The organism is Amycolatopsis sp. NPDC051045, from assembly GCF_040682955.1.
Lineage (GTDB): Bacteria > Actinomycetota > Actinomycetes > Mycobacteriales > Pseudonocardiaceae > Amycolatopsis.
On sequence record NZ_JBFBCC010000004.1, the window covers coordinates 559,462 to 615,407 of the forward strand.

The window sequence follows — 55,946 nt, forward strand, 5'->3', positions numbered from 1 at the left end:
GGGCTACTCCCAGGGCGGCGGCGCGTCAGCCGCGGCGGCGGAACTGCAGCCGGGCTACGCCCCCGAGCTCAAGCTGAAGGGCGCGTACGCGGGGGCGGTGCCGGCTGACCTCGCCGAAGTCGCCAAGAACCTCGACGGCCACTACGCGGTCGGCTTCCTCGGCTTCGCGCTGGTGAGCATGAACTACGCGTACCCGGAGCTGAACATCCCGGCGCTGCTCAACGCCCGCGGCAAGGAGCTGTTCGCGCGGGTCCGGACCGAGTGCACGGTGGAGGCGATCGCCGCGCACGCGTTCACGCGCTCGTCGACGCTGACCACCGACGGCCGCTCGCTCGTCGCGTACCTCGGGGAAGAGCCGTACCGGGCGAGGGTGGCCGAGCAGAAGATCGGGACGCTGAAGCCGACGGCGCCGGTGCTGATCGTCCACAGCGCGCTCGACGACATCGTGCCCTACGCGCAGGACCGCGACCTGGGCCGGACGTGGTGCGGCAAGGGCGTGAAGGTGCAGTTCAGCACGTCGCTGGTGCCGACGCACGCGCTCGGCGCGGTGCGGGCGTACCCGGAGGCGTTCGCCTGGCTCGAGGGCCGCTTCGCCGGCCTCCCGGCGGTGTCCAACTGCGGCCTGTTCTGACCAAAGCCGTGAATGCCACCTTCAGTCCGTGAAGGTGGCATTCACGGACCCGGGTCACTTCAGGCCGGTGGCCTCGGAGGCGGCGGGGTCGGAGTCGGCGAGGAAGGTCCGGCAGCGGTCGTACTCCTCGGTCTCGCCGATCTTCCCGGCGGCCTTGCCGAGCACGGCGAGGGCGCGGAGGAACCCCTGGTTGGGGCGGTGGGCCCACGGCACCGGGCCGAAGCCCTTCCAGCCCGCGCGGCGCAGCTGGTCGAGACCCCGGTGGTAGCCGGTGCGGGCGTAGGCGTACGCGGCGACGGTCTCACCCGCGTCGAAAGCCTTCTCGGCCAGCGAAGCCCACGCCTCGCTGTAGTAGGGGTGTTCGGCGGCGACGGTGGCCGGATCGTTCCCGGCGTCGAGCGCGGCCTGGGCGGCGGTGTGCTCGGGCAGCAGCGTCGGCTCGGGGCCGAGCAGGTTGTGCGTCATGGCGCCCATTCTGCCCTTACAGGAAGAGGCTCCCGAGCACCCCGGCCCCGGCCAGCAGCAGCGCGGCGACCAGCACGCCCGCGACAACTCGTTTCGGCATCATGGCGGCACACCCTGCCAAGCCGCGGCGGTGGAAGCAAGTCACCCACCCGTAGGGGTGAACCCGGGCACGAAAGCGCCTCCGTTGAGGGTGGCGGCGGGAAGAAGGGTCGGGGGAACCCCGATTTTCGCGTCGTTTGCCACGGTCTTGGCCCACTCGTGACCATGACCGGCCATGATGTCCGGCATGGCCAAGGCAGTCGACGTCCCGGTGGACGTGATCCCGCGCAGCCCGATCGGCAAGACCCGGCTGTTCTTCACGCGGTACTGGCACCGCGGCGCCCCCGGGCAGCCGACCCCGGACTGGGTGCTCCGGTTCTGCTACGGGATGTGGCTGGCGGCGTTCGCGTTCAAGCTGGTCGGCTCGTCGTGGGACATGTCGTGGCACTTCATGTGGCTGCGCGACGACCTGGCGCCGCCGCACCTGATCAACACCGTCGGCACGGTGATCATCGTGGTGCTGGTGGCGATCCACAGCTACACGGGACTGGGCGCCGACAAGACGTCACTGCGGCTGATGCAGGTCGGGTTGCTGACGTTCCTGGTGGCGGCGCCGCTCGACGTCATCAACCACCGCGTCAACGGCCTCGACCTGACCGCGTGGAGCCCGTCGCACATGATGCTCTACCTGGGCACGGGCATCATGCAGGCCGGCGTCCTGCTCGGCTGGCTCCGGTTTTCGCCGCCGGGTCGCTTCCGCACCGGCGTGCTGCTCGCGCTGTGGGCGTTCTTCCTGGAGAACACGTTCTTCCCGAACGGCCAGCAGGAGTACGGCATCCTGGGTCTGCGCGCGTGGGAGCGCGGGACGCCGGAAGCCGAGCCGTCGCTGCTGGACTTCGCGGCCAACCAGATCGGGCACCCGGTCGACCGGACCGCGGTCCTGCACTTCACGATGCCGATCCCGGAGTGGGTGTACCCGCTGTGGGGCATCGGCGTGATGGCTTTGATCCTGGTCCTGGCGCGCCACACACTGGGCCGCCGCTGGTCGGCGTCGTTCGTGGCGCTGGCGTACGTGGCGTACCGGTCGGTGATGTGGCCGCTGCTGCTCGGGCTGGGCTTCCCGGTGTCGACGGTGCCGTTCTACCTGCTTTTCGTGGGCCTCGCGGTGGACTTGGCGTTCAGGATCGGCCGCGGCCATGGCCTGCTGACGGCGGGCGCGGGGGCGCTGCTGGTGACGGCGTTCGGGTACGGGGCGTTCTGGCTGCAGTCGCAGTTCCGCCCGTGGGTACTGGGCGACGCCCACACGGAGTCGGCACCCCCGGCGGCCTACTGGACGGCGTTGGTGGTGCTGGCCGGGGTGTTCGTGCTGTGGGCGGCGGCGGGTCCGGTCTCACGCCGGTGGACGTCCCGGCGAGCGGTGCCCGAAACGGTTTGAACACGACGAAGGGCCGCCACAGCCGCGGCGGCCCTTCGTGTGTCTGGCTACTTGAGCTTCGTGCCAGCCGAGCCCAGGGCCTGGCAGGCCTCCACAACCCGAGCCGCCATCCCGGCCTCCGCGGCCTTCAGGTACGAGCGCGGGTCGTAAACCTTCTTGTTGCCGACCTCGCCGTCGATCTTCAACACTCCGTCGTAGTTCTTGAAGAAGTGGTCCACGATCGGGCGGGTGAACGCGTACTGCGTGTCCGTGTCGACGTTCATCTTCACCACGCCGTAGGACACCGCCTCGCGGATCTCCTCCGGCAGCGAACCCGAACCGCCGTGGAAGACCAGCTCGAACGGCTTCGAACCCGCGTCCAGGCCCAGCTTCTTCGCCGCCACTTCCTGGCCGCCCTTGAGGACGTCCGGGCGCAGCTTGACGTTGCCCGGCTTGTACACGCCGTGGACGTTGCCGAACGTCGCCGCCAGCAGGTAGCGGCCCTTTTCGCCGGCTCCGAGCGCGTCGATCGTCTTCAGGAAGTCGCCTTCGGCGGTGTAGAGCTTCTCGTTGATCTCCGCCTCGACGCCGTCCTCTTCGCCGCCGACGACGCCGATCTCGACCTCGAGGATGATGTTCGCGGCCGCCGTCTTGGCGAGCAGCTCCGCGGCGATCTCCAGGTTTTCGTCGAGGTCGATCGCCGAGCCGTCCCACATGTGGGACTGGAACAGCGGGTTCTGGCCGTTCTTGACGCGCTCGGCCGAGATCTCGATCAGCGGGCGGACGAAGCCGTCCAGCTTGTCCTTCGGGCAGTGGTCGGTGTGCAGCGCCACGTTCACGTCGTAGCGAGCGGCCACGACCTGGGCGAATTCCGCCAGCGCGGTCGCGCCGACGACCATGTCCTTGACCTTCTGGCCCGAGGCGAACTCGGCGCCGCCGGTGGAGAACTGGATGATGCCGTCGCTCTCCGCCTCGGCGAACCCGCGGATGGCGGCGTTCACGGTCTCGGACGAGGTCACGTTGATGGCCGGGTAGGCGAACTCGTTCGCCTTGGCCCGGTCGAGCATCTCCGCGTAGACCTCGGGGGTGGCGATGGGCATCGTTACTCCTCCTTGGCACAGGGTGGTCCCGACCGCATCGTACGAGGTCGGCCGCCGCCGCACACCGGTCCCCGCACAGAAACTTTTCCGCACGTCGGATCGGTTCAGAAAGCGTGCGTCCGGCCGCCGGCGCACCGGCGGCCGGACGGAGGTCACCGCAGTTCCGAAGCCAGCGCCCGGTACGCGGGCCACGGGTCCTCGTTCAGCACCTGGACGATCACCTGGTCCGCGCCCGCCTCGAGGTGGGCCGCCAGGCCGCGGGCGATCGTGCCCGCGTCACCGTGCAACGCCAGCGCGTCGATCAGGCGGTCGCTGCCCTCGCCCGCCAGGTCTTCGTCTGTGAAACCGAGTTTCCGCAGGTTGGCGACGTAGTTCGACAGTCCGAGGTAGTACTTCACCGTCTGACGGCCGATCGCGCGAGTCTCGGCGGCGTCGGTCCCCAGCACCACCTTGTGCTCCGGCGCCAGCAGCTTGCCCGCGCCGAGGATTTCGCGCGTGCTGCGGGTGTGCTCCGGCGTGGTCAGGTACGGGTGCACGCCCGCGGTCCGGTCGGCGGACAGCTTGACGACCTTCGGGCCGAGCGCCGCCAGCGCCCGGCCGCCGACCGGGACGCCCGCCGCGTCGAGCCCGTCGAGGTAGTCGACCAAGGCCGCGTACGGCTTCTTGTACTCCTTCGTCGCTTCGCGGTGGCCCGCGCCGACGCCGAGCAGGAAGCGGTCCGGGTACTTCCCCGCGATCCGCTCGTACGCCTTCGCGATCGAAGCCGGTTCGTCCTGCCAGATGTTCACGATGCCGGTCGCGATGACCAGCGAGTCCGTCGCCGCGAGCAGGTCGTCCACGGACGCGAGGTCCCCGCTGGGCGAGCCGCCCAGCCAGATCGCGCTGTAGCCGAGCTTCTCCGCCTCCGCCGCGAACTTCGCGTCGACGTTCGCGTGGTACCGCCAGATTCCGAGCTTGCCGAGTTCGATAGCCATGGAACACTCCAACACACGGGACCGCGATTTTCCTCCCGGGTTCCGCATCCCGGGAAGGACTAACGTCGAAACCATGACCAAGCTGGGCAACACCGACCTCGACGTCTACGGCCTCAACCTCGGTGGCAACGTCTTCGGCTGGACGGCCGACGAGCCGCAGTCCTTCGCCGTCCTCGACGCCTACACCGCGGCCGGCGGCAACTTCGTGGACACCGCCGACCTCTACGGCGGCGGAGGTCGCTCCGAGGAGATCCTCGGCAATTGGCTGGCCGCGCGCGGCCACCGGGACGACGTCGTCATCGCGACCAAGGTCGGCATGTGGGACGGCCGGCCCGGCCTGTCGGCGAAGAACATCCAGGCGGCGGCGGAGGACTCACTGCGCCGCCTCCGGACCGACCGCATCGACCTCTACTACGCCCACCGGGACGACCCGGACACCCCGCTCGAGGAGACGCTGGAAGCGTTCGACGCCCTGGTCCGCGCGGGCAAGGTCCGCTACCTCGGCGCGTCCAACTACAGCGCCGAGCGGCTCGCCGATGCACTGTCCATTTCGAAGCAGAACGGCTTCGCGCGGTACGCCGTGCTGCAACCGCACTACAACCTCGTCGAGCGGGACTACGAGCGCGACCTCGCCCCGCTCGTCCAGCGGGAAGGCTTGGCCACGCTGCCCTACTTCGCCCTCGCGAAGGGGTTCCTCACCGGCAAGTACCGCACGAAGGACGAGCCGGGCGACAGCCCGCGCGCCGCCCGCGCCGCGTCCTATCTGGACGCCGGTGGCGAGCGTGTCCTCGCCGCGCTCGACGAAGTCGCCCAGGCACACGGCGTTTCGGTCGCCACGGTGTCGCTCGCCTGGCTGCGGCAGCAGCCGACGGTCGCCGCCCCGATCGCCAGTGCCCGGACGCCCGAGCAGCTCACCGACCTCGTCGCGTCGGTCGCGCTCGAGCTGACGGACGCCGAGGTCACCGCACTGAGCGCCGCCGCCAGCTGAACATACTCACGGGTAGCTTACCTCGGGTAAGTTGAGGTACGGTGCCTCCGAGAGCGACGTTCGACGTCCAGGAGGGCACCGTGGCCAACCCGTTTTCGCTGCTGAGCGGCACCAAGAAGGTCGACGGCAAGGTCGTCCTGATCACCGGCGCGGCCCGCGGCATCGGCGCCGGGCTGGCCGAGCGGCTCGCCGCGCGCGGCGCGAAGGTCGCCCTCGTCGGCCTCGAAGCCGAGGAGCAGCAGAAGGTCGCCGACCGGATCGGGCCGAACGCGCACGCCTGGGAAGCCGACGTCACCAGCTGGGACGCGCTCGAGCGGGCCACTGCCGGCGTCGTCGAGCACTTCGGCGGGATCGACATCGTCATCGCGAACGCCGGCATCGCGACCGCGGGCTTCGTCCGCTCGGTCGACCGGGCCGCGTTCGAGAAGGTCATCGAGGTCGACCTGCTCGGCGTCTGGCGGACGTTCCGCGTCACGCTGCCGCACGTCATCGAACGCAAGGGCTACCTGCTGGCGATCTCGAGCCTGGCCGCGATCACGCACGCGCCCGGCATGGCGAACTACTCCGCCGCGAAGGCCGGCGTCGAAGCGTTCTCGAACAGCCTGCGCGCCGAAGTCGCCCACCTGGGCGTCAAGGTCGGCGTCGCCCACCCGACGTGGATCCGCACCGACCTCGTCGAGAGCGCCGACGCGCACCCGGTGTTCGGCAAGCTCCGCGCGTCGATGCCCGGCCTGATCGGCAAGACCTACCCGCTGGACGTCGCGCTGGACGACCTGGAGGCGGGCATCCTCAAGCGCGCCCGCACCATCCACGTCCCGCGTTGGGTCGGCGGGCTCAAGCTGTTCCGCGCGTTCCTGCCGCCGATCGTCGAGATCGGCTCCCGCAGCCGGGTACCTTCGGCGGACAAGGCCGCGCTGGCCGACATCGAGGCCCGCGGCGCGTTCGAGTCGGCGGTCACCGGCCACGGCGGGCGAGCCGCCACCAAGGGGTGAAGATGTCCCGTCGCGACCAGATCAGGATGACCGAGGACGAGGTCCGCGCGTACCTCGACGGCCAGAAGGTCATCAACGTCGCCAGCATCGGCCCGAACGGCCGCCCGCACCTCGCGCCGCTCTGGTACTTCCCGCACGAGGACGGCGTCGCGACCTGGACGTACGGGACGTCGCAGAAGGCGAAGAACTTCCGGCGACTGCCGGAGGCGACCGTGCTCGTCGAAGACGGCGACAGCTACGAGAAGCTGCGTGGCGTCTCGTTCGAGGCCGACGTCCGGATCATCGAGGACACCGACGAAGTCACCCGGATGGGGACCGCGCTCATGCAGCGGTACTCCGGAGCCAAGCCCGGCGACCCGGCCTCGGCCGAACTCGGCGCCTTCATCGCAGGCCAGGCCGCCAAGCGCGTCGGGCTGATCTTCCGTCCGACGAAGATCGTCAGCTGGGACCACACGAAGCTCGGTGGGACGTACTAACCAGTAGGGAGTACTTCCAAGTAACTGTTACCTGAGGTAACGTCATCTCGGCAGCAACTCGACGCAGCGGAGGCCGGCAGATGACCGAGCGGTTCAAGGTCGTGATCGTGGGCACCGGGTTCTCCGGGCTCGGCCAGGCGATCCAGCTCGAAAAGGCCGGTATCCGGGACTACGTGCTCCTGGAGAAGGCCAACGAGGTGGGCGGCACCTGGCGCGACAACTCCTACCCCGGGTGCGCGTGCGACGTGCAGTCGCACATGTACTCGTTCTCGTACGAGCAGAACCCGGACTGGTCGCGGTCGTTCTCGCCGCAGCCGGAGATCTTCGGCTACCTCAAGGGCGTCGCGGACAAGTACCGGCTGCGCGAGAAGATCCGGTTCGGCGTCGAGCTGACCGGTGCGCACTGGGACGAGCGCGAGCGCCGCTGGACCGCGACCACCAAGGACGGCCGCGAGTTCGTCGCGCAGTTCCTCGTCTCCGGCGTCGGCGGCCTGCACATCCCGCAGATCCCCGAGCTGCCCGGGATCGGCAACTTCCAGGGCCCGACCTGGCACTCCGCGCGCTGGAACCACGAGTACGACCTGCGCGGCAAGAAGGTCGCCGTGGTCGGCACCGGCGCCAGCGCCGTCCAGTTCGTCCCGCGGATCGCCCCGGACGTCGCCGGGCTGACGCTGTTCCAGCGGACGCCGCCGTGGATCATGCCCAAACCCGATCACGCGATGCCGCCGTGGGCGCAGACGCTGTTCAAGCGCGTTCCCGGCACCCAGCGGCTCTACCGCAACGCGCTGTACTGGCTGCTCGAGGCGCGGGCCATCGGCTTCAACGGCCACCCGGCGATCATGAAGGCCGGCGAGCTGATCGCGAAGCGGAACATCGCGAAGGGCATCAAGGACCGCGCGCTGCGCAAGAAGGTCACGCCGGACTACACGATGGGCTGCAAGCGCGTCCTGATCTCCAACGACTACTACCCGGCGCTGAGCCGGCCGAACGTCGACGTCGTCACCGACGGGATCAAAGAGGTCAAGGCGCACTCGATCGTCGACTCCGCGGGGGTGGAGCACGAGGTCGACGCCATCGTTTACGGCACCGGCTTCAAGGTCACCGACGCACTGGAGTACCTCGACATCACCGGCGTCGACGGCCGCAACCTCGCCAAGGAGTGGGCCACCGAGGGGATGCGGACCCACAAGGGCATCACCGTGTCCGGCTACCCGAACCTGTTCTTCCTGCTCGGCCCGAACACCGCACTCGGCCACAACTCCGTGGTGTTCATGATCGAGTCGCAGGCGCGGTACGTCGTCGACGCCATCAAGCTCGCCGATTCCCGCGGCGCCGCCACGCTCGACGTCCGGCCGAGCGTGCAGGACGAGTTCCAGCGGGACATCCAGGACAAACTGGTCAAGGGCGTCTGGACGCAGGGCGGCTGCAAGAGCTGGTACCTCGACGCCCAGGGCGTGAACCGGACAATCTGGCCCGGCTTCACCTGGCGCTACTGGCTGGAGACCCGGAAGGTCGACCCGGCCGACTACGAACTCAGCGGCCGGGCGTCGTGACCCTCGTCGGGCCCGGCCTATGACGGCAGCCAGGCGCCGATCACCGGCTTGAACTCGCGGATGCTCCGCTCCGCGATGACGCCCTCGAGGAAGTACGGGTCCTGGTCGATCGTCTCCTTCAGGTGCGCCTCGTCGTCGGCCTGGTACAGCGTGAGGCCGCCGGTGCCGTCGCCGAGCGGGCCGGCGACCGCGACGCGGCCCTCCTCGGCCAGCTTCGTGAGGAACTCGCGGTGGCGGGGCCGGACGTCCGGCATCTTTTCCTGGACGTAGGTGATTTCGACGAGGAACCAGGCCATGTGGATCTCCGGGGTCGGCGGGGGCGGGACGGATCCGACGCTACCCGTGTCACGGTTCTGTACCAGCATCCGATCTGTGGCACCGGCAGTCGAACCCGATAGGCTGGGCGTGCGTCAGTACCTGTGTGAGCGCTGTGAATACCGTGAACCTGCTGACGCGGCACACCGTGCAAACCGGGGTCGAGAACAGGCAGGGGTTCATGCTCGAGGGCAATGCGGAACGCAGTGTCGAGGCGACCCTCGGCCACCTGCGGGTCATGGACGGTCCGGCCCCGGCGCAGACGCCCGCGCCGCTGACCCTCGAAGACCTCTACCGCCAGCACCGCATGCGGCTGGTCCGGCTAGCGATTCTGCTGGTCGACGAGCCCGCGACCGCGGAAGACGTCGTCCAGGAGGCCTTCACCGGCCTGCACCGCAACTGGGGCAGGCTCCGGGACGCCGCGGCTGCGGTCGGCTACCTGCGCACCGCCGTGGTCAACGGGTCGCGCAGCGTGCTGCGCCGCCGCAAGACGGCCCGGGAGTACGTGCCGCCGCACGCGGTCAACGCGCGGTCCGCCGAGAGCCTCGCGATGCTCTCCAGCGAGCACCAGGCCGTCGTCAGCGCGCTGTCCAAGCTGCCGCCCCGCCAGCGCGAAGTGCTGGTCCTGCGGTACTACGGCGGGCTGAGCGAGGCCGAAATCTCTGAGGCCGCAGGCATCTCCAAGGGTACCGTTAAATCGACCGCCAGCCGGGCGCTCGAGGCACTCCAGAAGGCCATGCAGGCCCCACAGTGACCCGGGTGGACCACTCCGATCACTGAGTCGTATCACCATGCTTGGTCCAGACCAATATATGCTGGGGTGCGTGAGAGGCGCCGGAGATTTCGTGATCATGGGCGGCCGGGTCGCCGCCCCGGACCGTGTACTCGACGACGGCTGGGTAGCCGTCTCCGACGGGCGGATCGCCGGCGTGGGTTCCGGGACCCCGCCGTCCGGCGAGCACGTGGACGTCGGAGGGGCGCTGGTCGTCCCCGGGTTCGTCGACACCCACTGCCACGGCGGGGGAGGTGGTTCGTTCACCTCCCTCGATCCCGAAGAACTCCTGACGGCGGTGCGGGCGCACCGCCGTCACGGCACCACGACCATGCTCGCCAGCCTGGTCTCCGATCCGGTGGACATCCTGCGTGAGCAGGTCGCCGCGTTGCGTGAGCTCGTCCAGGACGGCGAGGTCGCGGGCATCCACCTGGAGGGGCCGTTCATCTCCAAGGCCCGCTGCGGCGCGCACGACCCGGAGACGCTGCTCGAACCGGACACCGGCACGGTCGAAAAGCTCCTGCGCGCGGGCCAGGGGGCGATCCGGATGGTCACCATCGCCCCCGAGCTGCACGGCGGCGTGAAGGCCGTCCGGCAGCTGGCCGAGTCCGGCGTCATCGCCGCCATCGGGCACACCGACGGCGTCGAGGAGCAGCTGCTGCCCGCGATCGACGCGGGCGCGACCGTCGCGACCCACCTGTTCAACGGCATGCGGCCGCTGCACCACCGCGAGCCCGGCCCGATCGGGGCGCTGCTGGACGACGAGCGCATCACCATCGAGCTCATCTGCGACCTGGTGCACCTGCACCCGACCGTGGTCCGGCTGGCGGCGAAGCACGCGGGCCGCGCCCGCACGGTGCTCATCACCGACGCGATGTCGGCCACCGACGCCGCGGACGGCCGCTACACGCTGGGCCGGCTCGAGGTCGACGTGCACGACGGCGTCGCCACCCTCGCCGACAACGGCTCGCTGGCCGGCAGCACCCTGACGATGGACACCGCCTTCCGCAATCTCGTCCGGGGTGCGAAACTCGGCATCCTCGACGCGGTGCACGCGACGTCACAGCGGCCCGCCGAGCTGCTCGGCATCGCCGACCGCACCGGGATGCTGTGCTCCGGCTACCAGGCCGACATCGTGGTCCTCGACCAGGACCTGCGGCCCGCGAAGGTACTGCGCCGGGGAGAATGGGTCGCCGAGGTGGGTACGGCTACCTTGAGTACGTAACTACGAGCGGACGGGCGGAGATGAGCGAGCCGAAGGACCCCGAGCAGTTGCTGGCGGACGCCCTTCGCGCGCAAGCCGTCTTCGCCCCGCAGGCTTCGCCGCCACCGTCGTCGTCCTCAACGTCGTCACAGTCGTCGTCCTCAACGTCGTCGCCGTCGTCGTCCGAGCCGGCCACCGACGCCGTCCCGGCCAGCGCGATCAACGAGCTGCCGTCGGCGTACGGGCTGCTCTCGGGCGCCGGCGCGGACTCGCTGGAGCGCGAGCGCGCGGCCCTGGACGCGGCCTCGGAGGCGCCCACGACGTTCGCCCCGCGTCCGCCGGAGCCGGAACCGGCGCGGACGTCGGCGCAGCTGCCCGCGTACTGGATCCTGTTGCTGGCGGTGCTGCTGGGGCTCGCCGCGGGGTCCGTGGTCGGCTTGCTCACGCTGGTCTGACCCGGGTCTCAGTCACGACTCAGGGTGACCCTGTACCGTTTTCGAAGTGATTCTCGCCCAGAGCACGGTCCACACGATGTCGCTGCTGCCGTCATGGCTGGACCCGTACGTCCTGCTCGACGGCGTGGCCGGCCCCGCCGTCGCGGTGCTGTGCCTCATCATCTTCATCGAAAGCAGCATCTTCCCGGTGCTGCCGGGCGACTCCCTGCTCTTCACGGCCGGTCTGCTGATCGCCGGGGACAAGCTGCTGCCGCTCTGGCTGACCTGCGTGCTCGTGACCGCGGCCGCGCTGCTCGGCAACGTCGTGGGCTACTACATCGGGTACTTCGCCGGACCGAAGCTGTTCAACCGGCCGGACTCCAAGTTCTTCAAGCGGGAACACGTCGACAAGACGCACGCGTTCCTGGAGAAGCACGGCCCGAAGGCGGTCGTCCTGGCCCGGTTCGTCCCGTTCGTCCGGACGTTCATCACGTGGATCGCGGGCATCGGCCGGATGGACCCGAAGCGCTACTTCACGTACACGGTCCTCGGCGGCATCCTCTGGGCCGCGGGCATCACGATCCTCGGCTACCTGCTCGGCGACATCCCCTTCATCGGCAAGAACATCGACGCGATCTTCGTGCTGATCGTGCTGATCTCGGTGGTGCCGATCGTGCTGGAGTTCCTGAAGAGCCGCCGCGAGAAGAAGGCGGTGGCCGAGACCGAGGCCGAGGTCACGCAGCGGATCCCGCGCATCGAGGACTGAGCCGCCCGAAACTGTCGGACCCCCGGGGTAACGTGAAATCCGGGGGTCCCCCTGGGCGGGTGACCTCTTCGCGCGCGGGCCGGCTCGGGTCGTCGGGAACGCTCGGGTCGTCGGGAACGCTCAGGTCATCGAGAACATCGAGCCGGGGTTGAACAGGTTCTCCGGGTCCAGGGCCTGCTTGATCTGCCGGTGCACCCGCAACCCGACCGGCCCGATCTCCCGGACCAGCCACTCGCGCTTGATCTTGCCCACCCCGTGTTCGCCGGTCACCGTGCCGCCCAGCGACAGCCCCACCTCGAGGATCTCGTCGAACGCGCGCTGCGCCCGCGCGAACTCGTCCGGGTCGTCCGGCTGGTAGACGATCGTCGGGTGCATGTTGCCGTCGCCGGCGTGGCCGACCACGGCGATCCGCAAGCCCACCTCCGCGCTGATCTTCTCGCAGCCGCGGATCAGCTCGGCGATGCGCGTGCGCGGCACGCACACGTCGTCGGTGAGCCACCGGCCGTACGTCTCCAGTGCCGTCAGCACCACCCGGCGGGCCTGCAGGAGCATCCGGCCCTCTTCGAGGTCCTCGGTCGTGTACACCAGGTCCGCGCCGCAGTCGGTGCAGATCTGCTCCAGGGCCGCCAGTTCGCGGGCGGCGACCTCGCCGCCGGCGTCGGACTGGCCGAGCAGCAGCGCCTGGCAGTTCGAACCCGCGCCGAGGTCGGTCTTGAGGTACGCCTCGGACGCCTTGATCGACGACGCGTCCATGATCTCCAGCAGCGACGGCACGAGCCCTTCGCGGACGACGCGGGCGACGGCCTCCCCGGCGGCTTCGGTGGTGCTGAAGCCCGCGACGAGCGTCGCCGGCGCCTGTGGCAGCGGCTTGAGCTGGACCGTCGCCTGCGTGATCACGCCGAGCGTGCCCTCGCTGCCCACGAACAGCCGGGCGAGGTCGTACCCGGCGACGCCCTTCACGGTCCGCCGTCCGGTCTTCAGCAACGACCCGTCGGCCAGGACGACCTCCAGGCCGAGCACCGAGTCCGTGGTCACGCCGTACTTCACGCAGCAGAGGCCGCCGGCGTTGGTGGAGAGGTTGCCGCCGATCGTGCACCAGTCGTAGCTGGACGGGTCCGGCGGGTAGAACAGCCCGTGCTTCTCCACGGCGTTGCGGAAGTCCAGGTTGACGACGCCGGGCTGCACGACGGCGAGCCGGTTGCCCGGGTCGATTTCCACGATCCGGTCGAGCTTGGTCAGCGACAGCGTGACGCAGCCGTCGATGGCGTTCGCGGCACCGGACAGGCCACTGCCCGCCCCGCGCGGCACGATCGGCACCTTGGCCTCGGCGCACGCCTTGACGACGGCCTGCACCTGCTCGGCGTTCGCGGGCAGAACCACGGCGAGCGGCCGGCCCGACGGCGCCAGCGGCATCATGTCCCGGGCGTAGGAATCGGTGACGTCGGAGTCGGTGAGCACGGCGCTCTTGCCGAGCAGGTCGCGGAGCCGGGTGACCAAAGCTTCGTTGCTCATGGCCTCATGGTAAGCCCGGGCAGTCCGCACTGCGGAACTTTTGTTTCGAATCCAGCCGCGCGGAGCAGCCGGCTCAGCGGACCAGGCCCAAGAGCTTCTCGACGTGGATGGTCAACAGTACCCGCTGGTCGGTGACCATGGCCTCGCGGTACTCGGCCCAGTCCGGGTGCTCGCCGGCGGCCCGCCGGTAGTAGTCGACGAGCGCCTCCACCGTCGCGTCGTCCGGCGCGGCCGCGGGCGGTGTCAGCTCCGCGCGCCCCTCGGTGACGACGTAGCTCCAGCCGTCCTCGCTGCCCACGTGGAACGTCACCCGCGGGTCACGGCGCATGTTCTTCGCTTTCGCCCTGGTCTCGGTGATCGACGCGATGATCGTCGTCGCTTCCGGGTCGTACAGGTAGGTGATCGTGGACAGCTGCGGGCGGCCGTCGCGGCGGATCGTGGCGAGGACGCCGTGGCGGTGCGCGGTGAGGAAGTCCTTCAACGCTGTGTCGTCGGTCATACCCCTTCCAACCCGCGGCGGCCGCCGTTGTTCCGCGCACAACTCCAAAGAAATGTGCTTGCATACGACAACTAAAGTGTGTTCCGACACATCACGAGGTACTCCGCTTGCACAACCGCAAGTGAAGGCACATCCTTGCCTGAGGCAACTAGTTGCAGCCGCCAACCAACGCCTTGAAGGAACCCCATGGCACCGAACCCCGCCGCCACCCGGCCCACGGCCGAGCTCGACCTCGCCGACCAGCTCGGCCACGAGCTCGTCCGCCTGGTCCGGCTGATCAACAAGGCGAAGTCGCAGGTTTCGAAGCAGGGTCCCGACGGGATCGAGCGGGCGGCGTACGCGATCCTCTTCACCCTCATCCACGAGGGCCCGCAGCGCACCAGCCGGCTCGCCGAGTCGCTCCACTCCGAGATCTCCACGATCAGCAGGCAGTCGAGCTCGCTCGTCCAGCACGGCCTGGTCGAGCGCCAGGCCGATCCCGAGGACGGCCGGGCCTGCCTGCTCGCGCCGACGGCCGAGGGCATGCGGGTGTTCGAAGAGAACCGCAAGCAGCGCAACCAATGGCTGGCCGAAGTGCTCGGGGACTGGACCGACGGGGAGATCCAGACCCTGAACCGCCTGTTCGGCCGGCTCAACACAGGTATCGAGAACCACTCTCCACAGCTGGCCGACGCGCAAGCGTCCGCCAGTGCACCGGCCAAGGGGGCCAACGCATGAGTTCCACCACCGCAGCACCGGTTCAGGCCGAGGTGAAGCAACCACCTCAGCTGAGCCACCGCCAGATCGTCACGATCCTGAGCGGCCTGATGTGCGGCATGTTCCTCGCCGCGCTCGACCAGACGATCGTCGGCACGTCGATCGTCAAGATCGCCAACGACCTGCACGGCTTCGACCTGCAGGCGTGGGCGACCACGGCGTACCTGATCACCTCGACGATCGTCACACCGATCTACGGCAAGCTGTCCGACATCTACGGCCGCAAGCCGTTCTACCTGGCCGCGATCACCATCTTCGTCGCCGGTTCGCTGGCCTCGACCTTCTCGCAGTCGATGTACGAGCTGGCCGCGTTCCGCGCGGTGCAGGGTCTCGGCGCCGGCGGTCTGATGTCGCTGGCCATGACCATCCTCGGTGACATCGTGCCGCCGCGTGAGCGGGCCAAGTACCAGGGTTACATCCTGGCTGTGTTCGGCCTCTCGACCGTGCTCGGCCCGGTGCTGGGCGGCCTCTTCGCCGGCATCGACGACCTGGCCGGCATCGACGGCTGGCGCTGGGTCTTCCTGATCAACGTCCCGATCGGCGTCCTCGCGCTGTTCGTCGTCGCCAAGGTGCTGAACGTGCCGCACGAGCGCCACGTCCACAAGATCGACTGGTGGGGCGCGCTGACGCTGGTCGTCGCGGTCGTGCCGTTCCTGATCGTCGCCGAGCAGGGCCAGAAGTGGGGCTGGGGCGATCAGAAGTCCATCCTCTGCTACGTCGTCGGCGGCGTCGGCGTCATCGCCTTCATCGTGGTCGAGAAGCTGATGAAGGACGCCGCGCTGATCCCGCTGCGGCTGTTCAAGAACTCGACGTTCACCGTGGCGATCATCGGCGGTGTCATCGTCGGTGTCGCGATGTTCGGCGCGATCACGATGATCCCGCAGTTCATGCAGGTCGTGCAGGGCTACACGCCGACCGAGTCCGGGTTGCTGATGCTGCCGCTGATGGCGGGCATCATGCTCAGCTCGATCGTGTCCGGCCGGCTCACCGGGAAGACCGGGCGCTACAAGATCTTCCCGATCATCGGCACCGTCCTGATCGCCGCCGGCGCGTTCTTCTTCGCGCAGGTCGAGTACGACTCGGCGGTGTGGCACCCGCTGGTCGCGGCCGCCATCATCGGCCTCGGCCTCGGCCAGTGCATGCAGACGCTGATCATCGCGGTGCAGAACGCGGGCCCGCGCAGCGACATGGGTGTGTCGACCGCGGCGGCGACGTTCTTCCGCCAGATCGGTGGTACCGCGGGTGTCGCGATCTTCCTGACGGTCCTGTTCAACACCCTGCTGCCCAACATCACGAAGGCGTTCGGCGGGCAGCTGCCGGCCGGCGCCGGGGCGGGCATCGGCGACCTGTCGCAGAACACCAGCGGCATCCAGGACCTGCCGGAGGCGATCCGGACCCCGGTGCTGATCGGCTTCACCGACTCGATCACCACGGTCTTCTACATCGCGGGCGCGGTGGCACTGCTGGCCACGGTGGTGCTGCTGTTCATGAAGGAGATCCCGCTGACCAACGCGACCCCGGCCGCGGCGGCCATGGAGGGCGGCGAGGCGCTGCTCGAAGAGGACGACTTCGCCGACGCGCCGACCGAGATCGTCGAGCCGGTGCGTCCGGTCGACCGCGAACCCGCCCTCGTCGGCGGTGGGAAGCACGCGCTGAGCAGCAACGGGCACGGCGACTACCAGGCCGTGTCGGGCGCGCTGCCCATCACGAACTCCGTCGCGGAGTCCGAGCTCGACACCCCCGTCGGCGCGGGCGGCGTGCCGGTGACCGGGCACATCCGGCGGCAGGACGGCACGCACGTGCCGGGGGCCGCGCTGACCCTGATCGACCAGCGCGGCCGCCAGGTCGCGCGGGCTACCGGGGCCGCCGACGGCAGCTACTCGGTGCCCAGCCAGGGCCCGGGCGCGTACGTGCTCATCGTGTCCGCGCACGGCCACCAGCCGCAGGCGTCCAGCGTGGTGCTCAGCAACGGGCCGGCGACGGTCGACGTCACGCTCACCGGGTCCGGCGAGCTGACCGGCACCGTGCGGGCGGCCACGACCGGCCGGCCGCTCGCGAACGTGACCGTGACGCTGACCGACGGGCGGGGCGAGGTGAACGGCGCGTTCATCACGACCGCGGACGGCACCTACGCCTTCGTCGGGGTCGGCGCCGGGGCGTACACCCTGGTCGCCAGCGGCGCGGGCTACCGGCCCGTCGCACTGACGCTCACCGTGCCCGACAGCGGCGTGCTGCGCCACGACGTCGAGCTCGCCAGCTCGGTGCTGCTCACCGGCACCGCGCGGACCGAGGGCGACCGGGTGGTGCCGGACGCGCGGATCACCGTGCTCGACGCCGAAGGGAACGTCGCGGCCGTGGCCCGGACCGACGGCGAAGGCCGGTACGTGGTCAGCGACCTGCCCGCGGGCGCGTACACCGTGGTCGCGAGCGGTTACCCGCCGGCGACCAGCCAGGTGGAGCTCACCGGCGGCGAAGCGGACCACGACGTCCGGCTGAGCTACGACCAGGCCCTCGACGAGCTGGTCGACCGGTCATGACCGGTTTGCGCGCGACCTTCCGCACGGCCGAGGGCTGGGCGGTGGAGCAGGCGGTGCTCACCGTCACCGACCCGGCCGGGCGGCAGGTCGCCCGGCAGGCGGCGGACGTCCGCGGGGAAGTCGGCACCGACGCACTCGCACCGGGCGTCTACACGGCCGTCGTCACGGCGGCCGGGTACGCCCCGGTCGCCCGGACGGCGCAGATCGCCTCGGACGGCTCCGGTTCGCTCGGCGACGTCGTGCTGGCTCCGGTCGCCGAGGCGATCGAGCTGCCGCCCGCCGGGCCGTGGGTGATCGACCCGATGCACTCGTCGGTGGTCGCGACCGCGCGGCACCTGGGCATCGCGAGCATCAAGGCGCGGTTCCCGGACGTCTCCGGCCGGATCGAGATCGGCCACCCGGCCGAGCGGTCGTCCGTGCACGCCGAGATCAAGGCGGCGAGCATCGACACCGGCATCCGGATGCGGGACGACCACCTGCGCTCGCCGGACTTCCTCGACGTCGACGTGCATCCGGTGATCACGTTCACCAGCACCGGACTGCGCCGGCGCGGTGCGGATTCGTGGACGTTGCTCGGCGACCTGACGCTGCACGGCGAGCGCCGCGAAATCGAGCTCGAACTGACCTACGGCGGCTGGGGCCCGGACCCGTGGGGCGGCGTGCGCGTCGCGTTCCACGCCGAGACGCAGCTGCACCGGAACGACTTCGCGATCAACTACAGCGCGATGGTCCGCGCCGGCGTCGCGGCGGTCGGCACGACGGTGAAGGTCGAGCTGGACATCGAAGCGGTGCAGGGCGAGACGCTGCCGCAGTTCTGAGTTCGCGCCCGGAGGCCCTCTCACCGCCGGTGAGGGGGCCTTCACCGTTCGTGAGGCTGAAAAATCTCCGGCGTGCTCGATTTGACCGTTCGCCGCGGGGAGTTCACCTGGGCCACGTAGGCTCGGAGGGGTGAACGTCGTGAGCATCGAGGCTGCGGGCGTCGGCGTGAGCTGGCTGGACACCGCCGGACCGCTGCTCGTCTGGGTGATCGTGCTGAGCTTCGTGCTGGTCGAGTGCGCGCTGATCATCGGACTGTTCCTGCCCGGTGACTCGCTCCTGTTCGGGGCGGGCGTGGTGCTGGCGCAGCAGGGTTCGGACGCCAACGCGTGGTTCCTGTCGGGCGCCGCGCTGATCGTCGCGGTCCTCGGCAACCAAATCGGCTACTACATCGGGCGCACGGGCGGCACGAAACTCATCGCGCGCCGCGACGGGAAGGTGCTGAACCGGCACAACCTCGAGCGCGCGCAACGGTTCCTGGACCGGAGGGGCTTCTTCGCGATCGTGGCGGCCCGGTGGATCCCGTGGATCCGCACGCTCGCCCCGCTGATCGCCGGCGCCGCCCGGATGGACCCGCGCCGGTTCCTGCTGGCCACGACGTTCGGCGGCCTGCTCTGGGTGCCGACGCTCGTGCTGCTCGGCTACTACGGCGCCGGCCTGCTGGACGCCCTGCCGTGGCTGAAGACGGCCGCGCTGTGGATCAGCATCGCGTTCTTCGTGTTCGGCACCGGGTACGGCGTGCTGCGCTACCGCCAGGAGATGCGCCGCCCGGTGGACGAGCCGGACGACGCGCGGGCCTGAGCTGTCTTGCGGGGGTCCGGGTGGCGGAGCCCCCGGCCCGGGGCGAAGCCCCGGATGTCACAGTCAGAGTTCCGGGTCGGCCCAGATCTCCAGCTGGATGCCGTCGGGGTCGCGGAACACGATGACGCGCGAGCCTTCGAAGGTGCGCGACGGCGCCGCATCCTGGTAATGAACGCCGAACTCGGCAAGCCGGCTCTCCCATTCGGCCAGCTCGGCGGCCGAATGCACGCGGAACGCGACGTGGTCCAGGCCGGTCCGGCGTTCGTCGAACCCGCGCCGGCCGGTGTCCGCGTGCTGCACCAGGACCACGGAGAACTCGTCCCCGGCGGACCGGAGCACGACCTTGCGCAGTCCCGTGTCCGGCTCTTCGCGCCGGGTGACCTCCTCGAGGTCGAGGACGCGGACGTACCAGGGAACACTGCGGTCCACGTCGGTCACGGTGAGCGCTAAGTGGTGCACGGACATGAGTTTGGCCATGGCTTCCGAAGCCGTCCTTTCGCGTGGCGGCTCCTCAGAGTTGCACAGCGTTCGACCACCGAAACCGAGGTGACCAATTCCCCGGCCAATTGTGATCTCGCCGTCTCCGGCCGTCTCACCAAGCGGACGCCGGTGACCGAAGGTCATTCCGAATATTCACTGCGTGTCGGGACGGTCACCGGCCGCCACCGACGTCCAGTACCGCGCCCGTCGTGAACGACGAGGCCGGGGACAACAGGAACAACACCGCTTCGGCGATCTCCGCCGGCTGCCCGGCGCGGCCCATCGGGATCTGCCGCGCGTACTTTTCGAGCCGGTCCGGCAGGCCGGCCGCCTCGTGCAGGCCCGTGTGGATCATGCCGGGGCGGACCGCGTTGACCCGGATCCCCTCCCCGGCGACCTCCTGCGCGAGCCCGAGGGTCAGCGTGTCCACGGCGGCCTTGGACGCGGCGTAGTGCACCCATTCCCCCGCCGAGCCGGTGCGCGCGGCCGTCGACGAGATGTTGACGATCGCGCCGCCGTCGCCGCCGTGCCGCGCCGACATCCGGCGGACCGCCTCGCGGCAGCACAGGAACACCCCCGTGACGTTGACGTCGAGGGTGCGCCGGACGACGGCGGCCTCGTAGGAGTCGAGCCGGCCCGGGGTGTTGCCGACGATGGCCGCGTTGTTGACCAGGCCGGTCACCGGGCCCAGCTCGGCCGCCGCGGCGAACAGCGCGCGGACGTCGTCCTCGTCCGACACGTCCGCGCGGACGGCCAGCGCCCGGCGCCCCGACGAACGCACCTGCTCGGCGACGGCCTCGGCCGGCGCGGGATCGCCGGAGTAGTTGACCACGACGTCGTACCCGCGCTCGGCCGCGAGCACGCAGATCGCGGCGCCGATCCCGCGGCTGCCGCCCGTGACGATGAGGGTCAAATCGCGAAGTTCGCCAGCGGCAGGTTCTCCAGCACCAGGTCGGCCCGGTCGCGCGTCTGCGAAATCAGGTCGGCGTTGCGCTGGTCCGAACCGAGCGCGCGCTGGCGCGCCTCGACCAGCGAACGGCCGTAGCGGCGGTGGCGCGACACCAGCCGTTCGATCCGCTCGGGCTCGTCCGGCGCGAGGAACCAGGCCTCGGTGAGCAGCGGCCGGATCGCGCTCCACGGGTCGTCCGGCAGCAGCAGGTAGTTGCCCTCGGTGATGACGAGCTGGACCTCCGGCGGCACCGCCACGGCCCCGGCGATCGGTTCCTCGATCTCGCGGCGGAACTCCGGCGCGTACACCGTTTCGCGGCCTTCGGCGAGCCGGCGGATCAGGTGGTAGTACCCCGCGGCGTCGAAGGTGTCCGGAGCGCCCTTCCGCTCGGTGCGGCCCAGCCGGCGCAGCTCGACCTGCGCGAGGTGGAAGCCGTCCATGCCGACCACCGCGGCACGCGAGCCGAGCGCGTTCGCCAGTGCCCAGGCGAGCGTGGTCTTGCCGGACGCGGGCGCGCCCACGATGCCGAGCACGTTGCGCTGCCCGCGCACGGTCAGGCCCTCGGCCCGGGCCAGCAGGTCGTCGAACGCCGTCATGTCCTGTTCCTTCCTGCGATCGCGGTCGTCCACGACCGCGGTCCCACATGCCGCACCCGTTCGGCGGCCACCTCGTTGGCGAAGCGAATCCGGTCCGTCACCGTCGGTTCGCGGGTCACGGCCACGGCGAGCGCGCCGTGCCAGACGTCGCCCGCACCTAGTGTGTCCCGCGCTTCCACGGCGGGCACAGGCACCTCACCCGAGCCGCCGTCCGCAGTGGACCACCGCACCGGCCCGGGCCCTGCGGTGGTGATGACGGTGTCGACGCCGCGCTCGTGCAGGCCCGGTCCGGGCGCCGCGAAGTGCGCGGAGCAGGCGGCGACGTCGACCAGCGGCAGCAGTTCGTCGAGCACGGGCTTCCAGCTCCCGGCGTCGAGGACGACCGGCACGCTCCCGGCAGCCCGCGCGACGGAGAGCGCGAGGCCGGGGTGGTGCCCGTCGACGAGCACCACGTCCGCGTCGACCGTGCCGGTCCAGGTGACTTCGGAGCCCGCCGCGTTGCGGGAGACCACCGTGCGTTCCCCGTCACGGTCGCGCACCGCCGCCGCGCTGACCGGCGGTGGCTCGGACCGTTCGGGGTCCAGGTCGACGACCCGGACGCCGTGCGCTTCGAGGTCGGCACGGGCCAGCGCCGCCAGCGGGTGCGCACCGAGGACGGTCAGCAGGGTCGCCTCGGCACCGAGCGCGGCTGCCGTCACCGCGGCGTTCGTCGCGGGCCCACCGGCCGCGACGTCCACCTGCAGCGACTGCACCTTCTCGCCCGGTGCCGGAAGCTCGTCGACCCGCTGGACGACGTCCACGGTGCACAAGCCCGCCAGCAGCACTCTCACTTCAAGCCGGCCACATGGGTAGCGGCGGCCGCTTCTTCCACTTCGCCGTTCTCGTTGAGCCGCAGGGCCCCGGTGAGCAGGCCGACGACCTGGTTCATCGAGTGCGTCTTCGGCGAGACGACCGCGACGCGCTTGCCGAGGCGGTGCACGTGGATGCGGTCGGCGATGTCGAACACGTGCGGCATGTTGTGGCTGATCAGCACCACCGGCAGGCCGCGGTCGCGGATCCGGCCGATCAGGTCGAGCACCTTGCCGGACTCGGCGACGCCGAGGGCGGCGGTGGGCTCGTCCATGATCACGGCCTTGGTGCCGAACGCGGCCGCGCGGGCCACGGCGACGCCCTGGCGCTGGCCACCGGAGAGCGTCTCGACGGGCTGGCTGATCGACTTGATGTTGATGCCCAGCTCGTCGAGGATCCGCTGCGCCTCGGACCGCATGGTGGCGGTGTCGAGCTTGCGGAACAGCCCGAGCGGGCCGCTGCGCCGCTTTTCCCGGCCGAGGAACATGTTCGACGCGATGTCGAGCGCGGGCGCGACGGCGAGATCCTGGTAGACCGTCTCGATCCCGTAGTGGCGGGCGTCCAAAGGGGATTTGAAGTGGACGGACTTACCGTCCACTTTGATCTGCCCTTCGTCGGGGATCACGGCCCCGGAAAGGGTTTTGATGAGCGACGACTTCCCGGCGCCGTTGTCGCCGACCACGGCGAGCACCTCGCCGGGGAGCAGGTCGAAGTCGGCGCCGTCGATGGCGGTCACCCGGCCGTAGCGCTTGACCAGGCCGCGGGCCTGGAGGATCGGTTCGGTCATGACTGCTGCTGCCTCCTCGCGATCCGGTCCACCACGACGGCGGCGATCAACAGGGCGCCGGTGGCGAGGTCCTGGTAGTTGCCGTCGACGTTCATCTGCGTCAGCCCGGACCGCAGCACCGCCACGACCAGCGCGCCCATCAGCGTGCCCAGCACCGAACCACGGCCGCCGAACAGGCTCGTCCCGCCGAGGACGACGGCGGTGATCGAGTCGAGGTTGCCGAGCTGGAACTGGTTCGGGTCGGCGTTCGGCGTCCGGCCGAGCGCCTGCCACGCGGCGATGCCGAAGGTCAGCCCGGCGACGATGTAGACCGACAACACCGTGCGGTTGACCTTGATGCCGGACAGCCGCGCGGACTCCGGCGCGTTGCCGACGGCGTAGACGTGCTTGCCCCACGCCGTTTTCGTCAGCGCGTACCAGACGCCGAGGTACATCAGCAGCGCCAGCGTCATGCCGTAGGTGATCGGGATGCCGCCGAAGAGGTAGCGCTTGGTGCCGAGCCACTGCAGCAGCCCGTCGGTCACCGGCACCGCCTGGCCGCCGGCGATCAGCTTCGACACCGCGGTCAGCATGGTGAACGTGCCGAGCGTGATGATGAACGCCGGCAGCTTGATCCGCGTGGCGAGTCCACCGATGAAGATGCCGACGATGATCGTCAGCACGACCCCGGCGAGCAGCGCGACGAACCCGTTCGTCCCGGCCGCGGCGAGCTTCGCCATGATCAGCGTCGCGACGACCATCGAGGCCGCGTTCGACAGGTCGATGCCCGCGATGAGGATGACGAGCGTCTGGCCCAGCGCGAGTGTCCCGACGACGAGCGACTGCTGGACCACCGTCGACAGGTTGTCGAGGTCGAAGAACGTGTCCGTGGCCAGGGAGAACACCACGATCGCGACGATCAGCGCGAGCGCCGGGCCGATCGCGGGGGCGCGGAGGAAGAACTCGCCGAGGGACTCGCGTTCCCGTGCGGGCGTTGCGGTGGCCGTCGTCGCGTTTGTGGATGTCACTGCGTGCCTCCCCAGCAGTTCTGCAGGCCCCAGGCAGTGTCGTGGCTCTCGACGCCGGGCAGGGGCTTGTCGGTGATGACGGCGGACCCGGTGTTGACGAACCCGCTCGGCTTCTTGCCGGTCTTGGCGTATTCGACGGCGGCGAGCACCCCTTGTTCGGCCATCTTCTTGGGGAACTGCATGACGGTCGCCGCGTAAAGGCCGTCCTTGACGTTCTGGACGCCTTCGCAGCCGCCGTCGATCGAGCCCATGACGATCTGCCCGGTGAGGCTGCGGGCCTTCAGCGCCGCGTACGCACCGCGGCCCATCGGCTCGTTCATCGAGTAGACGGCGTTGATGTCGGTGCTGCGCTGCAGCAGGTTCTCCATGCCTTGCTGGGCGAGGCTCTGGTCACCGTTGGCCGCGGTGTGGCCCTTGATCTCCGGCGAGGCGTCGGTCAGCCCGATGCCCTTGAGGAATCCGGTGTGCCGCTGGGTGTCGACCGAGCTGCCGGCGGTGCCGTCGACCATGAGCAGCTTGGCCGGGACGCCCTTGAGCGCGGCCTTGACGTAGGCGCCCTGCTGCTCGCCGGCCGCGAAGTTGTCGGTGGCGAAGGTGGCGTCGACGGCGTCCGGCGGTTCGGTGGCGGTGTCGAGGGCGATGACCAGGACCCCGGCGTCGCGGGCGTCCTTGATCGCCTTGAGCACACCGGTGGACGAGCTGGGCGTGATCAGGATGGTGTTCGCGCCCTGCTGACGGAGGTTCTCGATCGCGCGGACCTGGCCGTCGTTGTCCCCGTCGAACTGGCCGGCGAGGGCACTGAAGTCGGCGCCGTTGGCCTGCGCGGCCGCTCTGGCGGTGTTGCGGAGTTCCACGAAGTAGGGGTTGGTGTCGGTCTTGGTGACCAGGCCGACCTTCGCCTTGCCGCTTCCGCCCGTGTTGGTGTTGCCGCCCCAGTGGCGCTCGACGGTGCAACCCGTCGTCGCGGCGAGGACGGCGGCCAGCACGACTGCGGCGAGACTTCGCTGTCTCATGGGTTCCTGCCCTCTTTCGAAGACGCTGTGGTTCGAGGCTTGCCGATGGTCGGGAAGGTAGACAGACTGCTCGTTGCGCGCAAGCGTTTGCGCAAACGCTTGCCGGAAAGGATGGGTATGCCCCAGTCGAGGTCCTCGCGGCCGACCCAGCGGGACATCGCCGAGCTCGCCGGCGTGTCGATCACGACCGTCTCGCACGTCGTGAACGGGACGCGCGCGGTCGCCGAGGACACCAAAACGGCGGTGCTGCGGGCCATCGAGGCGACCGGCTACACCGGCGACGCGATCGCGCGGTCGCTGGTCACCGGCGGGACGCGGTCGATCGGGATGGCGATCTCCCTGGTGGCCAACCCGTACTTCGCGACGCTGATGCAGGCGATCGAGCGGGAGGCGTCGACGCACGGGTACACCGTCCTGCTGGCCGACACGCACGACACCGCGGACACGGAGCGTGACACGGTGCGGGCGCTGCGCTCCCGCCGCGTCGACGGGCTGCTCATCACGCCCGCACCGGGCGACGGGCCGGTGATCAGCGAACTGGTGTCCCTAGACGTGCCGACGGTGCTGATCGACCGGCTGGCCACCCGCACCGACGTCGACCAGGTGGGCTCGGAGAACATCCAGGCGACGTCGGCGCTGACCGCGCACCTCGCGACGCTCGGGCACCGGCGGATCGGGATGATCAGCGGCGTGCCCGGGCTGTCGACGAGCGAGGAGCGGGTGCTCGGCTACCGGCTGGGCCTCGGCCGGTCCGGGCTCACGTGGTCCGCCGAGCTCGTAGCCTGCGGAGACTCGTCACGCGAGGGCGGCGCGCTGGCGCTGAGCACGCTGCTGGCGCTGCCCGAGCCGCCGACGGCGCTGGTCGTCGGGAACGACAGCATGATGGTCGGGGTCCTGCACGAAGCACGGCGGCGGAGCCTGCGGATCGGCCGCGACCTGCCGGTGGTGGTCTACGACGACGTCGAGTGGGCGGACCTGGTCGACCCGCCGCTGACGACGATGGCGCAGCCGATCGAGGAGATCGGCCGGCAGGCGGTGCGGCTGCTGCTGGCCCGGATCAACGACCCGGCGCGCAAGGCCGAAACGGTGCGGCTGGCTCCCACGCTGCGTCACCGTGGGTCGTGCGGCTGTCCGACGGTTCACTCACTTCAGTGATTCTGGGGTCCGGACCCCGCGGTACGGCCGTTCAGCGGATACCGTTCCGCTGAGCGTCTGCGAGGGCTGATGACCGCACTTTCGCCGGAGATCCGGTTGTGGGACCCCCCGGTCACCTACCGGATCGGCGTCGCGATGGGGGTGCACGCCAACCCGTACTCCGGCGAGCTGCTGCGCGCGATCAGGGCGGCCGCGGCGCAGGCGGGGTGCGACGTCGTCTTGGCGGACACCGAGGACGCAGCAGGCGAAGAGGCTGCCGTGGTGCGCGCGCTGCGGGCGGACCTGGTGGACGGGGTGCTGCTGGTTCCCTCGGCCGGCGACGAAGCGGTGATCAACGGCCTGGTCCGGATGGGCGTGCCCACGGTGCTGGTGGACCGCGTGGCCGCGCGCAACGACGTCGACCAGGTGGGCACGGAGAACGTGCACGCGGTGGCGTCGCTGGTGAAACACCTGGTTTCCCGTCGCCACCGCAAGATCGGCCTGATCTCGGGTGACGAGGGCCAGGAGGTCAGCCGCGGGCGGGTCCGCGGGTACCGGCTGGGACTGGAACAGGCGGGACTGCGCTTCAACCGCGAACTGGTGGAGTGCGGGTTGTCGACCTCGGGCGGCGCGACCCGCGCGACGGCCAAGCTCCTGGACGGCTGGCCCTCCCCGACGGCCTTGGTGGTGGCGGACGAGTCGATGCTGGTGGGCGTCCAGTACGAGGCCCACCGCCGCGGCATCCGGATCGGCGCCGAGCTCGCGGTGGTCGGCTACGGGGACATGGACTGGGCTCGCCGCGTGAGCCCGGCGGTGACCACGCTGGTCCAGCCGGTCGCGGACCTGGGCCGCCGGGCGGTGCAGTTGCTGATGTCCCGCATGGCGGACCCGGACCGGCCGCCGGAGTCGGTGTGGCTGACCCCGAAGTTCCTGCACGGCGCCTCCTGCGGCTGCTGAGCGCCCTCGGCCCCTTCCGAACGCCATTGAGTGACAAACTGCCCTGATACGTCACTTTTGTTGCTACCCTTTTCGCGCTCCCGACGGGGGAGGCGAAACGGGGGAAGTTGCGCATGGGTGAGCAGTACATGAGCGGAAGCGTTTACTCGGCTTCCCTCTCGGCGGCGCTCAACGAGTACTGGCAGACACTGGAACGCCGCTGGACCAGGGACGCCGGACAGACGCTGCGGGGCGGGACGAGCCGGATCGACGGCGCGCCGTCGCCCGCCCGGTGGCCGGTGCCGCCCGAGTCGCGGGGCCACCTGACGACCTGCCCGATCGTCGCCTGGGCCGTCAACGACGGCACGCAGGCCACCCGGCCGGCCGCCGACGCCTGCGACGGGTGGAGCGTTCCGGACGCGAAATACGTCGAGTGCCGGGCGCACGACGTCTTCTCGCAGGTCGGGGACTGGGCGTGGACGAAACGGGAACAGCTGGCGACCGCGATCCCCGATCTCGCGGGCGGGCCGGAACTCTCGTCCCTCGAAGACGCGCGGGCCATTCTCGTGAAGGCCGACGAGACGATGCGACCGGAGGGATCGGTCGACGCCTACACCCTGCCCGGTCTGGTCGACAAACTCTCCATCAGGGACGACGGCAACAACAACCGAGCCTGGATGGCGGGGTGGACGGGACTCGCGGCGAACAGCCTCAAAGGCGGCTTCCTTTCGACCGTCGGCCCCACCCTGAAGAACCAGAGCGTTCTCGTGAGGTGGCTGGCCAACTGCTACTCCTTGCGGGCCACGACGATCCACGCCGCCCGGAACAACAACCTGCACCTCATCGCCCAGGCCACCCGTGAGCTTTTCGAAGCCGCAGCGCCATCGGCGGACACCCCGAAGGAGAGGGTGGCGGTGAACGCCGCCAGCCAGGCGTGGGGCATCACCACGACGGTCCTCAAGGCGCTGGGACACGAAGCTCCCGGCAGCATCGGCACGGCGCTGACCCTGCTCGACTTCGCGCTGAACATCCGCGAGGCGAAGCCGAACGAAGGGCTTCGGTTCCCGCAACTGAGCGCCTTCTTCGCCCACCTCGATTCCGCCGTCCGCACCCTCCACGGTGATCTGGACGAAGCCGAAGCGGATTATCAGAAGGCCATCACGGCCATCGAGCAGCGGATCGCCGGCGTCGACCGCACGGTGCTGGAACTTTACGACTTCACGCAGAGCAGTCCCGACGGCGACGACACCGACCCGGCCGCTTCCAGCCGGTACGCCGTGGACGTCGTGGTGGTCCTGGAGATCGCCCAGCACTGCTACGAGGTCGCCCAGCACTACTCCGGCCTGCTGAGCAAGGTCGCCACCGCCTCCTACGCCGACGGGCAGCTGGTCGGTCGCGGCGTCGTCCCCACCGCGGCGGACACCGCGTTGATCGCGTTGCGCAACGACGTCGAGTCGTTCTTCCAGAAGTCGACCGCGCGGTACCTCATGGCGGCCGATCGCATCAAGAAGGCCGCCGAGAAGTACGCGGAGAGCGACGCGGAACAGAAAGCCCGGCTCCAGGCCGCGATCGCCGATTGGCGGGAAGCCAAAGTGGGCGAATACGGCAACCGCGAGAACATCGACCTCGACCCGCGCAAGGAGGGCGCCCAGAACTGACCGGGCGCGAGTCGGCCCCCGCGGCTCAAGCCGACAGGGTTGCCGCCGCCTCCAGGAGCATCCAGCCACCCACCTGGACCGACATGTCCCGCTCCGGCGCGTCTTCCGGCAACGGCGGCGACGGCGCCGGGCGGTCCCAGAACGCGCTGAACAACGGGCCGTCCGGTGTTTGCGAAGCGCCCGACCAGCAGGCGTCCGCCGACGTCAGCACCAGCGACCGGGCCGTCGCGGCTTCCGGGCCCGGTAGTGAACGAGCCGCCAGGGCCAGGTACCGGGCGAGGATCGCCGCGAACAACCCGCCGTCGCCGCCTCCCTGGCCGCGGATCACCCCGCCCGGCGCGAGGTGCTCCGCCACCGCGCGGATCGTCCGAGCTGCTTCGTCCACTGAGGACAACTCCAGGCACGCGCCGAGGTACACCCCTTGGCAGTACGTGTAAATATGCTTGACCAGCTCGCCCGTGTCCGCCCGGATCCCGTCCCACACCAGCCCGGATTCCGGATCGACCAAAGTGGAGGACAGCCAGTCCGTCATCGCCCGGGCGCGGGAGAGGTTTCCCGACCGCGCGTGGAAGATCGCCGCCGGGCCGTTGGCCGGGGCGTTCTTGAAGTCGTCGCCGCGGCGCCACCGGATGCCGCCGCCCGCCGCCGCCGTCCAGCCCGACAGGAGCTGCCCGTCGATCGCCGCCAAGGCCGGGCCGACGTCGATGCCCAACGCGGAAACCCGTTGCAGCGCCAGGCCGAGCCACGCGATGTCGTCGTAGTAGTCGTTGGTCCACCGACCGAAGTTGCGCAACCGCACCGAACGCACGAAGGCGCGGATCACCGCGAGCCGTCCGGGCGAAGGCGCACGCAACTGAGCATCAACCAGCGTGTCCAGCAGGTGCGCCTGCCACCAGTAGTTCCAGTGCCAGTGCAGCCGCTGTCCCGCGCTCGCCGGCCAGCCGCTGCGGCCCAGCACCGTGGCCGGCGCCGCCCAGACGCGGCGCAGGTGCCGCGAGGTCACCGCGCGTTCGGCAGCCGAAACGTCCATGACGCAATCCTGCCTTGCCGCCGGACATACCGCTCGGTATGTTGAAGGACCCCGATGGCCTGCGAGGTGCCCATGACCACCGCACACGTCACCTGCCCGCTGTGCGAAGCCACCTGCGGCCTCGAGGTGACCCTCGACGAGAACCAGCAGGTCACCCGGGTCAAAGGCGACGAGGAGGACGTCTTCTCGCGGGGGTACATCTGCCCCAAGGGCGCGTCGCTCGGCGCCCTGCACCACGACCCCGACCGGCTGACCACCCCGCTGCTCAAGCGCGACGGCGAGTTCGTCGAGGTCAGCTGGCAGGAAGCCTACGACGAGATCGCCCGCCGGCTCCCGCCGATCATCGAGCAGCACGGCCGGGACGCCGTCGCGGTGTACGCGGGCAACCCCGGCGTGCACAACATCGCGCTGACGCTCTACGGCCGCGTGCTCTACAAAGCCTTGGGCACCAAGAACTTCTACAGCGCGACGTCGGTCGACCAGCTGCCGAAGCACTACTCCGCCGGCACGATGTTCGGCGACCCGCTCGCCATCCCGGTGCCCGACCTCGACCGGACCCGGCACCTGCTGATCCTCGGCGCCAACCCGCTCGTCTCCAACGGCAGCCTGATGACCGCACCGGACATCCGCGGGCGGCTGCGCGGGATCCGCGACCGCGGCGGCAAGATCGTCGTCGTCGATCCGCGCCGCACCCGGACCGCGCAGGCCGCCGACGAGCACCACGCCATTCGGCCCGGCACCGACGCGCTGCTGCTGTTCGCGCTGGTCAACGTCCTGTTCGCGGAAGACCGCGTCCGGCCAGGACGGATCGAAGCGGACCTCAACGGCCTCGACGACGTCCGCGCGCTGGCCCAGCCGTTCACCCCCGAAGCCGTCGCGCCGCGCACCGGCATCGACGCCACCGACATCCGCCGGATGGCCCTCGAACTGGCCGATGCCGAAAACGCCGTGGTCTACGGCCGGATCGGCACCACGACGCAGGCGTTCGGCACGCTCGCGAGCTGGCTGGTCGACGTCCTCAACGTGCTCACCGGCCACCTCGACGAGCCGGGCGGTGCGATGTTCCCGCTGGCCGCGTGCCAGCCGACCGGGAACCGGCGGCCGTTCGCCGTCGGACGCTGGCGCAGCCGCGTGCGCGGTTACCCCGAGGTCGTCGGCGAACTGCCGGTCGCGACGCTCGCCGACGAGATCGAAACCCCGGGCGAGGGCCAGGTCCGCGCGCTGATCACCGTCAGCGGCAATCCCTGCCTCAGCACGCCCAACTCCGGACGGCTGGCCGCGGCGCTGAGCGGCCTCGACTTCATGATCTCCGTCGACGTCTACCTCAACGAGACCTCGCGGCAGGCCGACGTCATCCTGCCCGGCCCGTCGCCGCTCGAACGCCCGCACTTCGACCTGGCGTTCTACCAGCTGTCCGTCCGCAACGTCGCCAACTGGACACCGGCGACGTTGCCGTCGTCGCTGCCTCAGGAGTGGGAGACCATGCTGCGGCTCACCGGCATCGTCGCCGGCCAGGGCCCCGAAGCCGACGTCGCGGCGCTCGACGACTTCGTCGCTGCCGACGTCGCCCGCCGCGCCGGTCTGGAGGTCAGCCACGACCGGACCGGGCCCGCGCGCCTGGTCGACCTGATGCTGCGCGCGGGTCCGTACGACGTCACGCTGGCCGACCTCGAAGCCGCGCCGCACGGCCTGGATTTCGGGCCGCTGAAGCCGCGGATCCCGGAGGTGCTGTGCACCGCGTCCGGCCGGATCGAACTGGCCCCGGCCGGGGTCGTCGCCGACGTCCCGCGGCTGCGCGAGGAATTGGCGAAGAGTCCGGAAGAGGGCCTGGTGCTGATCGGGCGACGGCACCTGAGCTCGAACAACTCGTGGATGCACAACCTGACGCCACTGGTCCGTGGCGGCAACCGCTGCACGGTCCTGGTGCACCCCGAAGACGCCGCCCGGCTGGGCCTCGCCGACGGCGCCCTCGCGTCGGTGACGTCCCGCGCGGGCAAGCTCGAAATCCCGGTCGAGGTCACCGACGAGATCCGCCCGGGCGTGGTGAGCATCCCGCACGGCTGGGGCCACGACGTCGACGGCGCCCGGACCCGGGTGGCGCGCGCGAACCCCGGGGTCAACTCGAACCTGGTCGCCGACGAGACGCTGCTGGACGTTCCGTCCGGAACGTCCGTCCTGAACGGCATCCCGGTCGAAGTCGCCCCGGCCTGACGCTTGACACCAGCCCGGAGGAAAGCGCATTCTCGGCCGCAGATGTTGACGTAAACATCGATCATCGGCGGCCCCGCCTCGGACATCGGAGTTCGAATGAAGCGCTTCCGCACTCGATTCTGGTCACGCACCGCGATGATCGCGGTACTCACCGCACCACTGCTCGCGATCCCCCAGGACGCGTCCGCCGTCACGAACGCGTTCCGCGGCGTCAACTGGGCGGACGCCCGCGACAACTACGTGGACGGGTGGGTCATCCCGACCGGCCTCACCGCCGCGGACAGCTACAGCACCGTCCACACCAAGGCGGACGGCATCATCACCGGCTTCCAGCAGAAGCTGGGCGCGAACACCGTGCGGCTGCCGATCAACCCGCAGAGCGTGAACTCGGACTGGTGGGCGCGGTACAAGGGTGCCGCCGACTCGGCCCTCTCCCACGGCATGAAGGTCATCTTCGGGTACTGGGAAGCGAACAAGGACGGCTTCGTCGACGACGCGAACGCGTGGAACACCATGTGGGACAAGGTCACCGGCGACTACGCCGGCAACGGCAACGTCTACTTCGAGCCGATGAACGAGCCGTTCGGCTACAGCCTGAGCGCCTGGGTGTCGCTCTGCTCGTCCTGGCTGTCCCGGCACTCGAACATCCCCCGCGGCCGGGTGGTGATCAGCGGCACCGGCTACAACGACAACGTCACCGGCGTCGGCGCGGCGAGCGCGTTGACCGGCACGCTGCTGTCGCTGCACTTCTACGGCTTCTGGGCGTCGGACACCACCCGCTCGGCGTGGACCACGAACCTCAGCAACCGGCTCGGCTCGTACTCGTCCCGCACCATCATCGACGAGGCCGGCGCCCCGATGACGACCGGACTGGACTACTCCGCCGGGCACCAGGACGGCAACAACTTCACCGCCTACTTCGCCGCCACCACCGACCTGACGCGGTCCCGGCAGATGGGCGTCGTCTACTGGCCCGGCCTGCGTTCGGGCGACACCTACTCGATCACGCGGCAGAGCGGCAGCGGCCTGGAAGTCAACAACGCGTCGGGCGTGGCGCAGCTGCGCTGGGGCTGGGGCCTGTAGCGGGTCACCAGGCGCGGCCGAGATCGGCGTGCTGCCGGATCCAGGCGTGCATGACGATCCCGGCCGCGACCCCGGCGTTGATCGAGCGGGTCGTGCCGAACTGGGCGATCGACACCACCAGCGACGCCGCTTCCTGCGCCTGGGGCGAAAGCCCCGGCCCCTCCTGGCCGAACAGCAGCACGCACTCGCGCGGGATCTCGGCCGTCTCGACCGGCTGCGAGCCGGGCGTGTTGTCCACCGCGACGACGGCGAGGCCGTGTTCGGCCGCGAAGGCGACCAGGCCGCCGACGTCGTCGTGGTGGCGGAGGTGCTGGTAGCGGTCGGTCACCATGGCGCCACGCCGGTTCCAGCGGCGCCGGCCGACGATGTGCACCTCGGCCGCGGCGAACGCGTTGGCCGTGCGGACCACGGTGCCGATGTTGTGGTCGTGCTGGAAGTTCTCGATCGCGACGTGGAACGGGTGCCGCCGGCTGTCCACATCGGACACGATCGCCTCGCGGCGCCAGTAGCGGTAGGCGTCGACGACGTTGCGGCGGTCGCCGTCCCGCAGCAGGTCGGGGTCGTACCGCTCGTCCGCGGGCCAGTCACCCGGCCACGGGCCGACGCCGACCTCTTCGCGGCTCACCCACTCGGTGGGTCCGGCGTCGGGGGAGGTGCTCACCCGGCGATTGTCGCCTAGCCGAGGTGGACGGCCCGCACGTGGGCTTCCTCGGCGTGGTCGTGGCGGTGGCGCCAGCGGTGGTACACGCCGACGTAGGAGTAGACGACCACCCCGATCGCGCCGATGCCGATCGCCGGCAGCCACGACGTGGGGAACACCGTGCCGTACAGGTAGTAGGCGTTGAAGCCGCCGGGCAGGTCGCCGAGGCCCTGCTGGTGCCGGAAGTAGTTCTCCAGCGCGGTGAACGGGCAGGGCACCGGCGCCACGTTGACCAGGATGCCCCAGGCCAGCCCGAGCAGGTGGATGAAGATCAGTTTCGGCCAGCGCCAAGCCACGAATCCGCCGAAGCCGATGAGCAGCAGGGCCAGAATGTGCACCACGACGGTCACGTCAGCCAGGAATTTCGCCATCGCACCCCCTCCACCGATCCCCCTACCAGCGACTTTACCCCGCCGGTCGAGTTCTTCCGTTCTTACGGATGCCCAGTGGTGTGATGTTTAACCCAGCGGAGCAACCCGTTCACCTGCGCGGTGACGGAGGGGTTACACCCGGTGGAAATTCCGGCGGCCGCTTCGCGGGGTACTGCGTCGGCTCCTCGTGCGGGTACTGGTCCGGCGCGCCGTCCGGTTTCTTCCGGTTCGGGTCACGCGGGCGGTGCGGCTCCGGCGGCTCGCCGGGCGTCGACGGCTCGTCCATGCGCCCGACGGTACGCCCGGCCCACACCGGACGAGCCCGGATTTCGCCCTCAGGTGAACGCAGCGCCGTCGAGGCCGGTGACCACCACCGACCTCGACCCGGCGCCGCCGCGGGCCGATCAGTCCAGGCCGAGGTCGTCCTTGCCGAGGACGTACCGGTACTCCAGGCCTTCCTTCTCGATGGCCTCTCGCGCCCCGGTGTCGCGGTCGACGACCGTCGCGACGCCGACGACGTCCGCGCCCGCTTCGCGCAGCGCCTCGACCGCCGTCAGGACGCTGCCGCCCGTCGTGGACGTGTCCTCGACGGCCAGCACGCGCTGCCCGCGGACCTCCATGCCCTCGATGCGCCGCTGCATGCCGTGCTCTTTGATCGACTTCCGGACGACGAACGCGTCCAGCAGGACCCCGTCGGTCGCCGCGGAGTGCAGCATCGCCAGCGCGACCGGGTCCGCGCCCAGCGTCAGGCCGCCGGCGGCGACGTAGTCCCAGTCTGCCGTGAGCTGACGCAGCAGCTTGCCGATCAGCGGCGCGGCCGCGTGGTGCAGCGTCGCCCGCCGGAGGTCGATGTAGTAGTCGGCTTCCTTGCCGGACGCCAGGGTCACTTTTCCGTGCACCACGGAAAGATCGGTGACCAGCCTGGCCAGTTCGAGTTTCGCCGCTTGATCCAAACCGGGGTTCGCCACGGCCGAGAGTCTTACACACGACCGCGTTCACTCACCGATGGATGTGGCGTCGACCGCACGTCCGCGCGTCGCGGCCCAGGCCGGCACCAGGATCGCCACGAGCGAGAGCACCACGGCGATCGCGAGCACCGCCAGGTAGATCGTCACCGGCCCCGACGGCAGCGGCGATCCCGTCACCACGAGGCAGAACGGCACGATCGCCCCCGCTGCGACGAGCGTCCCGAGCAGCACCGCGATGGTCGCGATCAGGCCGCCTTCGACGCCGGCCATGCGCAGCACCTGGCCTCGGGTGAAGCCGCTCAGCCGCTGCTGCCCGAACTCGCGGCGCCGCTTCGCGGTGGCCATCACCAGCGTGTTCACCACGGAGATCACCGTGTACGCGAGGATCATCCCGACGAGCAGGTAGTTGACCCAGGCACCGACCTCGTTGCCCTTCGCGTGCGCCGCGATCAGCGTGCCGCGATCACCGACGAACACCGGCAACCCGGCGGTCGCTTCGCGAAGGCGCGAAGTCAGCGTGGCCGTGTCGACGCCGGGCGCGGCGCTGACCAGCAGCTGCGGGGCGAGCCCCAGCGTCGTGTGCGGGGCCAGCAGCTCGGCGGGCAGCACGAGCTTTTCGAAGCCGGGGCGCTGGCTCACGACGGCAGCGACCCGCACGTCCACCGGCGTGCCGTCGCCGAGCCGCAGCGACAACGTGTCGCCGACGTGGCGGCCGAGCTTTTCCGGCACCTCGACGGCGTGCCCGGTCAGCTCGCTGACGCCGAGCGCGGGCCAGCCGTCGTCGTCCTGGCTCGAGTCGAACGGCTTCTCGACGAACACGGTGCTCGTGAGGTACTCCGAAGCACTCGCGACCCCCGGGGTGGCACGCACCCGCCCCAGCACCGCCGGGTCGAGCCCGCTGGGCGCACCGATCACCGCGTCCGCGCGCAGGTCCTCGGTGTAGGCCTGGTTCGAGACGGCTTCCTGCGTGGTCTGCAGGTAGATGTTGGCGGTCGCGATGCCGACCGCGAGCATGATCGGGGTGACCGCACCGGCCGCCCGCACCGCGCCGACGCGGGTGTTGCGCAGCGCGACCCGGCCGTTGACGCCGGTGAGCGCCTGCACCGGCCACCGCAGCAGCGTCGCCATCAGCTTCGTCACGCCGGGACTGATCGCCGCGAGCCCGAACGCCCACAGCATCACCGACGGACCGGCCGTGCTGGCCGCGACCGGGCCGGTCATCACCGCGACCGTGACGATGGCGAGCGCCGTCCCGCCCGCGAAGCACAGGATCGCGGTGATCAGCCGGATCGGCGTCAGCCAGCGCCGCTCCACGGCGGCTTCGGCGAGCGCCTCGGTCGGGCGGACCAGCGAAGCACGCCGCCCCGCCACGAAGGCAGCGGCCACGACGGCCAGGAGGGACGCAGCCGCGGCGACCGTCGCCGGAACCCAGCCCTGCTCGAAGCGCAGCACGTCGGGGACGACGTGGTGGGCGGTGAGCTGGTCGAACAGCCAGTGTCCGAGCACCGGGCCGAGCACCACCGCGACGCCGACCGCGAGCAGACCGACGACCAGCGCCTCGCCGAGCACCATCCGCCGCAGCTGGCGCGGGGTCGTGCCGACCGCGCGCAGCAGTGCGAGTTCGCGTTGACGCTGCTGCGTCGACAGGGTCAGCGTGCCCGCCACGACGAACACCATGACCATCGCCGACAGCCCGCCCGACACGGCGGCCAGCACGATCAGGTTCTCGCCGCCCTTACCCGTCTCGGGGAACTCGAAGGCGCCGCGGCCGGCGCCGGTCGTCACGACCCCGGCGCCTCCGACGGCCGTGGTTACGGCGGCGACGTCACCGCCGAAGACGCCGATGGTGTCGAAGCGGCCCGGGTGCCCGGACAGCCGTTCGGCGTCCGAAGACCCGAAGAACAGCGCCGAGTCCCGCATGGCCTGCGGCGCCTCGGCGAGGCCCGAGATGCGGAACGAGCCGACGCTGCCGTGCGCGGCGACCGGCAGGACAGCGCCGATCGCGAGCCCGGCGGAACGCGCCGAAGCGGCGTCGACCACGACTTCGCCCGGCTTCGGAGCCTGGCCGCTCAGCGCATACGGCGTCAGCACGGCGGAATCCCAGGCGTGCCCGAACGCGCTCGCGGCCCCGATCTGCACGGGGAAGCTGACTTCGCCGACGACGTTCGTGACGCCGGGGACACCGCGCAGCCGGTCGGCCAGCGCCGCGTCGAGCCGGACGCGCTCGGGCAGGGTCGCGTTCTCGAACTTGTGCTTGTCCTCGGGATCGAGGGCCGCCGGGTCCTCCTTCGGCAGCTCGAGCGTCTGCTGCCCGCCGACGACGATCGGCGCCGCGGCCAGCCGCTGCACCGGCGTCTCGGACCGGATGCCGGACTCCATCAGCCCGCCGCACGCCGAGACGACCAGCGCGCCGAAGAACACGGCGACGAACGTCGCCAGGAAGCCGCCCTTGCGCAGGCGGAGGGTGCGCAGTACCAGCTTGAACATCAGGCCCGCACCGCCATCCGGTCCCAGGCACCCAGGTGGGTCATCCGTGCGGCGACGGCTTCCGCGGTCGGCCGGGCCAGCCGTCCGGCGATCCGGCCGTCGGCGAGGAACACGACGTCGTCGGCGTAGGACGCGGCGACCGGGTCGTGCGTCACCATGATCACCGTCTGGCCCGACGACCGGACGGAGTCGCGCAGCAGGCCGAGCACCTCGGCGGCGGTGCGGGTGTCGAGCGAGCCGGTCGGCTCGTCGGCGAACAGCACGGCGGGGTCGGTGATCAGGGCCCGCGCGATCGCGACGCGCTGCTGCTGGCCGCCGGACAGCTGACCGGGCAGGTGCTTGCGGCGCCCGTCGAGGCCGACGTGCGTGAGGATCCGCGCCACGAGCCGCTTGTCCGGGCGCTTCTTGGCCAGCTGCAGGGGCAGCACGACGTTCTGCTCGACCGTCAGGGCCGGGAGCAGGTTGAACGCCTGGAAGACGAAGCCGACGCGGTCGCGCCGCAGCTTCGTCAGGTAGGTCTCGCTCTTGCCGTCGAGGTCCTGGCCGTCGAGCACGACCCGGCCGGACGTGGGCCGGTCGAGGCCGGCCGCGCAGTGCAGGAACGTGCTCTTGCCCGAACCGGACGGGCCCATCACGGCGGTGAACCCGCCGCGCGGGAACCCGATCGAGACCCCGTCCAGCGCGGTCACACCGTCGCCGTACTCCTTGCGCACAGCCTCCAGCCGGACCGCGTCGGCTGTCTCGTGCCACCCAGTTGTCATGGGGAAAACGCTAGGCAGCCGGCCGCCGATCCACCCTGGTGCAGACGCGTGTTCCGGAGGTGGGGACAGCCCTACTCAGGTGCGGCCCTTGCCACCGAAGCCACCGCTGATCCGGCGCAGCACCGCCCGCGGCAGCAGGCCGCCGATCGCGACGACGGCCTTGTACTGCAGGCTCGGCACGGAGATCACCTTGCCGCGGCGCAGGTCCGCGAGCGCCTCCCCGACCACCTGTTCGACACCCAGCCAGGCGATTTTCGGGCCCGGTTTGCCGATGCCGGCCCGCTCGTGGAATTCGGTCGCCGTGAAACCGGGGCAAAGTGCCATCATCCGGACACCCTTCGGCAGCGACGCGGCGATGCCTTCGGTGAAGGACGTGACCCAGTTCTTGCTGGCCGTGTACGTCGAGCCGCGGCCGCTGAAGAAGCCCGCGACGCTGCTGACCTGGATGATTTCGCCGTGACCGCGTTCGATCATGCCGGGCAGCACGGCCCGGGTGAGCCGCAGCACCGCGGTGACGTTGACGTCCAGCTGGCGCTGCAGCGCGTCCGGCGGGATGGTCCAGAAATCGCCGTTCAGCCCGAACCCGGCGTTGTTCACCAGCAGGTCGACCGGCCCGGCGGCGAGCCGCTCCTCGACCACCGCTCGTCCGTCCACTTCGGACAAATCGGCGGGGAGCACTTCGACGGCGACACCGTGCTTTTCGCGCAGCTCAGCGGCGTAAGCCTCCAGGCGCGCGACGTCACGGGCGACGAGCACCAGGTCGTACTTCTCGGCGGCGAGCGTGCGCGCGAACTGCGCGCCGATGCCCGCGGTGGCTCCGGTGATTACGGCGGTGGTGGTCATGTGGGTGAACATACCCGCTGGTCACGGGCGGACGTGCGTTCGATTCGGCGGGGAAGTATCGTCCGCCGCATGGGTAAGCACAGCAGGCGCAAAAGCGGCTATCTGCCCAAGGTCGCCGCGGGCGCGGCGCCCGTCGCGCTGCTCTTCGCGGCCCCCGCCACGGCGCTGGCGACGCCGGCCGAGCTGACCCTGCCGCTCTACCACCGCGAAGACAGCACGTTCGGGCGCGACTTATCGACGTCCGGCGAGGACGACTCGTCGGTGGTGCGCGAGACCCTGGTCATGACGCGCCACGACTTCCTCGCGAAGGAGGTCGCCGGCGCGGTGCTCGCCAATGACCTCGCGGAGTCCGCGACCGCACGCCGCGAGGAGCGGCAGAAGGGGACGTCGGCCGCGGCGCAGGAGAGCGAGTCGCTCGGTCGCGCCGGCCGGCACACGCTGCGCCTCGGCGACGTCCGGGCGGTCACCGCGAACAACCAGCGGCTCGGCCAGGGTGCTTCGCGGAACCTGTCGCTCTCGCCCGTCGCGGGCTACGCCGAGCGCCGGACCGGCGCCGGCGAAGGCACGAGCCACGGGGTCTGGCTGGCCGACGGGGTCGACGTGCTGAGCCAGAACGCCGAACAGTTCGACACCGGCCTGTACGGCAACTTCGCGGGCGACCTCCAGAGCGCACTGGCGGCCCACCGCTCGTCCGGCCAGGCGGTCGACCTCGGCCGGCTGGGCGCGGTCGGCACGACGTCCGAGCAGCACGCAACGGGCCGGATCGCCGGCGTCCTCGACATGGGGCAGAAGCACGAAGCAGGCGGTCAGCTGGGCCCGGCCTGGGGGCTGGTGACGACGAGCCAGTCGCTCGGCCCGACCGGACCGGCGGGCTGGATCAGCGGCGACCTCGACGTGGATCACGTGATCCACGCCGAAGGCAGCACGACGTCGGTGCGCGGCACGCTCGACCGGTCGGCGTCGCTCAGCGTGCTCGACCAGCCGGCGCTCGGCTTTTAGCTCTCGCTCGGCGCCGGCGGCGGGTCCGCGGGCGGCTGCTGGACCGGCGCCCCGGCCGCCGGGGTCCCCGGGGCAGCCGGGGCGGTGGCCTCGGACGGGACCGGGGCGCTCGCCTGGTGGCGGCCCGCCTCGTAGTCCTCGTCGAACGGGTCGACGATGTCCGCGATCTCGCCGAGATCGCGCAGCAGGCGCTCCAGCCGCGACGGGCCGGCGGTCGGGACGACGCTGGCGAGCACCCACTCGTTCTCCAGCCACGCCACGCCGACGTCGCCGCCGAGCTGGTCCGCCGCGTCGACCAGCTCCTGGGTGATCACCGCGCGGGCGCCGTCGGCGTCGTCCGCGAACGCGTAGCGCGAGCCGATCGGGCCGAGCATCTCGGGCATGTCCGCGCGCTGGAACGGGACGCTGGACAGCCACATCTCGATCGGGATCCGGTGCTTCTTGTTGCAGCGCACGGCGACCACGACCGCGGGGATCTGGCCCTCGGACTCGATGTCGAAGATGAACACCGGGCGGCGGCCGTCGGAGGTGAAGGTCGAGCCCGCGACGACGTTGACGGCGGCGTCCGCGCCGAAGTAGCCGATGGCGCCGTTGGACCACTGCTGCGGCAGCCGCTCGTCCTCCTCGACGAACTGCCAGCCGCGCAACTGTGCCCAGCGCATTCGCTCGCGGTTGCGCGAGCCCTCCTTCGCCCGGTCGGCTGCGAGCAGCCCCAGCCCCGCCACCAGCGCGACGGCGGCGATGACGAACCAGATCCACGCCGGAATACCCACGACCGCAGGGTATCGCCTGTTACGTCGCGGGGATGATCGCCGGTACCCGTGTCGCCGGGCCCATTCGGAGCATTTTCGGTGGTTTCGGGTCGACAAATCGCCACAAACCACTGTGGACGCCCGCCCAGGCCCCCTCCGCTCCGCCGCACAGCCGTGAATGCCACCTTGAGGGACTTGGCGTCTCTCAAGGTGGCATTCACCGACCTGGGTCGGACGCGGGTCAGACCCGGGTGACGGTCAGGGCGTCTCCCGCTTCCAGCTCCGGGCCGTCGACGCGCACGGTGTCGCCGTCCCGGATCCCGCCCGACAGCAGCTCCTTCGCCAGCTTGTCGCCGATCGCCGACTGGACCAGCCGCCGCAGCGGGCGGGCGCCGTAGATCGGGTCGAAGCCGTTGAGCGCGAGCCACTCGCGGGCGCTGTCGGTGACCTCCAGGTTCAGTCGCCGCTGGGCCAGCCGCTTCGCGAGCCGGGCGATCTGGATGTCCACAATGGACGTCAGCTGCTCGGTGCCGAGGGAGTGGAACACGACGATGTCGTCGAGCCGGTTGAGGAACTCCGGCTTGAACTGCCGCTGCACCACCTCCAGCACCGCGTCCCGCCGCTGCCGCTCGTCGAGCGACGGGTCGGCGATGGCGTGCGAGCCGAGGTTCGAGGTCAGGATCAGGATGGTGTTCCGGAAGTCCACCGTCCGGCCCTGGCCGTCGGTCAGCCGTCCGTCGTCGAGGACCTGCAGCAGCACGTCGAAGACGTCCGGGTGGGCCTTTTCCACCTCGTCGAGCAGCACCACCGAGTACGGGCGGCGCCGCACGGCCTCGGTCAGCTGGCCACCCTGGTCGTAGCCGACGTACCCCGGCGGGGCGCCGACCAGGCGCGCCACCGAGTGCTTCTCGGCGTACTCGCTCATGTCGATGCGCTGCATCGCGCGCTCGTCGTCGAACAGGAACGCCGCCAGCGCCTTGGCCAGCTCGGTCTTGCCGACGCCGGTCGGGCCGAGGAACAGGAACGAGCCGGTCGGCCGGTCGGGGTCGGCGACGCCGGCCCGGCTGCGGCGGACCGCGTCCGCGACGACCTGCACGGCTTCGGCCTGCCCGACGACCCGCCTGGCCAGCTCCTCCTCCATCCGGAGCAGCTTGCCGGTCTCGCCCTCCAGCAGCCGTCCCGCCGGGATGCCGGTCCACGCGCTGACCACGTCCGCGACGTCGTCCGCGCCGACCTCCTCCTTCAGCATCACGTTCTGCTGGCTGGCCTCGTTCGCCGCGGTGGCCGCTTCGAACTCCTTCTCCAGCGCGGGGATCCGGCCGTAGCGCAGCTCGGCGGCCTTGCCGAGGTCGCCGTCGCGCTCGGCGCGCTCCGACTCGCCGCGCAGCTGCTCCAGCTGTTCCTTGAGCTCGCGGACGCGCTCGATGGAGCCCTTCTCGTTCTGCCAGCGCGCGGTCAGCGCGGTCAGCGTCTCGCGCTTCTCCGCCAGCTCCGCGCGCAACGCCGCCAGCCGGTCGCGAGAGGCGGCGTCGCTCTCTTTGGCGAGGGCCATCTCCTCGATCTCCAGGCGGCGCACGGCGCGCTCGACCTCGTCGATCTCCACCGGCCGCGAGTCGATCTCCATGCGGAGCTTCGACGCGGCCTCGTCGACCAGGTCGATCGCCTTGTCCGGCAGGAAGCGCGCGGTGATGTAGCGGTCGGACAGCGTCGCGGCGGCGACCAGCGCGGCGTCCGTGATCCGGACACCGTGGTGCACCTCGTAGCGCTCCTTCAGCCCGCGCAGGATCGCGATGGTGTCCTCCGGCGACGGCTCGCCGACGAGCACCTGCTGGAAGCGCCGCTCCAGGGCGGCGTCCTTCTCGATGTGCTGGCGGTACTCGTCGAGGGTGGTCGCGCCGACCATGCGCAGCTCGCCGCGGGCGAGCATCGGCTTGATCATGTTGCCCGCGTCCATCGCGCCCTCGCCGGTCGCACCGGCGCCGACGATGGTGTGCAGCTCGTCGATGAAGGTGACGACCTCGCCCGCGGAGTCGGTGATCTCCTTGAGCACGGCCTTCAGCCGCTCCTCGAACTCGCCGCGGAACTTCGCGCCGGCCACCATCGACCCGAGGTCGAGGGCGACGACGCGCTTGCCGCGCAGCGACTCGGGCACGTCCCCGGCGATGATGCGCTGGGCCAGGCCCTCGACGATCGCCGTCTTGCCGACGCCCGGCTCGCCGATCAGGACCGGGTTGTTCTTCGTGCGCCGGGAAAGCACCTGCACGACGCGGCGGATCTCGGTGTCGCGGCCGATGACCGGGTCGAGCTCGCCGGCGCGAGCGCGCTGGGTGAGGTCGACGCCGTACTTCTCGAGGGCCTTGAAGGTGCTCTCGGGGTCCGCGCTGGTGATCCGGGCCGAGCCGCGGACCTTGGCGAACGCCTCCTGCAGCGCGTCCGGCGTGGCACCGTGGCGCTTGAGCAGGTCGGCGACCTGGCCGCCCTCGGTCGCGAGCCCGACGAGCAGGTGCTCGGTCGAGACGTACTCGTCACCCAGCTCGGTGGCGAGCTTCTGCGCGCGCGTCAGCGACTTGACGGCGAAGGTGTCGAACTGCGGGCTCGACACGGTCGCGCCGGTCGCGGACGGCAGCGCCGCGATGAGCGGCTCGAGCTCCTTGTGCACCACTTCCGGGTCCGCCCCGACCGCGGTCAGCAGCGGCGCGGTGAGCCCCTCACCCTGCGCCAGCAGGGCGCCCAGCAGGTGGGGCGCCGAGACGTGCGGGTTGCCGGCCATCGTGGCCGCCTGGGCCGCCGACGAGATCGCCTGCTGGGTCTTCGTGGTCGGGTTGAAAGCGTCCATCCCTCACCTCATGCTCGGTACTGCGACTTGAACACCAAAAATGCCTGGTGACCGGCCCGCCCAAGGCCCGTCACCATCCCTAACGCACGAAAACTTGAGTCTGTTCCGCTCAACTCTGTCCGGGTGCGACCGCGCTCGCCGGCAACCGGGATCCGAGCATCCCGAGCCCGGGCACGGCAAGGGCAGCGCACGCCCCCACCAGCACCCAGGGTAACCAGTCGGCCACGGCGAACAACGTCACCACGGCGGGCGCGATCACCTGCGCCACGGTGAACGCGTACTGGTACGCAGCGAGATAACGACCGCGGGCGACCGGAGGTGCCGCGGCTTCGGCGAGTGCCCCCGATCTCGGCCCGAAAACCAGGTCGCCGGCGGCGAACACGAGCGTCGACACGAGCAGGTAGCCCACCCGCCAGCCGTCGGGCACCAGCAGCACCCCCAGGCTGACCAGGCACCACGCGGAGAACAACGCCGAACCGACGCGCATCGCCGCGATCCGCGTCAGCCGGGCGGTGAGCCGTAGCGCGACGGTGCTGCAGAGGCTGGTCAGCACGGTCAGCAGCGCGAGGAGCGCGCCCGGCAGCCAGGCCGGGCCGTGCAGCCGGTCGAGCACGAACACCGGCGTGCCGATCAGGAAGAAGTCCAGCGAGAGCCCGAAGAGCCCGCTGAACAGGATCAACGCGAGGTACGGCCGGTCGCGCAGCACCCGGACCGACCGCTGGGAGGCCTGCCGGTGCGGCCGCGCCAGCCGGATGAAGAAGACGAGGATGGCTGCGGCCACGAAGAACGTCAGCGCGTCCACGGCGAGCACGATGCGGTAGCCGGTGCTGTCCAGCCACGTCAGCAGCGCACCCGCCGTGAGACCGCCGAGGCCGAAGGAAGCGGCCCGCACCATCCCCACCTCGGCGAACGGCCGATCTTTGGGGATGTCGCCCGCGACGTCGGCGATGAGCACGAGCAGGGAGCTGTAGAACAGCTGCTGGCCGGCGGACAGCAGGACGGCGGCGGCCACCACCGCGCCCGCGCCGCCGGCGAGGAGGTACGCCCCCGCGCCGGCGGCCTGCAGCAGCTGGGCGCCGACCACCACGGCGCGGGGCCCGACGCGGTCCACGAGCCGCCCGGCGAGCGGAGGTACGAGGAGCCCCCCGACGGCGCCGAGGGTGACGGCCGTGCCGGCCATGGCCAGCGGCAGCCCGACCACCTGTGTCACGTAGACCAGCGTCAACGGGAGGAACAGACCTGAGCCGAAGTTGTCGATCCCCAGCGCGCACAGCAGAGCGACCCGGTCACGCGTCACCTATCGACGTTAACCCTGAGGAACGCCCCTAAGTCAGGACCGAACGGACACTTTCCGCGGGGGAAAGAGCCACTTCCGGTGTGCCTCTTGGCGGCGCTGTCACTTGTTCGTGTCAGCCAAGCAGGCGTCGCTGCCGAGGGCGCGGCGAAGATCGGCGTTCATCTCCGCCAGCCGCCCGGTGAGGTCGGTGACGCGCTCGTCGTCCCAGCCGCCGAGCGCCTTCTCCATGAACTCGATGTAGTTGGCGCGCCAGCGGACGAGTTCGGCGCGGCCCTTCTCGGACACGCTCACCAGCGACGCCCGGCCGTCTTCCGGTGCGGGACGGCGGTCGACCAGCCCGGCCGCGGAGAGCTGGGTGATCTGCCTGCTCACGACCGAGAGGTCGACGAACCGGCGTTTCGCCAGCTCGGACGGCCGGGCCTCGCCGTTCTTCGCCAGGTCGGACAGCAGCATCGCGGCCGCCGGGTGCAGCCCGGGCTCGCTCTGCCAGACTTGCATGATCCAGGCGTGCTGGAGCTGGGAAGCGGTCTTCAGCTCGCGCATGAGCTCGACCCGGACGTCGTCGTCGGTGCCGTCGAAGCTCACCGGAACCTCCCTTGGTTGTGCCATACAAGTTTATTGCCGGTCGCTTGCCCGGGACAACCATCGGACCGGTGAGGTCCCCCACGCACGCCCGTGACGAATCCACCCGGTCGGAGCAACAATGCGGGCAAAAGGCCGCCCGGCGGCTACCCTGCGGACGGACCGCGCGCGCGGGCGGGCGAGTAACGAGGTGGATGCAGTGGCGATGGACCCAGGAGGCGGCCGTGACCGGAGACGCCGTCCCCGCGCCTGGGCCGGCGGTGCATGATCGGGTGCCGCCGCTCAACCGTCCCCGACCCGTGAACACCCCATGACAGCCGACTCGGTAAGCCCGCTCCCCAGGTCCTCGGCCCCGCGTGAAGCGCCCGCGGCCGTGACCGCCATGGTCAAGCTCATCCGGGACAGCTGGGCCAAGTCCGAGCCGTACATCGCGGACATCTCGCAGTTCTTCTACGGGATGCTGTTCACCCTCGCCCCGACCACGCGCGACTTCTTCCCGATCAACATGGAGATCCAGCGCGGCCGGCTGGTGCGCGCGCTGGTGCACATCGTGCAGATGGTCGACCGGCCCGACGACCTCGCGCCGTTCCTGCGTCAACTGGGCCGCGACCACCGCAAGTTCGGCGTGGTGCCCCGGCACTACGAAGCGGTGGGCACCGCGCTGCTGGCGTCGCTCAAGAACCACCTGGGCCCGGAGTGGACGCCCCAGGTCGAACGGGCGTGGGCCGAGGCGTTCACCATCGCCGCACGGGCCATGCAGGACGCCGCCGCGTCCGACACGAACCCGCCGTCGTGGCAGGCCACGGTGGTCGAGCACCGGCGGCTGACCTGGGACCTCGCCCTGGTGCGGCTGGTGCCCGACCAGCCCGTTCCGTACCACCCGGGGCAGTACGTGAGCGTCGAAGTACCCCAGCGGCCGCGGCTGTGGCGCTACCTCTCGCCGGCGAACGCGCCGCGCGAAGACGGCGGCATCGAGTTCCACGTCCGCGCGATCGACGGCGGCTGGGTCTCCCGCGCCATCGTCAGCCACACCCAGCCCGGGGACGTCTGGCGGCTCGGCCCGCCGCTGGGCCGGATGACGGTCGACCGGGAGTCGTCCCGAGCCGTGCTGATGATCGCCGGCGGGACGGGCATCACGCCGCTGCGGGCGATCCTCGACCACCTCGCGCTGTGGGGCGAGAACCCGAAGACCCGCCTGTTCTACGGCGGGCCGGCTCGCGAGGACCTCTACGACCTCGAAGAACTGCGCGCGCTCGCGGCCACCAACCCCTGGCTGACCGTCACGCCGGTCGTGGAGCGCGGCGGCGACGTCCCCGGGTTCGAGCAGGGCACCCTGGCCGAAGCCGTCACCAGGTACGGAGCCTGGCCCGGCCACGACATCCTCGTGTCCGGCTCCCCGGCGATGATCCGCGCGACGGTGTCGCGCATGCTGGTCGCGGGCAGCGCGCTGGACCAGATCCAGTACGACCCGTTCACCATCGACTGACCACCGGCAATCCGCCGTACGGGCAACAATTCGTTACGCTCCGGAAATCAGCATCCCGTAACGGATGAATCGACGGCGTGATCATTTTTACGCTATGCCAGGTCGGGTTGACCGGGCGTGGCCGAATTGCTCCGTTCGAGCGGGAACGCGCGTAATCACGCGCATCTGCACGGGAATTCGCCTACAGTCGGGATCCCTCGGGGGCGGCACGCCACAGCGACGCCGCATGCACGGCGTACAAATGCCTTTGCACGACTGGAGATTACCGTTCCCGATGAGTGCTGAATCCGTGAAGATCTCCGCGGCGCCCGAAGCGCTTCCCGTTTCGGCTGCGGAAGGTCGCGAGCTGGCCCGGTTGATTCGTGAAAGTTTTGCGGAGATCGAGCCGAAAGCCGACGAACTGGCGCAGTACTTCTACGGCGCGTTGTTCGTGGTCGCGCCCGATTGCCGTGATCTGTTCCCGGCCACCATGGCGACGCAGCGGAGCAGGCTGCTGCGCGCCCTCGTGTACGTGGTGCAGATGGTCGACCGACCCGACGAGCTGGTCACCTTCCTCGGGCAGCTGGGCCGCGACCACCGGAAGTTCGCCGTCGTCGCCCGCCACTACGACGCCGTCGGGGTGGCGCTGATCGCCGCGCTGAAACGGTTCCTGAAGGAGAAATGGACCCTCGAGGTGGCGTCCGCGTGGACCGCGGCCTACGGGCTCATCGCCAAGACGATGCGCGAGGCCGCCCAGGCGGAGACGGGGCCGGCAGCGTGGGCGGCGACCGTGCTGGAGCACCGGAAGCTCACCCGCGACGTCGCAGTGGTGAAGGTGCGCACCGAAGGCCTCCTGCCCTATCGCGCCGGCGGGTACGTCAGCGTGGAAGTGCCGCAGCGACCCCGGTTCTGGCGGTACCTCTCCCCGGCGAACGCGCCTCGCGGCGACGGTCAGCTCACCTTCCACGTGCGCTCGGTGCCCGGCGGCTGGGTCAGCGGGAGCATCGTCAACCACACCAGGCCGGGGGACGTCTGGCGCCTCGGCCCGTCGATGGGCGTGCTGAACGTGCGCCCGACCACGACGAAGCGGCGGCTGCTCATGATCGGCGGCGGAACCGGGATCACGCCGCTGCTGGCGATCATCGACGACCTTTCGCGCTGGAAGCGGAACCCGCCCGTGCACCTGTTCTTCGGGGGCCGGAGACCGGAGGACCTGTACGCGCTGGACGACCTGCGCCGGCTCGCCGCGACGTCGAAGTGGCTGACGGTCACCCCGGTCACCGAGGAAGGCGCGCTGGCCGGCGGCGACCGCGGCACGCTCGCCCACGCCGTGACCCAGCGCGGCGCGTGGCAGCACCACGACGTCCTCGTTTCCGGCTCGCCGCCGATGCTCCAGGCGACCGTCGCGAAGCTGCTGGCCAGGGGGATCGACCTGGAACGAATATCCTACGACCCCTTCACCCTGGACTGAGATTCGTCCGGAATGCGCTGAGGAACTCTCCGCGTCGGGCGCGGAACCGGCGCGTGCTCGCTACCTTCGCCAGGACACGAAGAACATCACCGACCGGTTCGCCCGCGAAGGATATCTCGCGCTCAGCCCGGACCTGTATTCGCGCGGCGGCGTGTTCCGCTGCGTGCGCCGGGGTTCTCGGACATGTTCGCCCACCGCGGCCGGGCGTTCGACGACATCGAGGCGTCCCGCGCGCTCCTGGCCGGTGCGTGGCGCCGCGTTCGCCAACAAGGTCGACACCGTGGCGCCGGTGAACCTGCTGCTCAAGGTGGTCGGCTTCACCTACCACCACGAGGCGGCCGAAGACGCGTGGCGCCGAGTGACCTCTTTCTTCGGCGAACACCTGCAGCAGCCGGCCCGACCTTCGCACTGAACCGAGCGGAGCAGCGGTTCTGGCGAACGGCGGTAGTTCGTTGACCGTTGTGCCCGAATCGTCTTATGGTCTAGACCACATCTTCCCCGGATGTGCTCGTTCGTCCTCCCCTTCGGAACAACGCTGTTCCCCCTCGAGGAGCCGAAATGACCTGGAAAAGAACGTTCTTCGCGGCCGCTGCCGGAGCCTTGCTCGCGCCGGTGCTGGTCGTCGTCCTCCCCGCCACCTCCGCGAGCGCCCACGGTTACGTGTCCGATCCGCCCAGCCGGCAGGCCAACTGCGCGGCCGGGAAGGTCTCCGGCTGCGGCCAGATCGTCTACGAACCGCAGAGCGTCGAGGGTCCGAAGGGCCTGCGCAGCTGCAACGCCGGCCTGGGCCAGTTCGCCGAGCTGACCGACGAGTCGAAGCCGTGGCCCGCCAAGTCGGTCGGCACCACGGTGACGTTCAACTGGGTGTTCACCGCCCGGCACTCGACGTCGAACTACGAGTACTACGTCGGCAACACCCGCGTCGCGGTGTTCAGCGGCAACAACCAGCAGCCCCCGCCGACGTTGTCGCACACGGTGAACCTGGCCGGCTATTCGGGCCGGGTGAAGGTGCTGGCGATCTGGAACATCTCCGACACGGCCAACGCGTTCTACAGCTGCGTCGACCTCCAGATCGGCGGTGGCGGCACCCCGCCGCCGACCACCACGCCGCCCCCGACCACGACCCGGCCGCCCACCACGACCCCGCCCCCGACGACCACGCCGCCCGCGGGTGGAACGTGGTCGGCGGGCACGGCGTACAAGGTGGGCGACGTGGTGACGTACGGCGGCGCGAGCTACCGCTGCATCCAGCCGCACACGGCCATCGCGGGCTGGGAACCGCCGAACACGCCGGCCCTCTGGCAGCGCCAGTGAGGCTGGTCCTGGCCGTCGTCGCGCTGCTGCTGACCGGATGCGGCAGCGGCGCGACGGCGGCCGCGCGGGAGTACAACCCGGCCGACGTGATGTTCCTGCAGATGCTGATCCCGCAGAACCGGCAGGGCATCGAGATCGCCGGGCTGGCCGCGGACCGTCCGGTGCCGGCCTCCCTGAAGGAGCTGGCCGCGGCGATCGAGGTGACGCAGCAGACCGAGATCGAGGACATGCGCCGCTGGCTCCACGACTGGCACCAGCCCGAGGCGATGGACGCGAACCCCCAGGCCCACGCCGGCCACGGCGGCATGAAGATGACGGCGCCGGACTTGGTGGGAGCGCTTCGGACGGCGCCGGACAGCGAGTTCACCCGCCGGTTCCTGGACGTGCTGACGGGCCAGCAGCAGGGCGCGGTCGAGCTGGCCCAGGCGGAGAACGGGACGAACGGCGGAGTCAACACACCGGCCCGCGACCTGGCCCGCCGGGTCATCGAGTCCCGGACGGCCGAGGTCAAGCAGCTGTTGAACGTCAAGACGTGACCCGCGGTGCGAGGCCGCGAGCAGCCGGGAGGGACTGCTCGCGGCCGTCCCGGGGTCGAACCCGGTCGGCGGGTGCCGCAGGGTCACGTCGGCCCGCGCGGAGCAGCGCCGCGGCGTGCCCCTTCCTCACGCACGAAGGCCTCCCCGGTCGCCCGAGGAGGCCTTCGTCGCTTCGGTGGTCAGCGGCGCTTGGGGCGCCACACCACCAACGCCGTCTGCTGGTTGAGCGGGACCAGATCCCGGCGGTACGACGCGTGCGCCGCCGCCGTGGCCTGTTCCGCCGCAACGTACGCCGCGGCCAGTTCCTCGGTCAGCTCGGTGATCCGGGCGCGGAGCGCGTCGACCTGGTTCTCCAGCTCGATGATGCGCTTGATGCCCGCCAGGTTGACGCCGTCCTCCTGGGAAAGGCGCTGGACCTCGCGCAGCAGCGCGATGTCCCGCATCGAGTAGCGCCGCCCGCCGCCGGGGGTGCGGCCCGGGGATACCAGGCCCTGCCGGTCGTAGGTGCGCAACGTCTGCGCGTGCATCCCGGCGAGCTGGGCCGCCACCGAGATGACGAACACCGGGGTCTCCTCGTCGCCTTCCTGCGGTATCCCGCCGAACATCACACTCACCTACCTTGCAGCAGCTCGGTGATCTCGGGCCGGGGGTCGTGCCCGGCCATCGCCTCGGCGTACGCCTGCAGTGCCTCGCGCGCCTTGTCGTCCAGTTTGGCGGGAATCGCCGCCTGCAAGGTGACGAGCAGATCACCTTGCGAACCGTCGCGCTTGGCGATGCCCTTGCCACGCACGCGCAGCACCCGTCCGCTCGCGGTACCCGGCGGCACCTTGAGCGAGACCTTGCCCTCCAGCGTCGGCACCGTGATCGTGGTGCCGAGCGTCAGTTCGGTGAAGTCCACCGGCACGGTGATCGTCAGGTCGAGCCCCTTGCGCCCGAACAGCGCGTGCGGGGCCACGTGCACCCGGACGTACAGATCGCCCGCCTGCGCACCGCCCCGGCCCGGCTCGCCCTGGCCGGCCAGCCGGATCCGCTGGTCGTCGTCGACACCCGGCGGGATCCGGACGGTCAGCGTGCGGGTCCGCGTGCTGATGCCTTCGCCGCCGCACTCCGGGCACGGGTCGTCGATGATCGTCCCGCGGCCACGGCAGTCGCGGCACGGCTCCGAGAACGCGAACGCGCCCTGGCTGCGGCTGACCAGCCCCGAACCGGAACAGGTCGGGCAGGTCCGCGGCGACGTGCCCGGCCGCGCACCGTTGCCGCTGCACGTCGCACAGGTCGCCGGGCTCGACAGCCGCAGCGGCAGGGTTGCGCCCTTGACCGCCTCGGTGAAGTCGATCCGGACGTCCGTCTCGACGTCGGCGCCGCGCTGCGGCCGGTTCGCCGTCGCGCCCGCCGACGCCCGGCCACGACCGAAGATCCCACCGAGGATGTCGCCGAGCCCGCCGAAGCCGCCCTGCTGACCGGCGCCGGCCTGGCCGAAGATGTCGCCCACGTCGAAGCTGCCGGTGCCGCCGCCACCCGGGAAGTTGAAGCCACCCGCGCCGCCGCCGAACAGCCGCCGCGCCTCGTCGTACTCCTTGCGCTTGGCCGCGTCGGACAGCACGCCGTAGGCCTCGGAGACCGCCTTGAACTTCTGCTCCGCCTGCGCGTTGCCGGCGTTCGCGTCCGGGTGGTTCTCCTTGGCCAGCTTCCGGTAGGCCTTCTTGATCTCGTCCGCGGTGGCGTCGGAGGAGACGCCCAGTTCACGGTAGAAGTCCTTACCGATCCATTCCCGTGCACTCATCGGGCGTCTCCTCCTCCCACTTGAAGCGGATGTGCTTACTGCTGCTGTTCATCGACTCCGCCGCCGAGTGGCAGCTCGCCACCGACGGACGGGTCCACCGAGTCCGCGCCGGGCTCGTGGTCGGTCACGCCGACCAGCGCCGCCCGCAGTACGCGGTCTCCGAAGCGGTACCCGCGGCGCATGACCACGGTGACCGTCGGGCCCGCCACGTCCGGCGAGGTGTTGTGCTGCACGGCCTCGTGCACGCTCGGGTCGAAGGGCTCGCCCTCGGCGCCGAACGACTCCAGGCCCGCGCGCTGCAGGCCGCTGATCAGCTTGTCGCCGACCGCCTTGAACGCCCCGGTGAGGTCACCGTGCTGCTCGGCCCGCTCGAGGTCGTCGAGCAGCGGCAGCAGGTCGTTCACCACGGTCGCCTTCGCGCCGATGACGACCGCCTCGCGGTCGCGCTCGACCCGCTTGCGGTAGTTGGCGTACTCGGCCTGCAGGCGCTGGAGGTCGGCCGTGCGCTCGGACAGCTCTTTCTCCACGTCGGAAACGACCGACACCGAGTCGTCCATGATGGTGTCGCCGAGCGAGGGGCCCGCGTGCTCCACCGGCGCCTCCTCCGGCTCCGGCGCGGCGTGGGCCGGACCGGGCGGGCGGACCTGCCCGGTCTGGGGGTCCACCCGACGCCGGTCCCGTACGACCACCGGCTCCTCGGGGCCTCGGCCCTGGTTCTCGGATTCGTCGTAGCTGTGGGTCACTTCTTCTCGTCCTCTTCGACGATCTCGGCATCCACCACGTCATCGGCCTTGGCCTGGCCGCCGGCCGCACCGGCGTCCCCGGCCGCACCCGCACCCGCGCCACCGGCCGCACCGGCCGCCGCGTCGGCGTTCGCGTTGGCGTACAGGGCGGTGCCCAGCTCCTGCGAAGCGGCGTTCAGCTTCTCGATCGACTCGCGGATCTTGGTCGAGTCGGTGCCCTTCAGCGCCTCGTTGGCCTCGTCGATCGCGGACTTGACCTTGCCCTTGAGGTCCTCGGGCAGCTTGTCGTCGTTGTCCTTGACGAACTTCTCGGTCTGGTAGACCAGCGTCTCCGCCTGGTTGCGGGTTTCCGCCTCCTCGCGGCGCTTCTTGTCCTCCTCGGCGTGGGCCTCGGCGTCCTTGACCATGCGCTCGATGTCGTCCTTCGGCAGCGCGGAGCCACCGGTGATCGTCATCGACTGCTCCTTGTTCGTGCCCAGATCCTTCGCGGTCACGTGCACGATGCCGTTGGCGTCGATGTCGAAGGTGACCTCGATCTGCGGCACGCCGCGCGGCGCCGGCGGGAGACCGGTCAGCTCGAACATGCCGAGCTTCTTGTTGTGCGCGGCGATCTCGCGCTCACCCTGGAACACCTGGATCTGCACCGACGGCTGGTTGTCGTCCGCGGTGGAGAAGATCTCCGAGCGCTTGGTCGGGATCGTGGTGTTGCGCTCGATGAGCTTGGTGAACACGCCGCCCTTGGTCTCGATGCCGAGCGACAGCGGGGTGACGTCCAGCAGCAGGACGTCCTTGACCTCGCCCTTCAGGACACCGGCCTGCAGCGCCGCGCCGACCGCGACGACCTCGTCCGGGTTCACGCCCTTGTTCGGCTCGCGGCCGCCGGTCAGCTCCTTGACCAGGTCCGACACGGCCGGCATGCGGGTGGAGCCACCGACGAGCACGACGTGGTCGATGTCGCCGACGGCGATGCCCGCGTCCCGGATGACGTTGTTGAACGGGTTGCGGGTGCGCTCGAGGAGGTCCGCGGTGATCTTCTGGAACTCGGCGCGCGAGAGCTGCTCGTCGAGGAACAGCGGGTTCTTGTCCGCGTCCACGGTGATGTAGGGCAGGTTGATGCTGGCCGAGTTCGAGCTGGACAGCTCGATCTTCGCCTTCTCCGCCGCCTCGCGGATGCGCTGCAGCGCCATCTTGTCCTTGGTCAGGTCGATGCCGTTCGTGGCCTTGAACTTGTCGACCAGCCACTTGACGATGCGCTCGTCCCAGTCGTCCCCACCGAGGTGGTTGTCACCGGAGGTCGCGCGGACCTCGACGACGCCCTCGCCGATCTCCAGCAGCGAGACGTCGAAGGTGCCACCACCGAGGTCGAAGACCAGGATGGTCTGCTCCTTCTCGCCCTTGTCCAGGCCGTACGCCAGCGCGGCGGCGGTCGGCTCGTTGACGATGCGGAGCACGTTCAGGCCGGCGATCTGCCCGGCCTCCTTCGTGGCCTGCCGCTGCGCGTCCTCGAAGTACGCGGGAACGGTGATGACCGCGTCGGTGATCGTCTCGCCCAGGTACGCCTCGGCGTCGCGCTTCAGCTTCATCAGCACGCGCGCGCTGATCTCCTGGGAGGTGTAGTTCTTCCCGTCGATCTCGGTCTTCCAGTCGGTGCCGATGTGCCGCTTCACGGACCGGATCGTCCGGTCGACGTTCGTCACGGCCTGGTTCTTCGCCGGCTGACCGGTCAGCACTTCACCGTTCTTGGCGAAGGCGACGATCGAGGGGGTGGTCCGGGAGCCTTCCGAGTTGGCGATGACCGTCGGCTCGCCGCCCTCTAGGACGGCGACGACCGAGTTGGTCGTGCCGAGGTCGATGCCGACCGCTCGCGCCATGGTGCTTTCCTCCTGTGTCAGCAGCTCGCTGCTATGGTTCGTGACCTGCACATTCGTCCCCACATTGAGCGGGGCCCTGGCAAGTTCTATCCGGCCTTCGCGCCCTCGTCAAGCCAGACTTGAGTCGGCTGCGCTCAACCTTTGCATCCAGCCTAACGACCCGGTTCGGGTTCTTGTTCCCGGGGCGGGTGGCTGACCGGGTCCCGATCCTCTGTGACGCCGCTCACGGTCGATCCGGGCCCCGACGTGGCCGGTTCACCGACAGACCGCCCCGCGGGCCGGAGGCACACCGCTGACCAGGTACGCCACCTCGGCCGCCCGCGCGCAGGCGGAGTTGAACGGCCCGGTGTGGCCGTCGTCGGTGCGGGTGAGCAGGGCCGCGCCGTCGATGCTCGTGGCCAGGCTGCGGGCCCAGGCCAGCGGCGTCGCCGGGTCGTGCGCGCCGCCCACGACGAGGATCGGCGGGGCGCCGTGCACGGGGTGGGGCTGGGGTGGGTTCTTCGCCGGGACGGGCCAGCCGGTGCACCCGCTGGTGAAGTCCCAGTACTCCGAATACCGCCAGCTGTGCGGCGCCACCGCGCGGACCAGCCCGGCCAGCAAGCCCATGTCCGCCGGTCCGGTGAACGGCGACGGGAAGTCGTGGCAGCCGATCGCCCGGTAGGCCCCGTAGATCGGGGACCGGAACTGGTTCCGTTCGGTCAGCCCCTTGGCGTCCGGGAACTCCCCACCGGCGGCGGCCAGCGCCGTCCCCAGCGCCGGCCACTCGTCCCGGATGTAGAGGTGGTTGTAGACGCCCGCCGAGACCTCGTCGGCCGTCGCCTTGCGGCCCAGGTCGCTCGACCAGATCGCGCCCCGGGCCGCCCTGGCCACCACGTCGTCGTAGAAGCGGAGAACGTCCTGGCCGTGCAGGGCGCAGCCGGCCGAGCGGCGGCACCAGTCCGCGAACCGGACCAGCGCGTCCTCGGTGGCCGCGGCTTCCTCGACGATCGCCTGGCGCAGTGGCCGCGCGCGGTCGATCGGCACGTCGACCGTCGTGCACTCCGCCGACGGCTCCTGCTGCGTGGCGCACGGGCGCCACGACAAAGCCGACGCTTCGGCGACGGCCGGTACCGCCGCCATGATCAAGACCGCCGCGACAAGCGCGACGACCCGGCGCACGTCCATGATGTGTTGCCTCCCCCTGCACGCCGGCCTTCGGCGTGCTTCCTTCCTAACAGCGACCACCGACAACTCAGGAGCGGCGGACGGTCCAGGAGGAGAAGAAGAAATCCGGGTTTCCTTGCCGTACAACGACTTCAGCCGGAACGCCGACCCATGAAGTCACTCGATAGTGGGAATCCGCGGTGACCGGCACCCCCTGCGCCGGGGTTTCCGCCGGCTCGCCCCGCGC

The 55,946-nt window shown here is 70.5% G+C and carries 55 protein-coding genes and 1 pseudogene (2 of these 56 only partly in view); 26 read left to right on the top strand and 30 right to left on the bottom strand.

From position 1 onward, the window contains the following. Window positions 1–631 carry the 3' portion of a lipase family protein gene (locus AB0M80_RS13865; protein ID WP_364563450.1) on the top strand. 593 nt of this gene lie to the left of the window's left edge, so only the last 631 of its 1,224 coding nucleotides appear in the window; its start codon lies beyond the left edge, outside the window; its stop codon occupies window positions 629–631. Window positions 632–685: 54 nt separating this feature from the next. On the opposite strand, the gene AB0M80_RS13870 is transcribed toward AB0M80_RS13865, so the two are convergent. After that, window positions 686–1,096 carry a DUF3151 domain-containing protein gene (locus AB0M80_RS13870; protein ID WP_364563452.1) on the bottom strand — a complete coding sequence of 137 codons (411 nt, stop codon included), beginning with the start codon at window positions 1,094–1,096 and terminating at the stop codon, window positions 686–688. A 286-nt stretch (window positions 1,097–1,382) separates the two neighbouring features. On the opposite strand from AB0M80_RS13870, the gene AB0M80_RS13875 reads away from it, so the two are divergent. Next, the gene (locus tag AB0M80_RS13875) at window positions 1,383–2,570 is read left to right on the top strand and encodes a hypothetical protein (RefSeq protein WP_364563454.1); all 1,188 of its coding nucleotides are present in this window, start codon (window positions 1,383–1,385) and stop codon (window positions 2,568–2,570) included. A gap of 47 nt (window positions 2,571–2,617) precedes the next feature. On the opposite strand, the gene fbaA is transcribed toward AB0M80_RS13875, so the two are convergent. Beyond that, on the bottom strand, window positions 2,618–3,649 hold the full coding sequence (fbaA, locus tag AB0M80_RS13880; protein ID WP_364563456.1) for a class II fructose-bisphosphate aldolase: 1,032 nt from the start codon (window positions 3,647–3,649) through the stop codon (window positions 2,618–2,620). A gap of 152 nt (window positions 3,650–3,801) precedes the next feature. Next, complete coding sequence (locus AB0M80_RS13885; RefSeq protein ID WP_364563458.1) at window positions 3,802–4,623, bottom strand: LLM class F420-dependent oxidoreductase; 822 nt, start codon at window positions 4,621–4,623, stop codon at window positions 3,802–3,804. Window positions 4,624–4,696: 73 nt separating this feature from the next. On the opposite strand from AB0M80_RS13885, the gene AB0M80_RS13890 reads away from it, so the two are divergent. The 4 genes from AB0M80_RS13890 to AB0M80_RS13905 all read left to right on the top strand — a co-directional run bounded on the left by AB0M80_RS13890 (window position 4,697) and on the right by AB0M80_RS13905 (window position 8,632). Next, a complete protein-coding gene (locus AB0M80_RS13890; RefSeq protein ID WP_364563461.1) occupies window positions 4,697–5,611 on the top strand; it encodes an aldo/keto reductase in 915 nt (304 codons plus the stop codon). An 80-nt stretch (window positions 5,612–5,691) separates the two neighbouring features. Beyond that, window positions 5,692–6,603 carry an SDR family oxidoreductase gene (locus AB0M80_RS13895; RefSeq protein WP_364563703.1) on the top strand — a complete coding sequence of 304 codons (912 nt, stop codon included), beginning with the start codon at window positions 5,692–5,694 and terminating at the stop codon, window positions 6,601–6,603. Between the two features lie 2 nt (window positions 6,604–6,605). Further along, window positions 6,606–7,079 (top strand): pyridoxamine 5'-phosphate oxidase family protein, encoded by a 474-nt coding sequence (locus AB0M80_RS13900; RefSeq protein ID WP_364563464.1) that lies wholly within the window; start codon window positions 6,606–6,608, stop codon window positions 7,077–7,079. Window positions 7,080–7,159: 80 nt separating this feature from the next. Next, window positions 7,160–8,632 (top strand): NAD(P)/FAD-dependent oxidoreductase, encoded by a 1,473-nt coding sequence (locus AB0M80_RS13905; protein WP_364563467.1) that lies wholly within the window; start codon window positions 7,160–7,162, stop codon window positions 8,630–8,632. A gap of 17 nt (window positions 8,633–8,649) precedes the next feature. On the opposite strand, the gene AB0M80_RS13910 is transcribed toward AB0M80_RS13905, so the two are convergent. Then, window positions 8,650–8,928 carry a YciI family protein gene (locus AB0M80_RS13910; protein WP_364563469.1) on the bottom strand — a complete coding sequence of 93 codons (279 nt, stop codon included), beginning with the start codon at window positions 8,926–8,928 and terminating at the stop codon, window positions 8,650–8,652. A 200-nt stretch (window positions 8,929–9,128) separates the two neighbouring features. Here AB0M80_RS13910 and AB0M80_RS13915 point away from each other — a divergent pair, with 200 nt between their 5' ends. The 4 genes from AB0M80_RS13915 to AB0M80_RS13930 all read left to right on the top strand — a co-directional run bounded on the left by AB0M80_RS13915 (window position 9,129) and on the right by AB0M80_RS13930 (window position 12,123). Next, window positions 9,129–9,701: a SigE family RNA polymerase sigma factor gene (locus AB0M80_RS13915; protein WP_308677894.1), complete on the top strand. Its 573-nt coding sequence runs from the start codon at window positions 9,129–9,131 to the stop codon at window positions 9,699–9,701. 91 nt (window positions 9,702–9,792) lie between these two features. Further along, complete coding sequence (gene nagA, locus AB0M80_RS13920) at window positions 9,793–10,944, top strand: N-acetylglucosamine-6-phosphate deacetylase (protein WP_364563706.1); 1,152 nt, start codon at window positions 9,793–9,795, stop codon at window positions 10,942–10,944. A gap of 20 nt (window positions 10,945–10,964) precedes the next feature. Continuing rightward, window positions 10,965–11,378: a hypothetical protein gene (locus AB0M80_RS13925; protein ID WP_364563471.1), complete on the top strand. Its 414-nt coding sequence runs from the start codon at window positions 10,965–10,967 to the stop codon at window positions 11,376–11,378. Between the two features lie 46 nt (window positions 11,379–11,424). After that, window positions 11,425–12,123, top strand: coding sequence for a VTT domain-containing protein (locus AB0M80_RS13930; protein ID WP_364563474.1), 699 nt, complete (start codon window positions 11,425–11,427; stop codon window positions 12,121–12,123). Window positions 12,124–12,243: 120 nt separating this feature from the next. Here AB0M80_RS13930 and AB0M80_RS13935 read toward each other — a convergent pair whose 3' ends face one another. Together AB0M80_RS13935 and AB0M80_RS13940 are read right to left on the bottom strand one after the other, a co-directional pair. Continuing rightward, window positions 12,244–13,635 (bottom strand): FAD-linked oxidase C-terminal domain-containing protein, encoded by a 1,392-nt coding sequence (locus AB0M80_RS13935; protein ID WP_364563477.1) that lies wholly within the window; start codon window positions 13,633–13,635, stop codon window positions 12,244–12,246. Window positions 13,636–13,708: 73 nt separating this feature from the next. Beyond that, window positions 13,709–14,134 (bottom strand): PPOX class F420-dependent oxidoreductase, encoded by a 426-nt coding sequence (locus AB0M80_RS13940; protein ID WP_364563479.1) that lies wholly within the window; start codon window positions 14,132–14,134, stop codon window positions 13,709–13,711. A 186-nt stretch (window positions 14,135–14,320) separates the two neighbouring features. On the opposite strand from AB0M80_RS13940, the gene AB0M80_RS13945 reads away from it, so the two are divergent. From AB0M80_RS13945 to AB0M80_RS13960, 4 genes are all read left to right on the top strand, one after another. Continuing rightward, window positions 14,321–14,851, top strand: a complete 531-nt coding sequence (locus AB0M80_RS13945; RefSeq protein ID WP_364563482.1) for a MarR family transcriptional regulator — start codon at window positions 14,321–14,323, stop codon at window positions 14,849–14,851. Continuing rightward, window positions 14,848–17,427: an MFS transporter gene (locus AB0M80_RS13950; protein WP_364563485.1), complete on the top strand. Its 2,580-nt coding sequence runs from the start codon at window positions 14,848–14,850 to the stop codon at window positions 17,425–17,427. The genes AB0M80_RS13945 and AB0M80_RS13950 overlap by 4 nt, the downstream gene beginning before the upstream one ends. Next, a complete protein-coding gene (locus tag AB0M80_RS13955) occupies window positions 17,424–18,245 on the top strand; it encodes a YceI family protein (protein WP_364563487.1) in 822 nt (273 codons plus the stop codon). The genes AB0M80_RS13950 and AB0M80_RS13955 overlap by 4 nt, the downstream gene beginning before the upstream one ends. A gap of 130 nt (window positions 18,246–18,375) precedes the next feature. Next, on the top strand, window positions 18,376–19,044 hold the full coding sequence (locus AB0M80_RS13960) for a DedA family protein (RefSeq protein WP_364563489.1): 669 nt from the start codon (window positions 18,376–18,378) through the stop codon (window positions 19,042–19,044). A gap of 63 nt (window positions 19,045–19,107) precedes the next feature. Here the strand turns inward: AB0M80_RS13960 and AB0M80_RS13965 are convergent, their stop codons facing one another. The 7 genes from AB0M80_RS13965 to AB0M80_RS13995 all read right to left on the bottom strand — a co-directional run bounded on the left by AB0M80_RS13965 (window position 19,108) and on the right by AB0M80_RS13995 (window position 24,725). Next, complete coding sequence (locus AB0M80_RS13965) at window positions 19,108–19,521, bottom strand: VOC family protein (protein ID WP_364563492.1); 414 nt, start codon at window positions 19,519–19,521, stop codon at window positions 19,108–19,110. A 175-nt stretch (window positions 19,522–19,696) separates the two neighbouring features. Further along, entirely contained in the window at window positions 19,697–20,437 is a 741-nt protein-coding gene (locus tag AB0M80_RS13970) for an SDR family oxidoreductase (RefSeq protein WP_364563495.1), read from the bottom strand. Further along, window positions 20,434–21,069, bottom strand: coding sequence for a nucleoside/nucleotide kinase family protein (locus AB0M80_RS13975; protein ID WP_043787338.1), 636 nt, complete (start codon window positions 21,067–21,069; stop codon window positions 20,434–20,436). The genes AB0M80_RS13970 and AB0M80_RS13975 overlap by 4 nt, the downstream gene beginning before the upstream one ends. Continuing rightward, a complete protein-coding gene (locus AB0M80_RS13980; protein ID WP_364563709.1) occupies window positions 21,066–21,893 on the bottom strand; it encodes a PfkB family carbohydrate kinase in 828 nt (275 codons plus the stop codon). The genes AB0M80_RS13975 and AB0M80_RS13980 overlap by 4 nt, the downstream gene beginning before the upstream one ends. Before the next feature lie 2 nt (window positions 21,894–21,895). After that, window positions 21,896–22,705, bottom strand: coding sequence for an ATP-binding cassette domain-containing protein (locus AB0M80_RS13985; RefSeq protein ID WP_364563498.1), 810 nt, complete (start codon window positions 22,703–22,705; stop codon window positions 21,896–21,898). Then, on the bottom strand, window positions 22,702–23,712 hold the full coding sequence (locus AB0M80_RS13990; protein WP_364563501.1) for an ABC transporter permease: 1,011 nt from the start codon (window positions 23,710–23,712) through the stop codon (window positions 22,702–22,704). Before AB0M80_RS13990 ends, AB0M80_RS13985 begins: the two co-directional genes overlap by 4 nt. Continuing rightward, window positions 23,709–24,725: a substrate-binding domain-containing protein gene (locus AB0M80_RS13995; protein WP_364563504.1), complete on the bottom strand. Its 1,017-nt coding sequence runs from the start codon at window positions 24,723–24,725 to the stop codon at window positions 23,709–23,711. The genes AB0M80_RS13990 and AB0M80_RS13995 overlap by 4 nt, the downstream gene beginning before the upstream one ends. A 117-nt stretch (window positions 24,726–24,842) precedes the next feature. Here AB0M80_RS13995 and AB0M80_RS14000 point away from each other — a divergent pair, with 117 nt between their 5' ends. The 3 genes from AB0M80_RS14000 to AB0M80_RS14010 all read left to right on the top strand — a co-directional run bounded on the left by AB0M80_RS14000 (window position 24,843) and on the right by AB0M80_RS14010 (window position 28,453). Further along, window positions 24,843–25,880, top strand: a complete 1,038-nt coding sequence (locus tag AB0M80_RS14000) for a LacI family DNA-binding transcriptional regulator (RefSeq protein ID WP_364563506.1) — start codon at window positions 24,843–24,845, stop codon at window positions 25,878–25,880. 69 nt (window positions 25,881–25,949) lie between these two features. Further along, a complete protein-coding gene (locus tag AB0M80_RS14005) occupies window positions 25,950–26,816 on the top strand; it encodes a substrate-binding domain-containing protein (RefSeq protein WP_364563509.1) in 867 nt (288 codons plus the stop codon). Between the two features lie 128 nt (window positions 26,817–26,944). Continuing rightward, window positions 26,945–28,453 carry a hypothetical protein gene (locus tag AB0M80_RS14010; RefSeq protein WP_364563511.1) on the top strand — a complete coding sequence of 503 codons (1,509 nt, stop codon included), beginning with the start codon at window positions 26,945–26,947 and terminating at the stop codon, window positions 28,451–28,453. Window positions 28,454–28,478: 25 nt separating this feature from the next. On the opposite strand, the gene AB0M80_RS14015 is transcribed toward AB0M80_RS14010, so the two are convergent. Further along, window positions 28,479–29,483: a glycoside hydrolase family 76 protein gene (locus tag AB0M80_RS14015; protein ID WP_364563514.1), complete on the bottom strand. Its 1,005-nt coding sequence runs from the start codon at window positions 29,481–29,483 to the stop codon at window positions 28,479–28,481. A 72-nt stretch (window positions 29,484–29,555) separates the two neighbouring features. Between AB0M80_RS14015 and AB0M80_RS14020 the strand changes: the two genes are divergently transcribed. Beyond that, window positions 29,556–31,694: a molybdopterin oxidoreductase family protein gene (locus AB0M80_RS14020; protein ID WP_364563516.1), complete on the top strand. Its 2,139-nt coding sequence runs from the start codon at window positions 29,556–29,558 to the stop codon at window positions 31,692–31,694. 96 nt (window positions 31,695–31,790) lie between these two features. Further along, window positions 31,791–32,777, top strand: coding sequence for a cellulase family glycosylhydrolase (locus AB0M80_RS14025; protein ID WP_364563519.1), 987 nt, complete (start codon window positions 31,791–31,793; stop codon window positions 32,775–32,777). Between the two features lie 4 nt (window positions 32,778–32,781). Here the strand turns inward: AB0M80_RS14025 and AB0M80_RS14030 are convergent, their stop codons facing one another. From AB0M80_RS14030 to AB0M80_RS14055, 6 genes are all read right to left on the bottom strand, one after another. Then, window positions 32,782–33,438, bottom strand: coding sequence for an RNA methyltransferase (locus tag AB0M80_RS14030; RefSeq protein ID WP_364563522.1), 657 nt, complete (start codon window positions 33,436–33,438; stop codon window positions 32,782–32,784). A gap of 14 nt (window positions 33,439–33,452) precedes the next feature. Continuing rightward, window positions 33,453–33,848 carry a DUF2784 domain-containing protein gene (locus AB0M80_RS14035; RefSeq protein ID WP_364563525.1) on the bottom strand — a complete coding sequence of 132 codons (396 nt, stop codon included), beginning with the start codon at window positions 33,846–33,848 and terminating at the stop codon, window positions 33,453–33,455. A 404-nt stretch (window positions 33,849–34,252) separates the two neighbouring features. Beyond that, window positions 34,253–34,816, bottom strand: coding sequence for an orotate phosphoribosyltransferase (gene pyrE / locus AB0M80_RS14040; RefSeq protein WP_364563528.1), 564 nt, complete (start codon window positions 34,814–34,816; stop codon window positions 34,253–34,255). Window positions 34,817–34,843: 27 nt separating this feature from the next. After that, window positions 34,844–37,303, bottom strand: coding sequence for an ABC transporter permease (locus tag AB0M80_RS14045; RefSeq protein ID WP_364563531.1), 2,460 nt, complete (start codon window positions 37,301–37,303; stop codon window positions 34,844–34,846). After that, entirely contained in the window at window positions 37,303–38,064 is a 762-nt protein-coding gene (locus tag AB0M80_RS14050) for an ABC transporter ATP-binding protein (RefSeq protein WP_364563534.1), read from the bottom strand. The genes AB0M80_RS14045 and AB0M80_RS14050 overlap by 1 nt, the downstream gene beginning before the upstream one ends. A 75-nt stretch (window positions 38,065–38,139) precedes the next feature. Continuing rightward, window positions 38,140–38,907, bottom strand: a complete 768-nt coding sequence (locus AB0M80_RS14055) for an SDR family oxidoreductase (protein WP_364563537.1) — start codon at window positions 38,905–38,907, stop codon at window positions 38,140–38,142. A 69-nt stretch (window positions 38,908–38,976) separates the two neighbouring features. Between AB0M80_RS14055 and AB0M80_RS14060 the strand changes: the two genes are divergently transcribed. Then, entirely contained in the window at window positions 38,977–39,906 is a 930-nt protein-coding gene (locus AB0M80_RS14060) for a hypothetical protein (protein WP_364563540.1), read from the top strand. Here AB0M80_RS14060 and AB0M80_RS14065 read toward each other — a convergent pair. From AB0M80_RS14065 to AB0M80_RS14080, 4 genes are all read right to left on the bottom strand, one after another. Further along, window positions 39,903–40,679: a hypothetical protein gene (locus AB0M80_RS14065; protein WP_364563543.1), complete on the bottom strand. Its 777-nt coding sequence runs from the start codon at window positions 40,677–40,679 to the stop codon at window positions 39,903–39,905. The two genes, AB0M80_RS14060 and AB0M80_RS14065, sit on opposite strands and share 4 nt — an antisense overlap. Window positions 40,680–40,899: 220 nt before the next feature. Next, a complete protein-coding gene (gene clpB / locus AB0M80_RS14070) occupies window positions 40,900–43,494 on the bottom strand; it encodes an ATP-dependent chaperone ClpB (RefSeq protein ID WP_364563546.1) in 2,595 nt (864 codons plus the stop codon). 109 nt (window positions 43,495–43,603) lie between these two features. Continuing rightward, window positions 43,604–44,791 (bottom strand): MFS transporter, encoded by a 1,188-nt coding sequence (locus tag AB0M80_RS14075; protein ID WP_364563548.1) that lies wholly within the window; start codon window positions 44,789–44,791, stop codon window positions 43,604–43,606. Between the two features lie 99 nt (window positions 44,792–44,890). Further along, window positions 44,891–45,334 carry a MarR family winged helix-turn-helix transcriptional regulator gene (locus AB0M80_RS14080; protein ID WP_364563712.1) on the bottom strand — a complete coding sequence of 148 codons (444 nt, stop codon included), beginning with the start codon at window positions 45,332–45,334 and terminating at the stop codon, window positions 44,891–44,893. A 349-nt stretch (window positions 45,335–45,683) separates the two neighbouring features. On the opposite strand from AB0M80_RS14080, the gene AB0M80_RS14085 reads away from it, so the two are divergent. The 6 genes and pseudogenes from AB0M80_RS14085 to AB0M80_RS14110 all read left to right on the top strand — a co-directional run bounded on the left by AB0M80_RS14085 (window position 45,684) and on the right by AB0M80_RS14110 (window position 50,159). Next, window positions 45,684–46,859, top strand: a complete 1,176-nt coding sequence (locus tag AB0M80_RS14085; RefSeq protein WP_364563551.1) for a globin domain-containing protein — start codon at window positions 45,684–45,686, stop codon at window positions 46,857–46,859. A 346-nt stretch (window positions 46,860–47,205) separates the two neighbouring features. After that, window positions 47,206–48,309: a globin domain-containing protein gene (locus tag AB0M80_RS14090; protein WP_364563715.1), complete on the top strand. Its 1,104-nt coding sequence runs from the start codon at window positions 47,206–47,208 to the stop codon at window positions 48,307–48,309. A gap of 1 nt (window position 48,310) precedes the next feature. Next, window positions 48,311–48,487 (top strand): annotated as a pseudogene (locus AB0M80_RS14095) (dienelactone hydrolase family protein); the annotation flags it as partial. A 66-nt stretch (window positions 48,488–48,553) separates the two neighbouring features. Then, complete coding sequence (locus AB0M80_RS14100; RefSeq protein ID WP_364563553.1) at window positions 48,554–48,721, top strand: hypothetical protein; 168 nt, start codon at window positions 48,554–48,556, stop codon at window positions 48,719–48,721. 146 nt (window positions 48,722–48,867) lie between these two features. Then, entirely contained in the window at window positions 48,868–49,623 is a 756-nt protein-coding gene (locus AB0M80_RS14105) for a lytic polysaccharide monooxygenase (RefSeq protein ID WP_364563556.1), read from the top strand. Further along, entirely contained in the window at window positions 49,620–50,159 is a 540-nt protein-coding gene (locus AB0M80_RS14110) for a DUF305 domain-containing protein (protein WP_364563559.1), read from the top strand. Before AB0M80_RS14105 ends, AB0M80_RS14110 begins: the two co-directional genes overlap by 4 nt. Before the next feature lie 179 nt (window positions 50,160–50,338). Here AB0M80_RS14110 and AB0M80_RS14115 read toward each other — a convergent pair whose 3' ends face one another. From AB0M80_RS14115 to AB0M80_RS14140, 6 genes are all read right to left on the bottom strand, one after another. Next, window positions 50,339–50,764, bottom strand: coding sequence for a helix-turn-helix transcriptional regulator (locus AB0M80_RS14115; RefSeq protein WP_208630211.1), 426 nt, complete (start codon window positions 50,762–50,764; stop codon window positions 50,339–50,341). A 5-nt stretch (window positions 50,765–50,769) separates the two neighbouring features. Next, a complete protein-coding gene (dnaJ, locus tag AB0M80_RS14120; RefSeq protein ID WP_364563563.1) occupies window positions 50,770–51,942 on the bottom strand; it encodes a molecular chaperone DnaJ in 1,173 nt (390 codons plus the stop codon). A gap of 35 nt (window positions 51,943–51,977) precedes the next feature. Next, window positions 51,978–52,685, bottom strand: coding sequence for a nucleotide exchange factor GrpE (gene grpE / locus AB0M80_RS14125; protein ID WP_364563566.1), 708 nt, complete (start codon window positions 52,683–52,685; stop codon window positions 51,978–51,980). Continuing rightward, entirely contained in the window at window positions 52,682–54,556 is a 1,875-nt protein-coding gene (gene dnaK, locus AB0M80_RS14130; RefSeq protein ID WP_364563569.1) for a molecular chaperone DnaK, read from the bottom strand. Before dnaK ends, grpE begins: the two co-directional genes overlap by 4 nt. Before the next feature lie 255 nt (window positions 54,557–54,811). After that, window positions 54,812–55,720: an alpha/beta hydrolase gene (locus tag AB0M80_RS14135; protein ID WP_364563572.1), complete on the bottom strand. Its 909-nt coding sequence runs from the start codon at window positions 55,718–55,720 to the stop codon at window positions 54,812–54,814. A 67-nt stretch (window positions 55,721–55,787) separates the two neighbouring features. After that, on the bottom strand, window positions 55,788–55,946 hold the 3' portion of the coding sequence (locus AB0M80_RS14140; RefSeq protein WP_364563575.1) for a hypothetical protein. It continues 75 nt past the right edge of the window; only the last 159 of its 234 coding nucleotides appear in the window; the start codon falls outside the window, past its right edge; it ends in the stop codon at window positions 55,788–55,790.

Bases quoted from the DNA above. Each gene is read 5' to 3' on its own strand.
- AB0M80_RS13915 (WP_308677894.1), top strand. From the start codon at position 9,129: ATGCTCGAGGGCAATGCGGAACGCAGTGTCGAGGCGACCCTCGGCCAC.
- AB0M80_RS13910 (WP_364563469.1), bottom strand. From the start codon at position 8,928: ATGGCCTGGTTCCTCGTCGAAATCACCTACGTCCAGGAAAAGATGCCG.
- AB0M80_RS14060 (WP_364563540.1), top strand. From the start codon at position 38,977: ATGGGTAAGCACAGCAGGCGCAAAAGCGGCTATCTGCCCAAGGTCGCC.
- AB0M80_RS14055 (WP_364563537.1), bottom strand. From the start codon at position 38,907: ATGACCACCACCGCCGTAATCACCGGAGCCACCGCGGGCATCGGCGCG.
- dnaJ (WP_364563563.1), bottom strand. From the start codon at position 51,942: ATGAGTGCACGGGAATGGATCGGTAAGGACTTCTACCGTGAACTGGGC.
- AB0M80_RS13905 (WP_364563467.1), top strand. From the start codon at position 7,160: ATGACCGAGCGGTTCAAGGTCGTGATCGTGGGCACCGGGTTCTCCGGG.
- AB0M80_RS13885 (WP_364563458.1), bottom strand. From the start codon at position 4,623: ATGGCTATCGAACTCGGCAAGCTCGGAATCTGGCGGTACCACGCGAAC.
- AB0M80_RS14005 (WP_364563509.1), top strand. From the start codon at position 25,950: ATGACCGCACTTTCGCCGGAGATCCGGTTGTGGGACCCCCCGGTCACC.
- AB0M80_RS13950 (WP_364563485.1), top strand. From the start codon at position 14,848: ATGAGTTCCACCACCGCAGCACCGGTTCAGGCCGAGGTGAAGCAACCA.
- AB0M80_RS13870 (WP_364563452.1), bottom strand. From the start codon at position 1,096: ATGACGCACAACCTGCTCGGCCCCGAGCCGACGCTGCTGCCCGAGCAC.
- fbaA (WP_364563456.1), bottom strand. From the start codon at position 3,649: ATGCCCATCGCCACCCCCGAGGTCTACGCGGAGATGCTCGACCGGGCC.
- AB0M80_RS13955 (WP_364563487.1), top strand. From the start codon at position 17,424: ATGACCGGTTTGCGCGCGACCTTCCGCACGGCCGAGGGCTGGGCGGTG.
- AB0M80_RS14115 (WP_208630211.1), bottom strand. From the start codon at position 50,764: ATGTTCGGCGGGATACCGCAGGAAGGCGACGAGGAGACCCCGGTGTTC.
- AB0M80_RS14020 (WP_364563516.1), top strand. From the start codon at position 29,556: ATGACCACCGCACACGTCACCTGCCCGCTGTGCGAAGCCACCTGCGGC.
- dnaK (WP_364563569.1), bottom strand. From the start codon at position 54,556: ATGGCGCGAGCGGTCGGCATCGACCTCGGCACGACCAACTCGGTCGTC.
- AB0M80_RS14050 (WP_364563534.1), bottom strand. From the start codon at position 38,064: ATGACAACTGGGTGGCACGAGACAGCCGACGCGGTCCGGCTGGAGGCT.
- AB0M80_RS13875 (WP_364563454.1), top strand. From the start codon at position 1,383: ATGGCCAAGGCAGTCGACGTCCCGGTGGACGTGATCCCGCGCAGCCCG.
- AB0M80_RS13995 (WP_364563504.1), bottom strand. From the start codon at position 24,725: ATGAGACAGCGAAGTCTCGCCGCAGTCGTGCTGGCCGCCGTCCTCGCC.
- AB0M80_RS14010 (WP_364563511.1), top strand. From the start codon at position 26,945: ATGAGCGGAAGCGTTTACTCGGCTTCCCTCTCGGCGGCGCTCAACGAG.
- AB0M80_RS14105 (WP_364563556.1), top strand. From the start codon at position 48,868: ATGACCTGGAAAAGAACGTTCTTCGCGGCCGCTGCCGGAGCCTTGCTC.
- AB0M80_RS14035 (WP_364563525.1), bottom strand. From the start codon at position 33,848: ATGGCGAAATTCCTGGCTGACGTGACCGTCGTGGTGCACATTCTGGCC.
- AB0M80_RS13925 (WP_364563471.1), top strand. From the start codon at position 10,965: ATGAGCGAGCCGAAGGACCCCGAGCAGTTGCTGGCGGACGCCCTTCGC.
- AB0M80_RS13945 (WP_364563482.1), top strand. From the start codon at position 14,321: ATGGCACCGAACCCCGCCGCCACCCGGCCCACGGCCGAGCTCGACCTC.
- AB0M80_RS14085 (WP_364563551.1), top strand. From the start codon at position 45,684: ATGACAGCCGACTCGGTAAGCCCGCTCCCCAGGTCCTCGGCCCCGCGT.
- AB0M80_RS14000 (WP_364563506.1), top strand. From the start codon at position 24,843: ATGCCCCAGTCGAGGTCCTCGCGGCCGACCCAGCGGGACATCGCCGAG.
- clpB (WP_364563546.1), bottom strand. From the start codon at position 43,494: ATGGACGCTTTCAACCCGACCACGAAGACCCAGCAGGCGATCTCGTCG.
- AB0M80_RS13900 (WP_364563464.1), top strand. From the start codon at position 6,606: ATGTCCCGTCGCGACCAGATCAGGATGACCGAGGACGAGGTCCGCGCG.
- AB0M80_RS14045 (WP_364563531.1), bottom strand. From the start codon at position 37,303: ATGTTCAAGCTGGTACTGCGCACCCTCCGCCTGCGCAAGGGCGGCTTC.
- AB0M80_RS13935 (WP_364563477.1), bottom strand. From the start codon at position 13,635: ATGAGCAACGAAGCTTTGGTCACCCGGCTCCGCGACCTGCTCGGCAAG.
- AB0M80_RS14080 (WP_364563712.1), bottom strand. From the start codon at position 45,334: ATGCGCGAGCTGAAGACCGCTTCCCAGCTCCAGCACGCCTGGATCATG.
- AB0M80_RS14025 (WP_364563519.1), top strand. From the start codon at position 31,791: ATGAAGCGCTTCCGCACTCGATTCTGGTCACGCACCGCGATGATCGCG.
- AB0M80_RS13975 (WP_043787338.1), bottom strand. From the start codon at position 21,069: ATGACGGCGTTCGACGACCTGCTGGCCCGGGCCGAGGGCCTGACCGTG.
- AB0M80_RS13965 (WP_364563492.1), bottom strand. From the start codon at position 19,521: ATGGCCAAACTCATGTCCGTGCACCACTTAGCGCTCACCGTGACCGAC.
- AB0M80_RS13890 (WP_364563461.1), top strand. From the start codon at position 4,697: ATGACCAAGCTGGGCAACACCGACCTCGACGTCTACGGCCTCAACCTC.
- AB0M80_RS13985 (WP_364563498.1), bottom strand. From the start codon at position 22,705: ATGACCGAACCGATCCTCCAGGCCCGCGGCCTGGTCAAGCGCTACGGC.
- AB0M80_RS14135 (WP_364563572.1), bottom strand. From the start codon at position 55,720: ATGGACGTGCGCCGGGTCGTCGCGCTTGTCGCGGCGGTCTTGATCATG.
- AB0M80_RS14015 (WP_364563514.1), bottom strand. From the start codon at position 29,483: ATGGACGTTTCGGCTGCCGAACGCGCGGTGACCTCGCGGCACCTGCGC.
- AB0M80_RS13940 (WP_364563479.1), bottom strand. From the start codon at position 14,134: ATGACCGACGACACAGCGTTGAAGGACTTCCTCACCGCGCACCGCCAC.